The sequence below is a fragment of the Serratia nevei genome (assembly GCF_024160145.1).
Taxonomy (GTDB): Bacteria; Pseudomonadota; Gammaproteobacteria; order Enterobacterales; family Enterobacteriaceae; genus Serratia; species Serratia nevei_A.
Genome location: NZ_JAMYWQ010000001.1, coordinates 56,117 through 113,325 on the forward strand (window position 1 = coordinate 56,117; position 57,209 = coordinate 113,325).

Here is a 57,209-nt window from a genome sequence, read left to right on the forward strand (position 1 = left end):
ACCGTTCTGGTTTCCCGACACGATACCGAAGCAGCTGGAGATGAGCTGTTCATTCTGATGTTTGATGGTGCAGGCCGGGGTGGTAATGGCGCCGGTGAAGCGCACGACGCCGGAGGCGGCCTGGCTGTCGGAAAGCGGTTTTGCTTGCAGAGCGAAGGGCAGAATGACCAATGCGCTTAATACGGCAAAGTAATGGTTCATACGCTGTTCCTTTCAGGGTAAAAACACTGCCAATTAAAAAACAAGCACGCTTGTTTTCATCAAATAAGCTATTCCGCCTGGCGAAATAAAAAACGAATGGGCAAGAATCCTACTGCCTGCATTCAATGAATTTGATAATAGGGAGGTAGGATGAGTAAAACCATGATTTGGATCATAGTGAAGACTGGTTAATGATTTCCGATGCGGGCAGGGTAAAAGGCTGTGATCGTTCTCTCAGGAAAACGGGAAATGGCGGGATGTTTTCGCCCCCGTGGTGCAGCCACTGAAACCGGGGGCGAGCGCGGGGTTACAGCATGCCGCTGCTGCCGCAGATGCGGATCTTTTCTGCCACCACTTCTTTCATCGCCAGCTTACCGGGGACGATGTATTTGCGCGGATCGTTGGCATCCGGGTGCTGGGAAAAGTAACTTTTCACCGCGTCGGCGAAGGCGATTTTCAATTCGGTAGCGACGTTGACCTTGCAGACGCCGAGCGAGATCGCGCGTTTGACCATCGCCTCCGGAATGCCGGAGGCGCCGTGCAGCACCAGGGGCACGTCCACCTGTTCGCGGATCAGCGCCAGGCGCTCGAAGTCCAGCTTCGGCTCGCCGTGATACAGGCCGTGGGCGGAACCGATCGCCACCGCCAGCGAATCGATGCCGGTGGCGGCGGCGAACTCGCGTGCCGCCAGCGGGTCGGTATAGAAGCTGTCTGCCGTATCGACGATCAGATCGTCTTCCTGCCCGCCCAGGCGGCCCAGCTCGGCCTCCACGCTGGCGCCGTAGCGGTGGCACAAGGCGACCGCAGCGGCCACTTTGGCGATGTTCTGCTCGAACGGCAGATGGGAGGCGTCAATCATCACCGAGCGGATGCCGCTTTTGACCTTGTGTTCGATGTCGTCCAGCTCTTCGTGATGATCCAGATGCAGCGCCAGCGGCAGATCGTAGCGGTGCGCGGCCGATTGGCAGATGCCGATCAGGTAGTCGGTGCCGGCGTAGCTGAAGGTGCCGGGCGTGCCGGCCATGATCACCGGCGAGCGCAGCTCGGCGGCGGTTTCCGCCACCACCTGCACGGTTTCCAGATTGTGGACGTTAAACGCCGGCACGGCGTAACCCTGGCGCTGCGCCTTGAGCAGCATTTCTCGGTTGGCTATCAGATACATGGCATCTCCTTACAGCACAGGGGAAGGAAAACGGTAAATCGTTACGCCTTTCACCACCCGGTTGACCTCGCCGGTCGGGCAAGGGTTGTCCGGGGGCAGCCCCAGCGCCAGCGAACTCTCGAAGGCCAGCATTTGGGTGAACAGCAGATACGGGAACAGCAGCCAGATATCGTCCGTGGCCTGGTGCAGAGGCAGCAGGGCATTGGCCGGCGCCTGGGGCTCGCCGGTCAAACCGACCAATTGCCTCGCCAGCCCGTCGCGCTGCAGCTCGTTCCACAGATCGTGGTCATACTGGCGCGCGTAGTCGTCGTGGGAGAACATCAACACCACCAACGTCTGGTCGTCGACCATGAATTTCGGGCCGTGGCGCAGGCCGAGCGGTGAGTCGTGGCGCGTCACGATGCGGCCGGCGGTCAGCTCCAGCATCTTGAGCGAGGCCTCTTCCGCCAGGCCGGTGAAGCAGCTGGCGCCGAGGGTGATATAGCGGCGAAAACCGCTGGCGGCCAACGCTTTCACCTGCGGCTGCAGCGTTTCGCGCAGTTCGCGGCAGCGCTGCACCATGGCGTTCAGCGGCGCCTGGGTGGCCTCGAGCGAAGCCGGGCCGAGCAGCAGCGCGGCGCTCAGCATCATGCAGCTGAAGCTGGAGGTCATGGCGAAGCTCTGATCGTTGGAGCCTTGCGGCATCACCAGCGAACAGACGTTGTCGCGCCGATGCGCATACTGCGCCAGCCGGCTGTCCGGGTTGCACACCAGCATCAGGTGATAGCTTTCCGGCAGCAGCTGGTCGGCCAGCTCCACCGTCGCCACGCTCTCCGGGCTGTTGCCCGAGCGGGCGAAGGAGACCAGCAGCGTCGGCCGCTCAGGACAGAGATACTGCCGCGGGTTGGCGACGATATCGGTGGTGCCGTAGGCCGCCACGTCGCGGCCGGTTCGTTCGCGCAGCCAGGGCGCCAGGGCGCGGCCGGCGAACGCCGAGCTGCCAGCGCCGCACAGCACGATTTGCAGCCGAGGATTCGCCAACAGCGGCGCCAGGAACGGCTGCCACTGCGCCTGTTGCTCCTGCAGTTGCCGGTGCAGCGCCGCCCACAGATCCGGCTGTTGCCAAATCTCCGCGGCGGTGTGCCAGGCGTTGCGCTGCTTCAGCCAATCCGCCTCGTAAGAGAAATACGCGTTCATGATGCCACTCCTTAAAAGCCTCGGTTAACGGTCGGCGATAATCACGTCGATCCCTAAATGGTGCAGCGCCTGCAGATAGTGTTCCGGAATGCGGCTGTCGGTGACCAGGCGGTGGATCTGGCCGATTTCGCGGATCATGCAAAAGCTGGTGCGGCCGAATTTGCTGGCGTCGGCGATGGCGATCACTTCGCGCGCCACCTCGCACATCACGCGGTTCAGCTGTGCTTCGCCCGGATCCGGCGTGGTGATGCCGCCCGCCAGATCGAAACCGTCGACGCCGAGAAACAGCTTGTCGAACCGGTACTGGCGCAGCTGCTGCTCGGCGGCGGGGCCGTACAGCGACCAGGCCTTGCGGCGCACGCTGCCGCCGACCACCATCAGATCGATCTGCTCGTTGTTGGCCAGCTCGAAGGCGATGTTCAGCGCGTTGGTCATCACCACCAGATCCTTTTTCCCCGCCAGCTGCGGCGCCATCTGGCTGGTGGTGGAGCCGGAGTCGAGGATGACGGCGTCGCCGTCTTCGATCAGCGCCGCCGCCGCGCAGGCGATGGCGTGTTTCACGTCGCGGTTGATGCGGCCCTTGTCCTGCAGCGGGCGATCGAAGGCGAACTGTTTGTTCAACATGGCGCCGCCGTAAGCGCGCACCGCGCAGCCGTGCTTTTCCAGCTGGCGCAGATCGCTGCGGATGGTGACGCTGGACACCGAAAACTGCTGGCTGAGCTGTTCCACGCGCACCGAGCCTTCGCGGCACAGCTGGTCGATAATTAATTCCCGGCGTTTTGCGGTATTGATCATTAACGCAGACTCCTGATTTACCTGTAGCCGTGCCCGACCGCGGCTTAATAAGCCGCAGCGATACCGACCGGAGCGCTTTCAGTTGTTCGTGGCGAATTACAGCAAACGAAATACTGAAATGCAATCGATTAATTTTAAAATATCCATATCTATCAGTTGTTTATATTTAATTTTGCTTTCAGTTTAGCGGCAACCGAAAGCGGTGTTAACGCAAAGTGAAAACGGCAAATTCGTTATTTTTCAGGCGACAATTCGCGGTATTAATTCATTCGGGCTTTGGGTGACGAAAGCCGCGGCGATAATTCGGCAGCCGCCGGGCTTTCACTGTTTTTTATGCCGCCGCGGGTAATAGCGCCGCGCCGCGCACGCCGCTGCTGTCACCGTGCACCGGCGGGAACACCGCTGCCGGTTCCACGCCCGGCAGCAGCCAGCGCCGCATCGCCGGCGGCAACAGCCGATACAGCTCGCCGACGTTCGACAACCCACCGCCCAGCACGAAGGCATCGACGTCCAGCAGCAGCTGCAAACCGGCCAGCGCGCTGGCCAGGATGTCGACGTAAATCGTCATCAGCCACTGTGCGAGCGTATCCCCCGCGCGATAGCTGGCGATCAGCGCCGGCACGTCGGCGGCCGGATGGGCAAAGTGGCGGCTCAGCGCCAGCAGCCCGCTGCCGGAGACGTAGCGTTCAAAGCAGCCGGTCAGCCCGCAGTTGCAGCCGAACAGCGGCAGATCGTAACGCTGTGCCAGCTGGGCGGAGATCGGCATATGGCCCCATTCGCCCGCCAGGCCGTTGCGCCCCTTGTGCAGTTGCCGGTTCACCACCAGGCCACCGCCGGCGCCGGTGCCGATGATGGCGCCGAACACCAGCGGCAAATGGGCGGTTTGCGGCGTGCTGGCTTCCGACAGCGCGAAGCAGCGGCAGTCGTTCTCGATGGCGATCGGCCGCGCCAGCGCCTGCGTCAAATCATCCGCCAGGCAATGCCCGGTCAGGCAGGGCACGTTAACCGCCAGTTGGCGGCGGCTGATAGGGTCGGTGATCCCCGGCAAACCGATGCCGATGCTGCCGCGCGCATGCAGCTCGCGGTCCGCCTGCTCGACCAGCCCGGCGATGCAGGCCACGAACTCGCCGTAGTCGCCGGTTGGGGTGCGCACGCGCTGGAGCAGCACCCGATTGAGCCGGCGATCGTAAGCGGCCATTTCAATCTTGGTGCCGCCGATGTCGAAGCCGTAACGCATCTCTCTCGTGCTCATGGTCAGGCTCCGTTCAGGGCGATCACCGCCGCTTCGCGGCGCGCGCGTTCGGCGGCGAACACCATCAGGTGGCTCTCCAGCGCTTCCGCCGGGCCGGCCAGTACCTGGTTCGGATCGTTGGCGCGAATGGCCGCGATAAAGTGCTGCATCAGGTAGTAGTCGCCGCCGCCGTGGCCGGCCATGGCGTGCAGATCCTGGCCGGCGTCGGTGTCGTAATGCGTTTCACCGTCGTCGAGGAACGAGGTGATGCGGATATGGCGGCCGTCGCCCTCCAGGCAGCCACGGCTGCCGAAGATGCGGGTGTGGCGATCTTCGTGGCGGGTAAAGGCCGTCATGGTGAACGACGCGGTGCGGCCGCCGGCGAACTGCATGTTGACCACCTGATGATCGACCACGTTATTGTCGCAGCGGTAGACGCAGCGCCCGTAGGGCCCGTCGCGCAGCGCCGCCCGCAGCGTCGTCTGGTCGGGTTCCGGCGTCAGCACGCGCAGGAAGCCGGGCGTGGCCTTGTGGTCGTCGCCCAGATAGATGCGTTTGGCGGAATAGGGGCAGGATGCCTCCACCGCGCAATCCAGACAGTTGTCCGCCGCACCGGCCGGTTGGTTTTCCCGGCGGAAGTGGCGCAGGCCGCCGAAAGAGCTGACCTGCTCGCAGGGCTGCTCCATCACGTAGCGGATCCAGTCGATGTCGTGGCAGGATTTCTGCAGCAGCATAAAGGCGGCCTGCCGATCGTTGCGCCAGTTGCCGCGCACGAAGGAGTGCGCCTGATGCCAGTAGCCGACCGGCTCCAGGTGTTGCAGGCTGACGATGTCGCCGATCGCGCCGTCGCGCAGCAGCTGCTTGAGCTTTTGGGTATAGCGCGTGTAGCGCAGCACGTGGCCGACCGAGAAGATCAGCTTTTGACGCACCACCTCGGCGACGATGGCGCGGCACTCGTCGGCGTCCGGCGACAGCGGCTTTTCCAGCAGCATGGCGTAGCCCTGGCGGGCGAAGGCCAGCGCCGGCTCCAGATGCATCTGATCCTGGGTGCAGATCAGCACTGCGTCGGCCAGCCTGCCGGCATCGGCGGCCTGACGCCAGTCGAGGAAGACGTTTTCCGGCGCGATGGCGTGCTGTGCCACGAACGGCTCGCGGTAAGCGGCGCGCGGTTCCGCCACCGCCACCACCTGCATCAAATCGGGGTGCGCCAGCGCATAGCGCGAGTAGATTTCACCGCGCGCGCCGGCGCCGACCACCAGCACCCGCACCGGGCGCTGGGCAACGTTGTTGGGTTGTGTTGACGACATTGCTGATACTCCGCTGTTGTTATTTGAGGTTTTGGCCGCTGAGCTCGTCGAACAAATGCGCGCGCGTCAGATCGAAGGCCAGATGAACGCTTTCGCCGAGGCGCGGCTCCCAGTCCGGCAGCGACGCCATGCGCAGCACGAAACGCAGGTCGGCCAGTTCGCAGTGCAGCAGCTCCTCGTTGCCCATGCGCTCGATGGTGACGATCTGCGCCGGGAAGCAATTGGCGCTGCCGGGCGCGCACAGCCGCAGGGATTCCGGCCGGATACCGAGGCACACCCGCACATGCGGGTAGTCCACCAACTGCCGTTGCAGCACCGGCGGCAGCGTGAGCTGGTGTTCCGGGCCGATGCGCAGCCGCACCGTTTGGCCGTCGCGCACGAGCGCCAGATCGTGCAGATTCATCGACGGGCTGCCGATAAACTCGGCGACGAAACGGTTGGCGGGGTGGTGGTACAGGTTGATGGGCTTATCCACCTGCATGATGGCGCCGCGGTTCATCACGCAAATACGATCGCCCATGGTCATCGCCTCGACCTGATCGTGGGTGACGTACACCATGGTGGCGGCGGCGCCTTCCTGCTTCAGCTGGTTGTGCAGTTCGATCAACTGCACGCGCATCGACACCCGCAGCTTGGCGTCGAGGTTGGACAGCGGCTCATCGAACAGGAACACCTTGGGCTTGCGCACGATGGCGCGGCCGACCGCCACCCGCTGGCACTGGCCGCCGGAGAGCTGCCCCGGCTTGCGCTGCAGCAGGTTGGTGATCTCCAGCTTTTCCGCCGCGTCGCGCACCCGGCGGTCGATCTCGGTCTTGCTCTCTTTGCCGATCAGGCCGAACGCCATGTTCTTGTACACCGTCATGTGCGGGTACAGCGCATAGTTCTGGAACACCATGGCGACGCCGCGATCCTTCGGCATGCTGTCGTTGACGCAGCGATCGTGGATCAAGATCTGCCCCTCGCTGACGCTCTCCAGCCCGGCGATCATCCGCAGCAGGGTGGATTTGGCGCAGCCGGACGGGCCGACGAACACCATAAATTCCCCGTCCTCAATCTCCAGATTGACGCCGTGCAGCGCGTGGAAACCGTTGGGGTAGACTTTTTTAACGCTGTTTAACTGAATTCCGGCCATGTCGTTTACCTTGTCTGCGCGTTAGCCTTTCACCCCGGCGCTGGCGATGCCCTGGATGAAATAGCGTTGGAAAATAATGAACAGCATCAGCATCGGGATCACCGCCATCAGCGCCCCGGCCATCAGTAGCGGGTATTCCACCCCGGCGCGGCTGGAGAGCGAGGCGAGGCCCACCGGCAGCGTCAGCTTCTCGGTGGTGGTATTGACGATCAGCGGCCACATCAGGTTGTTCCAGCTCCACAGGCCGTTGATGATGACGCAGGCGATAATGCCCGGCCGGATCAGCGGCAGCATGATGCGCCAGAAGATGGCGAAGTAGCTGTAGCCGTCGATCAAGGCCGCTTCTTCCATCTCCTTCGGCACCGCCAGAAAGAACTGGCGCAGCAGGAAGGTGGCGTAGACGCTGAAAATGCCCGGCAGCACCAACCCGGTGATGCTGTTGACCAGCCCCAGCTTCTGTACCACCAGGAATTGCGGGATCAGAAACGCCTGGCCGGGCACCATCAGGATCGACACGCACACCAGAAACACCGCGTCTCGGCCGCGAAAATGCAGGCGCGAGAAGCCATAGGCGGCCAGGGTGGCGATCGCCATCTGCAGGGTGACGGTGAAGAAGGTCGCCAGCAGCGAGTTGAGATAAAAACCGGCGAACGGGATTTCGTGTATCACCCGGCCGTAGGCCTGCAGACTGGGGTGCGCCGGCAGCAGCGTCAGCGGGATCTGGATGCTCTCGGCCTGGGTTTTCAACGAGGTCACCAGCATCCAGATAAAGGGCACCACCGAGGCCAGCGCCGCCAGCCCCATAAACAGGTACACCAGCGTTTTCTTGCTTGTGTTCATGTGCAGCTCCTCAGCTGACTTTCAGGCGCTTGCCGATCGCCATTTGAATCAGGGTGATCACCAGCGTAACGGCGAACAGCACCACGGTGATGGCGGAGGCGTAGCCTTTTTCCTGCAGGTAAAAGGCGTACTTGTAGAACAGGTTGGTGACGGTCATCACGTCGTTTTCCACCAGCGCACGGTCGAACATCAGGAACACCACGTCGAAGATTTGCAGGATCTCGATAAAGCTCATCACCGACACGAAGAACAGCGTCGGCACCATCATCGGCAGCGTGATGCAGAAGAAGCGCCGCAGGGTGCCGATGCCGTCGATATCCGCCGCCTCGTACAGCTGGCGCGGAATGCTCTGCAGCCCGGCCAGCAAAATGATGATCTTCAGCGCCAGCGACGACCAGATGATGATGATGGACACGCTGATGCGCACCACGTCCGGATCGGACAGCCAGGCGATCGGCGCAATGTGCAGCAGGCCCAGCGCCTGGTTGATCAGCCCGAAGTCCTTGTTGAACAGCCATTGCCACACCATGGCCACCGCCGCGGGCATGGTGACCGCCGGCAGGAACAGCAGGGTGCGCAGCAGGCCTTTGCCGCGGATGTTCTGGTTGAGGCCGATCGCCAACAGCAGCGACAGGCTCAGGCTGATCGGCACGCACACCACCACGTAGAACAGGGTGTTGGCGGCGGCGGTGTAGAAGTCGTCGTCTTCGAACAGGTTGAGATAGTTATCGACGCTGATGCTGCTCCAGCGCATGAACTGGTTCAGATCGGTAAAGCTGTAAAAAATGTTCTGCAAAAAGGGGATTAGGTAAAACACCGTGACCCCCAACAGCAGCGGCAGGATCATCACCCAGCCCCAGAATCGTTCGGCGCGTTCGAGCCGATTGAGCGCGGGGCGGGCGGTGCGCCGGGATGATTTCAGGGTGACCGTAGCCGTTTCTGCCAGCGACATGTTGCCATTCCTCACCTATCACTTTCAGCGTGGGTCCAGCGCGGCGCACACTCGGGGTAGCGCGCCGCAGCGGGGCGATTACTGCTCCATGACGCGTTCGATCTTCTTGACCGACTTGTCCATTTCCTGCCTGGCGTCCGCGCCCATAAAGATTTTCTTCAGGCTGGCGATCCACATATTCTGCCATTTCGGCGTATTGGTGCCGGCGGTGGGGTAAGCCTGGGTCACTTCAAGGGTCTGGATGTAAGGCGAGACGTCGACTTTCTGGATCTGCTGCGCCCAGACCTTGGCCGCCGTCTTGTTGGCCGGGATCACCACCTTGGCCAGCTCCGCCTGCGAGGCTTCGCTGCTCATGAAGGCGATATATTTCCAGGCGGCCTGCTTGTGGGCGCTTTTGGCCGACATGGCGAAGGCCAGGCTGTGCGCCACGCCGGACTGCCGTTCGATTTTCGGCATCATCACCACGCCGATGTGATCGTTGATCAGCGGGTTGTTGGCGAACGGTGCCGCCAGCCAGGAGCCGGCATAGACCATCGCGGCGCGGTTCGACTGGAAGATGTTCTCGGTTTTGACTTCGCTCATTTGCTGGGCGCTCGGCATCAGGCCGTCTTTCATCATGCCCTGCAGCTGCTGGTAGACCCAGATGGATTTGTCGTTGGCGATGTCGGTGGGCTGGCCGTCTTTCGGCACGATGTGATTGCCGTTTTGGAACAGCAGGTTCATATAGCTGTCCTGACCGTCGATGCTGAGATCCATCACCAGCGGGAAGGCGGCGCCTTTCAGCCCGCTTTTCAGGGCGGTGGCTTTGTTTTTCAGATCGTCCCAGCCCCAGTCGCTGGTGGGGTAGCTGACGCCGGCCTGATCGAACAGTTTTTTGTTGTACCACACGGCGATGGCGTCGACGTCGCGCGGAATGGCCATCTGCTGGCCGTCGTACTGGTAGGCCTTCACCGAACTGGTGACCACGTCGTCCAGCTTAAGGCCGCTGTCCTTAATATAGGGCGCCAGCGGCTCCATAATGCCGTTTTTGGCGTACTGCACAAAATAAGGCATATTGATCCAGAATATATCCGGCGCCACGCCGCCGGCGGCAGCAGAATCCAATTTAACGAAATATTGCGCAGAGGGTGTTAATTCTATTTCTATTTTTATATCTGGATTGGCCTGTTCAAAACGTTTGGCGATCTCCTGTTCGGCAGGTAATTGGTTTCTGTCCCAAACGGCATAGCGTAATGTTATTTCATCTGCGGCATGGAGCAGGGTGGGTAATAATAATGCGCTGGCAAGAATAGAGTGCGCCAGCAGGCGTCCGGTATTTTTTATCGGTGACATTGCTTTCCCCTCGGTGAGCGACGAATAACGTTTTTCGCAACGTAAATTCTTTCTATCCCTTAACTTTCAATGTGTCAATACACCCCCGAACGCCCAAAAATGGGGCGTAAATGTTTCATTGTTGTTAAAATCGAAAGGCTTTTACGGCCAAGTGAAAGGTGTTTTTATTCACATTTTGTTAACCTTGTGGTGGGTTTTCTCCCTGTTGCCGCAGCATTTAGCGGCCCTCGCAGGCATAGGAATAACTGATAACCCTCGCACCATAATGGGGATTAAAAACATTTTTATTGTGCAAGCCTCAGCTTCTTTCATTTTTGTGATGCAAATAAACAAAAAAATCGGGTTGCGGCAGTCAAAGAAGGGCGTGGGAACGATTTTTATTGCCGGCTATTGTCTGTGGCGATAAAAGGCGCTAGCCTGAATTTCACCGTGTTTATTCATTGAAAATAAAGAGGGCAGAACATCATGCGCCTGTCTCTGGTATTTACCCATTGCCTGGAGAAGGTATTTCATCGCCACAGCCTGCCACCTATTTCCGTGGAGGAACGGCTGAGCGGGTTAAATAACGAGGTGCTTTCCTGGCAGGCGGTGTACTGTTTGCAAACGCCGGGCAACGAAACCCGCCATGAGCTGTGTTATCAACTCGATGGGCCGCTGGCGGATTATATCAGCGTGCGCCAGGTGCAATCGGTACCGAGCGGTTTTCCCTGTTATCGTGAGACCGACGAGAATTACCTGACGACCGAGCCGGGGTTATTTCCCGATCCGCTGATGCCGCTGCCGCAACGGCGTTTTTTCGCTGCCTGCCGCTATTATGGCAGCCTGTGGCTGACCCTAACGCCGCCGGCCGACGCGCAACTGGCCGGCGACTTTCCATTGACCCTGCGGCTGTTGGATGCCCAGAGCGGCGAGGCGCTGGCCGAGGCCACGCTGACGCTGCATCTGGTGCCGGCGGCGTTGCCGCCGCAAACGCTGTTGCATACCGAGTGGCTGCACACCGACTGCCTGGCGGATCACTACCGTCTGGCGGTGTTCAGCCCGGATTACTGGCGCGCGGTGCGCCACTTTGTGCGCTGTGCGGTGCAGGCTGGGGTCAATATGCTGCTGACGCCGCTGTTTACCCCGCCGCTGGATACCGCCGTCGGCGGCGAGCGCACCACGGTGCAGCTGGTGAGGGTGACGCGTTCGGTGCAGGGGTATGGCTTCGACTTCAGCCGCCTGGCGCAATGGGTGGCGCTGGCGCAGGAAGAGGGCATCGGGCACTTCGAAATCGCGCCGCTGTTTACCCAATGGGGCGCGGCGCATGCGCCGAAGATCGTGGTGGAGGAGCAGGGCGAGCCACAACGACTGTTCGGCTGGCACACCGATGCGCAGGGCGAACCGTATCAGCGTTTCCTGCAGGCGCTGCTGCCCGAATTGACCGCCTGGTTCCGCGAGCGGGGGCTGGAACGGCAGGTATGGTTCCATGTTTCCGATGAGCCGACGCTGGACAACCTGGCGGCCTACCGCCGCGCCAGTGCCGCACTGCGGCCGCTGCTGGACGGTTTCCGCACCTTCGATGCGCTGTCGGATTTCGCTTTCTATCAGCAAGGCCTGGTGGAAACTCCGGTCGCGGCGACCGATCATATCGAGCCCTTTATCGAACACCGGGTGCCTGGCCTGTGGGCTTATTACTGCTGCGTGCAGAAAACCGAGGTCGCCAACCGCTTCTTCGCCCAACCTTCGGCACGCAACCGCATCTTGGGCGTGCAGCTGTATCTGTACCGCATCGCCGGCTTCCTGCATTGGGGATTCAACTTCTATAACAGTGCCCATTCGCGCGAACGCATCAATCCGTACGCGGTGACCGACAGCGGCCATGCGTTTCCCTCCGGCGATCCGTTCGTGGTTTATCCGGGCGAGGATCTGCAACCGGTGGAGTCGCTGCGCCTGCGGGTGCTGCACCAGGGGCTGCAGGATATGCGCGCGCTGCAGCTGCTGGAGAGTCTGACCGACCGGGCGACGGTGGAGGCGCTGATCGAACGCGAGCTGGGCATGCGCATCACCTTCAAACGCTACCCGCATCAGGCGGAACCGCTGCTGCGCCTGCGCGAAGCGGTGAACCGCCGCATCGAAGCGCTGATATAAGACCGATGGGGGAAAAACACGTCTTTCTCCCCCAAACCGCCAGCATTTGCTATACCTGATAATCAATGGATTCATTTTTTTGTCATGTAAATGACACGTCAGGGTCACGGCTCTGGCTTAAGTTTGCAGCGACTACGTCAGGAGATAACACGATGTTCAGCCTGGATTCTCTGTTGCAAGATGCATTTCCACACCGCAATACCCCTGCCTGGCAGCGCAGCCTGCTAAGAACCCTTCTCTTCGAAAAAGAATTCAAACAGTTCGCCGCCGACTACCCCCACCTGAAAGGGCTCGATCTGATCGAGCAGGTGGTGGACTACTTCAACCTCAGCTGCGAGCTGGTGGACGGCGATCTGGAAAATATTCCGAGCCAGGGGCCGGTGGTGCTCGTGGCCAATCACCCGATCGGTTCGCTCGACGGCCTGGTGCTGCTGCGCGCCGTCGCCGCAGTGCGCCCGGATGTGAAAGTGGTCGCCAGCCAGTTGCTGACCTACATCGAACCGCTGCGCAACCTGTTCGTGCCGGTGGATAACGTCGCATATAAAACCAGCCGCAAGCAGATTGAAGGCATGCAGCAGCAGCTGGACAATCAGGGCGCGCTGATCCTGTTCCCGGCCGGCGAGGTGTCGCGCATGAGCCCGAAAGGCATCCGCGACGGCCACTGGCATACCGGCTTTCTGCGCCTGGCCGCCAAGGCGCGCGCGCCGATCGTGCCGATCCACATCAGCGCGCGCAACAGCAACCTGTTCTACTTTACCTCACTGGTTTACCGGCCGCTGTCGACGCTGCTGCTGGTGCGCGAAATGTTCCAGCAGCGGGGCGGGCGCATCAAAATCCGCATCGGCGGCCGCGTGCCGTTCGCCAACTGGCACGACGGCCACACCAGCGCCAAAGATTTGGCGGAGCGTTTTCGCCGCCACGTGTATCGCCTGGGGCAGGGCAAGCCGGGGCTGTTCGCCAGCGAATCGCCGATCGCGCTGCCGGAAGATCGCCTGGAGCTGAAAAAGGCGCTGGCGAACTGCGAACGGCTGGGGGTGACGCCGGACGGTAAAACCATCTACCTCTATCGCCGCCATGACGAAGCGCGTACGCCGATCCTGCGGGAGCTGGGGCGGCTCAGAGAGATAGCGTTCCGCGCGGTGGGGGAAGGTTCCGGCCGCCGCCGCGATCTGGACAGCTACGACGACGATTACTACCACCTGGTGCTGTGGGATGAGGAGGAGCTGGAGATCGTCGGCGCCTATCGCTTTATTCCCACCGCCGAACAAATCGAACGCAAAGGGCTGGAAAGCATCTACAGCAACAGCCTGTTCCATTACGACCGCGATATGGAACCGATCCTGGCGCAGGGCATCGAGCTGGGGCGCAGCTTCATTCAGCCGGCCTATTGGGGCAAACGCGGGCTGGACTATTTGTGGCTGGGCATCGGCGCCTATCTGTCGAAATACCCGCAGTACCGCTACCTGTTCGGCCCGGTGTCGATCTCCGGCGGTATGCCGCTGGCGGCGCGCGATCTGCTGATCGCCTTCTATCGGCTCTATTTCTCGCCGGATCACGCCTTCGCGCAGTCGCGCCGGCCTTATCCGGCGTCGCTGCCGCAGGTGCTGGCGCAGTTTGCCGGGGACAACTACCAGGAAGATCTGGTACGGCTGAAGAGCCTGCTCAGCAACATCGGCTGCTCGATCCCGACGCTGTACAAACAGTACACCGAACTGTGCGAACCGGGCGGGGTGCAGTTTATCGACTTCGGCACCGATCCGGCATTCAACAACTGCATCGACGGACTGGTGCTGGTGGATACCACGCGGCTCAAGCCGTCACGCTATCAGCGTTACATCGCGGTGCATCAGCCGCAGCCAGCCGAGACGGCATGACTGGTGTCTGGCTCATGCCTTTTTGATCTAAGCACGACCTTGGGGCCGGCGACGGGATAGCGCTACGATAATCGTTTTGCTTTCCACCGCCGGAGCCTTGCATGCCTCACTCGTTTACCCCGCCGCTGTTGTCTGCCGATGAACCGCCCGCCGTCGCCGTCGAAATCCCGCACGGCAAAGCGCCGTTTTTGCTGCTGTGCGATCACGCCGGTAAGGCGATACCGCGGTCCCTCGGCGATCTCGGCCTGCCGCCGGGGGAGATCGAACGTCACATCGGCTGGGATATCGGCGCGTTGAGCGTGTCGCGCCATCTGAGCCGCCAGCTGGACGCCACGCTGATCCATCAGCACTATTCTCGGCTGGTGATCGACTGCAATCGCACTCCCGGCATCGCCAGCTCGATCCCGCCGTTGTCGGAGCTGACGCCGATCCCCGGCAATATCGTTCTCGACGCCGACCGCGCCCAGGCGCGCGAGCGTGAAGTATTTCGGCCGTATCACCAGACTATCGACGAGCATCTGGGGCAACGCCGTCGGCGTGAATTGCCGACGGCGGTGATCGCCATGCACAGCTTTACGCCGGTGTTCAAAGGGGAATCGCGTCCCTGGCAGGTGGGGTTGTTGTTTAACCGCTACCCGGAATTCGCCCATCTGCTGGCCGAGCTGCTGCGTGAAGAGGGCGATTTGCAGGTGGGGATTAACGAACCCTATGCGATGACGGACGCCACCGACTACACGTTGCCGGTTCATGCGGAGCGCCGCGGTTTGCCTTACGTCGGCATTGAAATTCGCCAGGATCTGATCGCCGACGAAGGAGGGCAGCAGGCATGGGCGAAACGTTTCGCGCGCCTGCTGCCGCAGGCCTGGCAACGCTGGCAAATTTGACTTTAGGAATATTCCCAGAGATGATAACCGTAAGGAATTCGTAAGACGTTATTAGAAAAAAAGTCAGGAGAGACGTGTGGAGCACAGCGATAACGGACTGTTTATCAAACGGGAGCGTTTTGAAGTTCTGGCGATTCTGCGTGAAATTTGCAAACAACGCACGCCGCTGCGCGTAGAAAATCAGCAGCGCCGGTTTCAAAGTCTGTTATTGAGCGTCGGGCCGGACAATATCGTGTTTAGCGGTGAGGAAGCGGAAAACGCCATCGACGGCGCCTGCACCATCGTGATTGAAAGCAACGATGCCAAGATTGAATTTTCCGTCGGTCAGGCGGAGCTGACCGAGCACCAGGGCGTGCAGGCCTGCTCGACCCGCCTGCCGCAGGAGCTGGTCTACATCCAGCGCCGTCGCCAATTCCGCATCACCACGCCGCACTGGCGTCAATTCTTCTGTACCGGCGAATACCCGGACGGCACGCCTTATGAGCTGCGGATCCACGATCTCTCCGCCGGCGGCGTCGGTTTGCGCTTCGACGGCCCGCTGCCGGAATTCTTCCAGCCGGGCCTGCAGTTCAAGAAAGCGCAGCTGGATCTGGGCAGCTACGGCAGCTTCAAGGTCAACATGGAGCTGGTGGTGGTCAACGACGATCAGGAAACTGACGACCACGACCAGGTGGTACACTTCTCGCGCCTGTCATGCCGCTTCCTCAAACTGGGCCTGGCGATGGAGCGCAAAATCCAGAGCGCGGTGTTCGCCTTCGAGCTGGATTTCAACAAGAAGAAAAAACGCTGATCCTCTGTTCCGGCGCGCCGGGCTGGATGCCGCCCGGCCGCGCCGCCATTCTTTCCCCGTTCAGGGGACGTAAATAATCTCGAAGCTGGACGTATTGTCGTAGGAGGCGTTTTTGCCGCCGTCGACGTAGATAATCTGTAAATCGTAGTGATACACCAGCTTCTTGTCCGGATGCAGGATCAGTTCCAGCACGGAGATCTTCACGTTAACCGATTGAACGGGGTGCTTCTTGTCCAGCTCAATGGTTTGGTTGCCGATGCTGACCAGCATGCGCTTGATCGGCCGCGGCCCGGCAGGATCGTAGGCGCCGGCGTCGCTGCGGAATTCCACGGTCTTATTGATGTCCGCCGGTGCGGATTGCTTGATGAAGTCCGGCAGCCTGTCCTGGTATCTGGCGTCCAGCGCCAGCGCTACGGGCAGATGATCCGGGTTGAAGCCGGTGAACTGCACCGCCAGATACCCTTTGAGCAGCAGATTTTGTGGCGACCGTTCGAAGAAGGCGTCCCAAATCAATCCAAATTGGCTGGCGGGCAGCGTGAATGAATCCACGATGCCGCTCTGCAGATTGATCAGCGCGTTTTTTTCCTCCGTTTTGCCGTCCGGCAGCCCCAGCAACAGCGTCAGGGTGTCCGCGTTGGCGAACGGTGCCAGCTTGCCGTCCGGTTGCATCTGCGTGAACTGTGCGGTGGCGTTGCCGATGCGCGCCTGATTGACCTTGGGCGACAGGAAATAGTCGAACGTCACCTCGACATCGTTGAGCGAGGTCGCGTGCGGCGCTGCAGAAAACGAGATAGACAGCATCGGCTTGTCGTCGTCGTCGGCGTTGGTCGCCAGCAGGAAAGTATCCGGCAGGTAATAAAGATAGTTTTTTCGTACATAGTCCTGATAGTAGTTGTACCACAGATGCCCGAAGGCCAGCGGCGTGAGGATCAGCTGCAGGCGCGGCGGCGGCGGCAGGATGCCCTGATAGATATAGGGATAGTAGTTCTCGGCAAAGTAGAAGACTTTCGGCGAGGTGATGGTGTTGAGGAGTCCGTTATCGGTGACGATGGCGACCACCAGCGTGGTTTGCGAGTCATAATCCGACAGCGCTCGCAGCAGCGCGTCACGCTGTTCCAGGCGCTCCAGGTCGAGCTGGGCACGGTAGCGGGTCGGCGGGGCGTCCAGCAAAACCTGTTCGAAGATCATTTCTTCAACCTTGCCGAAAGTGCTGAAGGTCAGCACCACGTAGGGCACCTGCTGAACGGCGCGGCTGAGCGCGAAATCCACCGTCATCTGCCAGCGCGTACCGTCACTGCGGGTGGCGATGCGATAGCGCGTCTCTCCCGAGACGACTTCGGTACAAACATCGGCCAGCAGTTCGTCGGCTACCGGCGCGGGTGCGGCGCGGTAGCGCAGGCGGGGGGCTTCGGCGTCGGGAAACTGTTCGCACGCGTTGTCCAAAATGACCTTGTTCAACGTCACCAAATCATTGAGAAAGGTGTTCATCGCGATCCCCCTGGAAAGAGAGGCGTGCCAGATGTCGGAACTGGTTCAGGCAGGCGGAAGTCCAAAGAAAATGACCGTCGTGACGGCGATAGAGCGGGCTTTCGTCGTTGGTCGCCGGCAAGCGCCAGGCGGCCAGCGCATCGATCGCCGGTGCAAGCTGCGGCACCCCTCGCTGCCTGGCGTATTCCAGCGTACTCAGCCACTCATGCGGGTGGGCATAATAGGGCGTTAACGCGTTGAGGCGGTTGTAATCGCCGTCGCTCCAGCTTACCGCCTGATTCAGCATTTGAATAATGCGTGGATAGGCCGGCGGAGGGCTGCTGTGAGCGGCGGTCAACGCATGGATTAAAATCAGCGCGTTGGTATTCACGCAGCAGTCCAGCTGCGTGATATCGCCGTCGTCTTTCATCCAGGTGTGAAAGGCGTAACACTCGGCCCAGGGATAGGGCGTCGTCTTCAGCCGCCGTTCGACGCGCTGTACCTGATAAGCCTGCATCTGCGCCAGCGTCTGCCTGGCTTGCGTCAACGAGCGCCGATGAAATCGATACAAGAGTTCAGTGATAATGGCGGTATCGTCGATGTCAGCGTCGATCCGCTGGCCCGCCATCCAGGTAGGGTGTTTGCCGGCAGGCCAAAAATGGAAGTGGTGCGGGCGGCTCTCGCAACCGAGCAAGAAGTCGAGCGCCAGCTCGATATGGGGCGCAGTCTGGGCGGTATAATCCAGCGTGCGCAGCACCTGGGCGGTGACAAAAGCATTTTCATCCTTGTGCCAGCGGCCATCCGGCGTTCTGACATGAGAGGGAAAGGCGCCGCTGGCACACTGCTGCGCCAACAGCTCCTCCAGTCGCAATGGTGCAGGGGGCACCGCTTCACGCGCTTTGAACGGCATGGCTTCGAAAGGCGCGTTTTGCGGGCTGAACGTGCAGCTGACGCTGCGATTGCCCTGGCGATCGCAGGAAAAACCGACGACGTTGTACTGCAACGGAACCTGCTCGCTCACCACGCGGTTAAGCAGCGGCACGGCTTGACCATCGGGCGCCAGCAGCGCGTTGATGCCGTCGAAAACGCGGCGGTTGTCGCCGAAAAAACGGGCCGCCATGGCGAACAGCGTAAAACTCTCCAGATTGCCGTCCGGCGCGTATCCCAGACTGAATCCGTAGGTGGTCGGGGGGAAGTCCCGCCTGTCCTGCTGCTGCAGCGCGCGGTCCAGCAGCGGCATCAGCGCGGAAAAACGGCTTTCTCCTTCGAACAGCCGCATGACGGCGAGGATATCGTCACGCGTGATCCGCGCACTGTGCCACTGGTAGTAATATTCGCGCGGAGAGTCGGCAGATTCCGGATAGTACCCCACCATCAGCAGCGTCAAGCCCGCCGCGCGGCGGGCCTCGGCGGTAAGCGGCCCTTGCAAGCCATCGGGCGCGGCCGCCATGTCGGCGGGGGTTTCAACATAGACCTTGGTTTTGATCGCGTCCGGGGTGTATTTTCGCCCCAGCCAGGCGCCGAAGCGCAGCGGCTGAACGCTTGCACATTGCATGCGTCGCACCGTCTCCAGGCTGTTGGCGGGATCGGCGAGCGGGGCTGCGGTGATCGCCTGACAGTGTCGGGCAAAGGGGCCGGCGCCGCGCTGCTGCGCATAGCGCGGTAAGAAGGGATCCAGCGTGCAGGCGAGCCCCTGCGGTTTGGCCGACGACACGGTGAACTCCAGCGGGCTGCCGTTATAACCGAGCAGGCTGGTGGTAAACGCGGCGGACAAACTGCCGGGCGTCGCCTTCGTCCGGCTGAAGCGGGCGACGTCCGGGGCCAGCGTGTTTTGCAAATGGGGCGCTTCCTTGCACAGGGCGTTGACCAGGGCGTTCCATGCCGCGGGTAACACTGCGTTGCGATCGGTCATGGTGCTCACCTAAACCAGATTGGGGATGACGATCGCCGGCGGGTTTTCGCTGCCGTTGCGTTCGACGGTTTCCCCGCCAACCAGGAAGTAAATCAGTGTGTAATTGACCGTCCAGGGCTTCTCCGTCAGACAGCGGTATTTGAACGTTTGGTCCTGGTGTGCGTCTTGCGTAAAGGTATATTTCTTGGTCTTTCGGCTTCCTTTGTCGTCCTGATAGCTCAGCGCCACCATGACCTGGTTGCAGTTTTCCCACGAGAATTTGCGGTCGAGGAAGATACTGATCTCGTTGAAAGACAGCACCGAGCCGGGATCCATGTTCAGCAGGGTCGAAGCCGATTTGGACTGCGGCTGATAGCTGCTGCTGCCTTCCCAGCCCGAGGAGGCTGCGGATTTGAACGCGAATTCGCTGGTGATATGGAACAGCTCGTTCTTATCGCTGCTGCGGGCAATGCGTTTGGTCCATTTACCGTCATCGTTGGTGAAAGGCGCGCCGGTATAAACCTGGTTGTTGTAACGGATGTTGAAGGTGGCGGCCTTGATACCGTACTCCTCGAAGCTGTCCGGCCCGAGCACGGTCAAATCCAACTGTTGGAAGAACGGATCGTTGACGTTGACCTGAATAAAGTAGGGCGCGGTTTTCTTGGCGTGCAGGATATCGCTGCCGATGAAGTTTTGCGGCACGGCGGACTGGCTGAGGGCTTTCGACGAGGTGTAGTTGAAGTTCAGGCTTTTGGTTTCCTTGAACTCCACCAGCCTGATATCCAGTGAAGCGCTGGGGAACAGGCCGCCTTTGTCGGCTTCTTCGGCTTTTTCGCCTTCTTTCTTGTGGCTGGCGATCAGCGAATCCAGAATGGCGTCTCTGGCGGATTTCGCCTGCGGGTTGCTGTCGTGGTTAGGTTTGAGCGTGGCGCTGAAAAAGCTTTTCAGGAGCTCTTCCTTGACGAACTGCAGTGCCCACGCTTTCTCTTTGGCCTCTTCGTCGCCCGGCATGCTTTCGGTGACTTTGATCACCAGTTTCTGATCCTGCTGCAGTTTTTTGATGACGCTGTCGAAGCCCAGCCAGAAGCTGGCCGGCGTCTCAACCGAAATGGGGCTGCCGATGCCGAATTTCTGCTCGAACTCTTTGTGGATGCTTTCGATCTGTGCGGTCACTTCGACCTTCAGCGCCGGCGTAATGCCGGTGAAGCTGAGGTTATAGGCGACGGCGACCGGCGCCTTGGCCAGGGTGAACGCGGCTTCGAGGATCGCCGCCTGGGACGGCGTCAGCTTGGCGCTGAAAATGGCGCTGTTGTTGCCGAACAAGCTTGGGCAAGGGGCGCTGATCAGCACACCGTTGGTGGCGCCCGCGTCGAGCACGAAGAAGTTCACCGTGCCTTTATCATACGGCACCTGGGCCTTGCGGGCGTTTTTGGGATCAACGTTCAGTGTGCGCAGATAGTCGTTGAAAGCACGGTTCAACACCGCGTCGTCGATCGCCGTATCGACCGCGAAGTTGATGTATCCCCCTTGCTGGTCGCTGGCGTCGCCGGTGTATTTGATCAACGAAAACACCGGTTCGCCCGACTCCTGCGCGATGTGGATATCACCGGGCAGATACCAGAACTGGTTATCGTCTGAATCGTCGGCGAAGAAGGTGATGTTGTTGATGGTGGCGGTTTTGGCTCTGAGTAATAACATGGCGTTTCCTTAGTTAACTGAGGGTGGCGAGATCGAGAGCGTTGGCGTCGGTCGAGTACTGCACGTTTTCGCGCCGATCACCGCCTTCGCCGGGTTGATAGGTAAACCAGATATCCAGATCGACGGTCAGCTGCTCCGGATCAAGCTGATCGGCGCTGAAACACTGCGGGGCGGCGTCGGATTCGGTAAATTGAAACACCTGCTGCAGCGTTTCCGCCGGCGTGCAGGCGTAGCTGGCGGAAACGATGACCATTTTCACCTGGCGCCAGTCCATGTCGGCCGACAGCGTCAGCACGCGCTGGCGATACAGGGTGGAGAACAGGTAGACGTTCTGGTCGGTCGATTCTTGCAGCTCGGCGGAAATATGCGGCGAGCCGCCAGCGGCGCTGTAGGTTTTATTGACGTCGAATTGGTATTCGTCCGGCTCCGGCAGCATGACCGGGTAGTGGGCCCGTGGGCTGGTCCGGTCAAGTTGGAAGCTGCGCGACACGCTGCTGTTCGGCCGTTGCCGGTGGCGATAGCGCAGCGTGACCAGCACGGATTGATAGCGTTGCCAGTCGAACTGTTGCGCCGCTTCGATCGCGAAATCATAGCGGCCGTAGAGCGACTCGACGTCCAGAAAGACGTCGCTCATCTCCGTTTGCAGGCTGCCGGAGCTGACCGAAGTCACGCCGCCTATCGACTGGTTGAAGTACACGGTGAAGTCATACTCGACCGGCCACAGCATTTTTCCCGTCTTCGGGTCGAGCCGGCTGGGTTCCTTTAACTGTTTGGGCCCGAAGTCGTCGCGAGTAAATTTCAGCTGTCGGCTGTTTGATCCATAGCGCAACCGGGCCGTCACCAGCCTGATATTGGCGTCAAGCGCTTCCGACAGCAGGCTGACCCGCACCTCGCGATAGGTGAAAAAGTCATCCTGCAGGTCGCGTTTGACGATCGCGCGATCGGCCTGATAGTCCGTGCCGCTGACCAACTGGGCGAACAGGGCCTGCGGATAAAGCGAACGCTGCACGACGGTGGTTTCGCTGATCTTGCCGCTCAGGCGGCGTTGGTCGATGTTTTCAACCGAGAGCTGTTGCAGATAAAAGCCGGCTTTGGGGCTTGTCTGCTGCGGTTCGTTGGCGATAACCGGCGTGAAGAACTGGCTGGTGAGGATCTGCGTCAGTTCGGCGACCGCCTGTGCCATGTGGCCGTCGGGATTGGTGTCCCTGACTTTGACGGTGACGATTTTATCGCTGATCAACCGGGCGGATGTCTGCTCGATACCGACGCTAAAGATCAGCAGGTTAAAGCCTATCGAGCGCTGCAGGTAACGGTAAACCTGGTCCCAGTTGGCTTCCAGCTCGAAGGTGGCCGGCGGCAGTTGCTGCAGGTAGTCGATTTTGTAACTGACGGCGATCGGCGTCGAGGCCGGCGTGCGCATCAGGCTCGCCAGCAGCAGGATATCGTCGTCGTCGTTCAGTTTGGCGGACAGATAGCAATATTGCTGGTCGCTCAGCGAGGTTTTGCTGGTCTGCCCGGGGGTCAGGCCGGGGATATTCAGCGTCGCGCTGCAGGCGATCGCCTGTAGCGGCAATAAGATCGCATTGCGCGGTATGTCCGGGCTGGCGTCGGCGGCGCGTTGCGCCGCTTCGGGCGAACTGGCCAGCTGGGTCTGCAACGACAGCGTGGCGTAGTAAAGATCGTCCGGTTGGTTGAGGTTTCTGAAAATTTGCAGTTGGACATTGGGTTGATTGCCTGCGGCGACTTGCACGCTCGGCGCGGCGGCACAGTAGTAATACACGGGCCGATCCAGGTCCGCTCGAATAAAACAGAGGTCTTGCATGATTACCTGATCGCGCATGGCGGCAACCCCACGTCATCGGAGAGGGAGCCGGAGCAAGGCGAGCTTGCTCCGGCGGAGACCGGCCGTCAGAAGGTAACGACCACGATGGTGCTGGTGCTCGTGATCGGCTTGGTGACGGTTTTCTCCTGGTTATCGCCGTAATAGACCGTGGCGATGTAGCTGATCTGCGGCTCGTTGCCTTTCTCTTGCTGCATCAGGTTGAATGTCAGGTATTGCGTGAGCGACTGGGTATCTGACTCGGTTAACGTAATGGACCGCGTTTGCGAGAAGTCCCATTTCGGGTAGTTCACCGTCATCTCGAAGGTGATCAGCGAAACGTCTTTTTGCGACGGTTTGAAGATGATGGTGTATTTCTGCGGCTTCGGCAGGGCGTTGGCGATCAGGATCTGATTGGCGCGCGTTTGGCCATAGCCGGGCAGCTGAGGGCTGCTTTCCACGCCCGACGGGAGGTAGGTCAGTTTGTCGCCGTCCAGCGCATAGTAGTCGGCCGAATAATAAAGCGGCTTTTCCACGTTGGTGCCGATCGGATAAATAAACGGCAGCGGCGAGTTCTTGTGGTCGATCACCTGGGTGTATTGCCTGAGCGGCACGCCGTGCTCTTTGTCTTCGTACTGAGTCTTGACCACGACCTGGCTGAAGACACCCCAGCCCAGCGGGTTGAGCAGGGTGGAGATATCCGCATAAACGATACCGCTTTGCGCCGCGTTGATGGTGACCACCAGATCGTCTTTGACCTGGATCTCGCCAGACAGGTAAGGCTTGGCCTGCATGCCGGTGAAGTTGACGGTGTAATGATAACGGAAGGCGCGGCCGATCTCGGGTTTGATGAACCACTTGTCGGTTTTTTTCGACCCCGGATCCTTCGGCGTGAAGGTCAGCGTGCTCTTGAGATCGTCGTCGTACACCGCGGTGACCACGATATTGGCGATGCCATATTTCGCCATGTCTTCGGTGACGTAGAACTCCGGTTGAATGTACTGATAGAACGGATCGTGGAGGTCGTACTCTTTGAAGTACTGATCCAACTCGGCTTCGCCGACGATTGAGCGTATCGACGGCAGCTGGGTCTGCGGGTAAATGGTGAAGGATACCACGGCGTTTTCTTCATATTCGCGGGTGAAGCTTTGCGTTTGCGAGAGTTTGGACGAGAATTTGTCGAAGCCGTCGGCGTCGTTCAGCAAATCGAGACTCATGTCTAAGCCGGTTTGGCTGCTCAGGATCTGCTCGACCTGCTGTTGTCCCCACGCTTTTAAACCTTCCTCCCACTTTAAATGGTCGGCGGGTTGCATGCCCATCTCCTCCGCCGGTAGCCCGAACTTCACGTCCACCTTGATTGCATCGTTGGAGTAAAACTGCTCCTGGACCTTTTTCTCGTCGGCCGACCAGGTGTTATGGTTGATGGTTTGCGTCACCGACTTGGCCTGCTCGCTGTTGTAGCTGACGATCACCTTGGCCGCCGACAGGGAGGCATCCAGGGAGAGGTCGAAGCGCACGCTGACGCTGGTGTTTTTAGCGGTGCCTTTCAGCACCTGTTCAAACAGCGTGGCGCCTTCCCCGGTCAGCGACAGGCTGAACACGGTATCGTTGTCGCCGAGGCCGGAGGGGGACAGCGGCGTTGGGATCTGGCGATAGAAATTATCGTTGCCGTCGAGGATCAGCATGGCCTTCACCGAGGTGTAGCGCGGTTGCATCAGTGTGATCGTCGCCGGCATCAGTTCGCTGAGGAATTGGTTCTTTTGTTGGGTGGGGTCATAGAGCGCGACAAACCGGTTGAGCTGTTCATCGCTCAGGCCGGTACTCTTCTGCGCCCGGTCCATCGTGGTCTTCTTCTCGTTGCTTTCCGGGTCTGCTTCATAGCGCTGTTTCGCCTCGATGTAGTCGACAATGAGCCCGGATTTTTTTCCCAGCGGGCCGTTTTTTCCGCCAAGGCCATCATACAGCTGCTGGCGGATGAGTTCTTGCATCCTCTCATTCGGCTGCGGCAGCTGCACGGTGAATTGTGCGTAGCCGCCTTGCATATCTTCGCTGCGGTATTTGTAAAACATGAAGCTCGGCGTATTGGTATCACGTTTGAGAAACACCGGGATCTCCGGCACCACATAGAAGATATCGTCGCGCTCGCTGTCGCCGTAGCAGGTACATGCGTATTGCGTGATGCCCAAATACTCGGTGACCTTGATCTTTATCGATTGCTGCAAAGCGGTGGTTAACATTGGGTGGTCCTCTTGTTTATGTCACTTGTGGTATTGCAGTTGGATGGGGCCGGTGGTGGCCTGCAGGGGGCCGGAGTCGTAGTTTTTGGGGAATAGCGCCGCCGTTTTCCCTTGCCAGCGATAGTCCACCCGGCCGTTGAGGCCAGCGGCATGGGCGTTGATCCACCAGTTGGCCTGCCACTGCGCGGCGGAAAAGGCGAAGGTGAAGTTTTGTTTCTTGCCCTGGCCCGCCGGGAGATAGCTGGCGCTGCCGGAGATCGTTTTGAATTCGGACTTCAAAGACTCGGCGTCGAACAGCAGGCTGTAGAAACCCACATCCTGCGGCGTCAGCGCGATGGCGTCCTGCCACGCCAGCCGGCTCTCGAAGCTGGTGTAATCGGCGAAGGTCACCTTGAGTGCGATATCGCTCACCGCCGCTGTCGTTTCCAGCTTCACAGGCGGGAAGTTGGGCCACGCCATCGGCGCCTGTTGATCTGCCCAGCGCAGCTCTATCGCCATGATATTGAAGCCTTTCGGATCAAATCCCAGGCTGACGGTGCAGCGTTGCGGCTCGATCGGCTTATCCGGCCTGCTGGGTTCCGGCAGGGGCGTTGCGGTAAAGGAAATGATGCCGTCGGCAGGCAACCGGTTCAGCAGTTCGGCAATGTCGCGTTGCTGCTCCAGCAGATAGCACTGGGGCACGGTGTTGTCGTATTCGATCTGGTAATTCAGCTTGTTGGGGATTTGATCTGGCGACGAGATATTGCGTAGCGTGTTGGTGATCAGCAGTGAGGCGGTATGCATCAACGCCTGGCGAACTTGAGCTTGCGTCTGTTCTGAAGGTGCATTGTCGAACTGCGCTTGCAGAATGACGACGCCGGCGTCGATTTGTTGGTCCAGCAGCCTGACGATCGTTTCCGGTTGCCGCGCCTGTTCGTTGAAGGCCAGGGTGACAAACGCGACCCAATCGGCCTGCAAACGGGCATTGACGCGGCTGCCGACGCTGAATCGGCTGCGGGTGAGGAAATAGACCTGGTCTTTTGTTCCCTGGATCGCGCCCGCCAGCCGGCCAGACTCCTCATGGGTCAACGCCATTTTGGACTGTTCAAATTCGACGCTGTAGGCGGCAGTCGCCGGCCGTTGCGCGAAGTGCAGCCACAGCGATTGCTGGATCTCTTCCTGCTCCAGGGTGATGGTTTCCGGAGCGGGGACGAAATGGCGGCGGATAGAGTCCTCGATAGCCGCCCTGTCGACCGGCAGCTTCGGTGCAATGAAGGTCGCCAGGCCGCCGCCGGGGCTGGTCAGCAAATGCAGCGAGCTGATCTTGCCGGCCGGCGTTTCCTGCACCACCTGCGGCGTATAGCTGCCGTAGGTGTAACAGCCGCTGGGGCGCGTTTGGTCGTGAAACGCCAGCGCGCGGTCAAGAAGAAAGAAGTTTTGCAACGTACGTTGCGGATCCAATTCGTCGGTCATGGTGTATCACCCTTGATATCGATCGTTTGGTCGCCGGTGACATAAGGCGACCAGGGGCCAGTGGGAGTCTTGTAGCGGAAGCCGGCGGCGAAAATGGAGATGACGTTCCATTTGTAGACGAAGCTCGGCTGCGAATGCGTAAAAGTGCGCTCGCTGGTGCGCTCGCTGTCCTGCGGCTGAAAACGCAGTACGGCGCTGAGCGACTGCGGCGGCAGCCGAACGGTGATCGTCGCCTGCTGTGCGCCGAACTGCGGAAAACTGTAGGCGCCGATGGTGGCGTTTTGCACGATCGGGGCGGGTAACGGGACGGCGCCGTCGCCGGAAAGTGAGTAGGCGGTTGCCTCGGCAACAGTAGGGTCGCCCAGGATTGGTGCGCTGAAATAGGGCGCCGATGCGCTGAGCGCCCACGTTTGGCGCCAGCCGGCGGAGTGATAGGGGCCGCCAAGTCGGCTTTGCTGGGCGAACGTTGGGTCGAGATACAGGGTCAGGAAGCGGCAAGGCAGCGCGGCATAATCCAGTACCAGGTTATCCTCGTCGCAGCGACGTTGTTCGCCGGGCAACGTACGGTAAACGCCGTCTTGCGGGTAATTCACGCGGATCTGGTAGAAAAACGGCTGTGCATCCAGCGCGCTGTTGTGAAACTTGAAGGTTAACCAGAAGCGGTCGGGCCACAGCGCCAGCGTTTGCGTTTGCTCGATCGGGTAGATATTGCCGGGCGCTACGGTCAGCTGAATATCGATCGAAACGCCGGATTGCAACCCCAGCGGGTAGGCGTAAAAGACGTTGATCTCTCGCTCTCCCGCCGGCAGCGGTGGTGCGGTAGTGCGATGGATAAGGGTATCGGGCGAAACTTTGACGATCTGCTGCGCGGCGACGAACGGATCCAGCGTGAAGCAAAGCGGCCGCTGAGTCAGCGCGACATTGGCCAGATCGCACCGGGTCCGGCCGACATGTGGGGGCGGCGTCAGAAGGATCTGCGCCACATTGCCGGCGGCGGGACCGGCAGACGGTGAACCGTACAGGTTATATAGCCGATCGAGTAAAGCCTGACTGAGCAGCAAATCGCCGGTCGGATCGTTCGCCGGCGGCGGTGGATCGATGTCGAGCGGCAAGCGGGTGAGGTTGCGGCTGAGGTAGAGGGTTAGCCCGTCGTAGGGAAAGACAATCCCGGTGTTGCCCACGGTATGGGCGCCTTCCACGCCGGCGGCCAGGGCCAGGATCAGCGCGCGGGCATCAAATTCCACCCGGTAGGCCAGACGTGGCGATACGCCTTCGACGAAACCGTCCAGACGCGCGTTGAAGCCGACCGTCTCATCGAGCAGGGTGCGCTCGATCAACTGAGTGCTTGCCGCATTGAGCAGAATGATGAATTGACTGCACTGTGCCGAATACCAGGTGGTGTCGTAGTGCCGGCCGTACAGACCGCTGTCGTAGTCGATGGGCACGTCGAATCCCAGGCTGCCCGGCAAGACCGGCAGCGCCTTCACCGCGCAATCCGAATACTGTTGCTTGAATGCCTGCAGGCTTTGTTCACCGGCAAACTGCAATTGCGTGGTGAAATTCAGCCAGCCGTAGAGACTTTCGGTACTGTAGCTGCGCACGATATCCAGCGAGAAAGCCAAAGGGTCTGCCGCCAGGATGCTGAGCGCCTGCGGATATAAATAATAGGTGTCGTTTTGCCGATACGCGGCGACGAAACGCTGATCATCACAGATAATAATGCGCTGGAAGTCGGGGTAGCCTTCATACATGAGATTATTCTTCCGCCGCATTGATCATATTGTGGTAATCCTGGTGCCACTCGGCAGGCAGCGTTTTCAGCACGTTTTTAGGGCGTTGGTGATATTCGTCTTCATAGAGATGTTGAACCAGCGCGTCACCGACCAGGACGCCGTTAGCATAAAAAGTACTGAGGGCGCATTGGTTTCTTTGCAGCGGTGAGTCAGCGCTGAGTTGCAGGTTATAAACGGTTAACTCACCGGACTGGAGAGAGAGCGCGGTAATTTCGCACTCGCCCTGCCGGGTTTTAAGACGCATGCCTGAGGTCAATTCACGGGCAAGAAAAATACCGTTTTCGGTGACGAAAGGGTGCCCCAGGCTGGCTTTGATGCGATATTCACCTGCCGCGTGGTCGCGGGCGGTAATGTCAATGTAATGCTGCTCCTGACCCGTGGTGATATTCTCAATTCGTCTGGGTTGGTGACTGCCGCAAATAACGAATTCATCCGTTGCGAGAGCATTAATCAGTTTTTCCGTGCCATCCTGCATTAAAATCAACGTATCCTCTGCCAGACAGCCATAAATAATCTGCATCGGTTTGATTTGTACGGTGTTGAGCAGGCGGCGATCCGGATCGTTTTCTTTTGGCGCGTTAGTAATAAAAGCGGCGATGCTGCGGCCTTCGACATCAAGCGTAATTTTAAAAACGTAATAAACCAGTTCGCCGGATTCAAAATCGACGCGGTTGAATTCCAGCCAGTCAAGATCCCAGGCGATGTTATTCCCGTTGATTCGGGTCGCGGCAGAATTAAAAATATTATAGCCGCCGTAAGGGGTGATCGGATCGCCGCCGGCACGGGTACGGATAAGATAAATGGTATTGCTGGCGTTGACCGGTTTTCCATTGCTGAGATCAATATTGCCAAAATAGGTGATATTGCCTTTTATCGGCACTTTAACCGTGCCGTCCTGAGCGTAGCTGGTGCGATAATCACAGTCGCCATCGTCACGAGTCAGGCAAATCTTGATCATGTGCTGGTTATACAGATTCCTGGGGGAATCATTGATCATTTCTTTCGGGTAGCTTTGCGTTGTGACGATTTCGGCGCCGTAAACGGTTTGCTGACCGACCGTTTGCGCGAAGGTATAGATCACCGTAACCGGAAAGATGCCGGCGGTCTGGCTTTGCGGATAGTCACCGCTGGCGCTGATGGTGCAGTCCGCCGTGTAAACGTAGTCGCTTTTGTATTCCACCTTGCCGACGTTATCGGCGCCGCCGTCGAACAGGCCGAGGGTTTGCGTCACATTGGTTGCCTGAACCGGCAAAGAGCCGATGGCGTCGGTTTGATAGCGTTTACCGTCGGTGGAATCCAGCCTGACGATGCTGTATACCGGCTGAGCGCCGCTGGTGTTGGCCTCGCTTCTTCGGCCCGCGACCCGTTTGACGCGTTTTGTCTGCTGCCAGAGTTGGGTGAATTGCGGTGCGCCGGCGGCGGTGACGCCGGCGAGTTTTAATTGAATATCATAAAATTCGGTTAAAACCGGATCGCCTGGCTCGATAAGAAATACGCCGCAGTTCTCGTACCGGTCGATAACGTTTTTTACGATGCGTTTCTCATCTGACGTATAATCTTTTTCGAGCATAATATCGGCACCAATAAACTAATGGCATTGCCAGAGATGCACACCATCATCATGGCGTGCCCATTGTTTTTAACAGGCGTTATTTACAGGTTTTTTACAGTGTTCCTCGCCGGGTTTTTCTTTTTATTAAATTCAACGTAAGGTTTTTTCATCGGCCGGGCCATATTTAGCGTCGGCAGCGCTGCCAAATCACATCGGACAATCTCTGGTAAAACCTTCTTGCTTTAAGCCTGGCAGAATAAAATCTGAATTGCCGACCGCTTTGGGCGCGCTATCAAAAATGACATACTTTTTAAGAGGCATAGTCAGATCCTTATACGCTGGATGGTATAAAAGGAGATGGTTAATCACTTTGTCACCGCATTTTACTCACACTCAACAATAGCAATGGCGTTTAAAAAAGCAATACATACATAAAAATAAATTAAGTATTTATTCTTTTATGGCAGATAGTCAATAAAATCACAGCGTTGTAAAACAGGATAAATAGTTTAAAAAATCAAAAAAATAGAATGTTTTTTGCGGTTTTCATTTTCTTATTTGCATTAACTTTAACAAATCAATACGTTGAGTGTGGTTATCGTCTTCAATGATTCTAATCATTAGTTGCTTAATTTTTTATATATAGTGGATTAATTTATCATTACCGTGCGCATCATTGGCGGGGTAATAAATAAAATTCGCAGCGGAATGATTGCCACGGTGAGCAATCAAGACGGGAGAGGCGGGGCAGCAGGCTGCCCCAGGTCAGGGTTTAGGTTAACGCCCGCAGGCTGCCGATCTCTTCCCAACCGAAGTGTTCCGCTTCGGCCAGCACGCCGCACACTTCGCCGCCGGCGGCAACCACTGCCGCGTCGAGCGCGGCGCCGTGCAGCAGATGGCTCACCAGCAGCGCGGTGAACAGATCGCCGGTGCCTTTGACCGCCGATTTAACCTTCTGATGGGTAAAGCACTGCGCTTCCTGCCGGGTGACCAGCATTAAACCCACCTCGTCCTGGTGCTGCGCCACGCCCGGCGCGCTGGTGACCAGCACCCATTCGGTGGTGTCGTTCAACAGCGCCTGCGCGGCGTGTTGCGTCTGCTCTCGGCTGCTCAGAGTGCGGCCGCACAGCTGCTCCAGTTCGAAACCGTTCGGCGTCAGGCCGTTGGCCAGCCGCAGGAACGGCGAGCGGTAGCAGTTGACGATGCGCTCATCCACGTAGATCCCTTCACCGTAATCGCCCATCACCGGATCGATATAGATTTTTATCTGCGGATTGAGGGCGCGCACCCGCTGCAGCCAGTTGGCCAGAATATGGCACTGCATCACGTCGCCCAGATAGCCGACGATCACCGCCCGGGTGCGCTTCATCACGCCGCGGGCGATCAGATCGTCGAGAAAGCCGCCGAACCACTCGCCGGAGATGACGCCGCCGTGCGGCTTGCCGTAATAAGGCGGGCAGCCGAACAGTACGCTGGGCACCTGTAGCGCTTCCAGCCCTTTTTTCAGCAGGGCGCGGTAGGCGATGCCGTTGCCGACGCTGCCGTAGACCACCTGAGATTGAATGCTGATCACGTCGATGGACGGTGACCGTAAGGGGGAAATCTGTTGCATGAGTTACATCCTGGGTTCGTTATTATCCAGCCAGCGCGCGAACACCTGCCGCGCACGCTGTTCCAGCTGTGCGCCGTGGCGCAGCGCCTGTTCGCGCAGGCTGTGGGGCGCGATGTCGGCCAGCTCCAGCTCGCAGGCATGGCCAATCAGCCAACGTTCAATATCGCGATGATCCGCCTCCAGATGGAACTGCAGGCCGAGCGCGAAGCCCTGATAGTCGAAGGCCTGATGCGGGCACACCGCCGTGCCGGCCAGGCAGCGGGCGCCCTCCGGGATCATGAACATATCGCCGTGCCAGTGCAGCACCGGCGTGTCGGCCAGCGGTGCCAGCACCGAATCGTCTTCCGCCGCCGGCATGGTCAGCGGGGCGAAGCCGATCTCTTTGACGCCGAGCGAGATCACGTCGGCGCCCAGCGCCTGAGCGATCACCTGCGCGCCGAGACACACCCCGAGGGTCGGCCGCCGCTGCGCCAGGCGCTGTTTGACCAGCGCCAATTCATGGTCGAGAAAATCATAACGCAGCGCGCCGGAAAAGTGCTGGGCGGCGCTGATCGGACCGCCGAGCACCACCAACAGATCGGTCTCTTCATTATTGATAGCACGAATATCATCGCGGCCGGCATCGTAATACTCGATCTGATAGCCGCGCAGCGACAGCAGGGAGCCGAGGATGCCCAGGTTTTCAAAATTGACGTGTCGAATGGCGACGGCTTTTTTCATTGCTAAACCTCGTTAGCGTGGGTGAACGGCGTCAGTGCCAGCGACTCACCCAGCACGGTGATGCCTTGTGCGTCGCTCTGGTAGACGATGCGGCGTTCGCTGACCTGGCTGAGCTGCACCTGATAACCCTGCGCGGCCGGAAACAGCGCGCACGCCTGCTCCAGCTGATCGGCTGCCCAGGGGGTGAACATCTGCAGGCGGGCAAAGGCTTTTCCTGCATACTGAATGTCGAGCACGTAATGTTTATCCATGTAACCCCTTACTTTTGGCCGCAGAAGCTGTTAATCTTATTTGAACTAGTACAAAAGGATTTATGTATGACTTCATTGTATGCAAAAGGTGGCGGCGCTGTCCAGATTGCCGAGCAGATCGCCGCACGCATCAAAGACGGCGTGCTGCGGCCGGGTGAACTGTTGCCACCGGTACGCCAACTGGCGGCGGAGCTGGAGGTCAACCCGAATACCGTCGCCAGCGCCTACGCCCGATTGCGCGACGCCGGTCTGGTGACGACGCGTGGGCGAGCGGGAACGGTGGTGCTGGAACCACCGCTGGCGGCGCTGAGTGCGGCCTATACGCCGCGCCAGGTGCCGGCGGGGATGTGCGATCTGGCCAGCGGCAACCTGGATGCAGCTCTGTTGCCGCCGCTGGCGCTGGGCGCGGCGGAGGTGTTCCCGCAGCAAAACGGGTATGACATCAGCGGCGATCTGCCGGTGTTGACCGGGCTGGGGCGTGAGTGGCTGGGCCGCCAGGGCGTTACCCTGGGGGAACCTGCGGTGTTCTCCGGCGCGCTGGACGCGATGGAAAAGGCGCTGCGCTACCATATGCAGCCTGGCGCGGCGGTGTGGGTGGAAGATCCCTGCTGGCCGCCGTTATTGACGCTACTGCGTCACCTGCGTCTGCGGCCGCTGCCGCTGGCGGTGGACGAGCAGGGCTGCCGGCTACCGGAAAGCGGGGCGGCCGGCGCGGTGATCCTGACGCCGCGAGCCCACAATCCGACCGGTGCCTCGCTCACTGCGCAACGCGCGCAGCAGTGGCGGCGTTTTCTGAACGACAACCCGCAGTGTCTGGCGATCGTCGATGACTTCTGGGGGCCGCTGTCGCAGCAGCCGCTGCATCTGCCGTTCGACGGCGATCGTGGGCTGTACGTGCTGTCGCTGAGCAAGTTTCTCAGCCCGGATCTGCGCATCGCGTTGGCCTGCGGCAGCCCAAGCTTGCTGCAGGCGATGCGTGCCGATCAGTACATCAGCGAACGTTGGGTCAGCCATATCCTGCAGCAGATCGCCGCCAGACTGTGGGGGCAGGCCATGCAGGAAGGGCAACTGCAGCGGGCGCAGCAGGTGTATCAGGCCAAACGGGATGAGCTGGTGCAGCGGCTCAACGCGCTGAATCACGCGCCGCTGGCGGTGGGGGAAGGGCTGCACCTGTGGTTGCCGGTGCGGTCGGAAACCGCCGCCACGCAGCTGATGGCGCAGCGGGGCTGGCTGGTGCAGGGCGGTGAACCTTTCCGCCTGAAGGGCGATCCGGCGATCCGCGTCAGCCTGGCCAACGTCACGCCGCCACAGTTGGCGCTGCTGGCGCAGGATCTGGCCGACGCCATGCGGGCGGTGGCGGCGATCAACTAGGCCGGCGTCTGGCTCTCCGCCGCCAGCAGCTGCAGCGAGGTTAACCGGGCGGTCGGTTCGCCGATCGGCGTGTCGATGATGAATTCTTCCACGCCGTACTGCTGTTGCAGCTGCGCCAGCTGTTGATGTACCTGCTGTGCGGTGCCGAGCAGGATATGGCTTTCTCGCGGTTCGATGCGGTAGTCGGTGGCGCCGGCCTGTTGCACGAAACTCTCCGCCTGCGCCAGGCTGCCGACGGTCACGCTCTGCTCACCGGCGACGTGCACGCGGTATTGCCGGATATCCGCCGCCAGCGCCGCGGCCTGTTCAGCGCTGCGCGCCACGATCGTCGCCACCGCCAGCAGCCCCTTGCGGCCGCCGCTCAGTGCGGTGTAGTGCGTCAACGCTTCGCGGATATCTTGCGGATTGCCGTTCAGATGCGCGGCGAACACGAAGGCCCAACCGGATTCGGCCGCCAGCGTCGCGCTCTCTTTGCTGGCGCCGAGCAAAAAGCGCTGGGCGGCGTGCGGCGGCAGCGGTGTGGCGCTCAGTCCCGGTTCGGCGTCGTCGTTCAGGTAGGCGGTCAGCTGCGACAGCTGCTGCGGGAAAGCCGGTTTGTTTTGCCGGTCGTGGGCGGCCTGCAGCGCCTGGGTGGCGAGCGGCAGCCCACCGGGCGCTTTGCCCACCCCGAGATCGACGCGCCCCGGCGCCAGCGCCGCCAGCAGGTTGAAGTTTTCGGCCACCTTGTAGGCGCTGTAGTGCTGCAGCATCACGCCGCCGGAGCCGATGCGAATGCGCGACGTCTGGCCGAGCAGGTAGCCGATCAGCACTTCCGGCGACGGGCAGGCGAGCTGCGGCGTGTTGTGGTGCTCCGCCAGCCAGAAACGCCGATAGCCCCAGCGTTCCGCCTGCTGCGCCAGATGCAGCGTGCGCGCCAGCGCCTGCGCGGCGCTTTCCCCGTCGGCGATCGGACTCTTTTCCAATATGCTCAAGGCATAAGCCATTTTCCCGCTCCTTTCCTCATCAGATATGCCTGACAAATACCATGCGGGCGGCGCGCGCCTTAATACTGATTGGCGATAGGATATTCCATTGTTCCAAAACGGATTTGGATTTGCGCAGAGCGGGATAGCGCCTAAGCCACGAAACGTTGAGCGCCGTTCGGTGTCAACGGTTTCGGGTATTTTAGCGGCGCGCCAGAGGCTTCCGTATTCCAGAATACCCGAACGGAAAAAGCCTGGCGCTTTCGATATACTCGCCAGGTTCCGCGTTTCTATACGCGATCGCTTTGTAGTGATGCGTGATTTCTTTGCAGTCTCTTGTTGATTGTCATGGCCGGACTTTCTACCCATTTGAAACTCAAATAGGCAAACATACTTGAAACGATCATTGACAGCACAATGTTTGTGTATGGCGACGCCACTAATACGGAGGCGATGACCTGCTGTATTGGGAATGCCCAAAGATAAATGCCGTAGGAAATATCATTTTTTATCTTAAGCCTTTTCAGATAGGACGTCGATGCGCAGTACAGCAAAAGCAGGGAGGCGAACACATAAAATAGCGCGGTCTTGCCGTTCTCATCGTCGATGATAAAGAAAGCGAGGAGTGCGATAACGGCTGTGGCCAACAGGCCGCGGGTGGTTACCCGGTCTTTCAGAATTGCCAGAAGGCAACCTATTGCGAAGAAAGGATAAAGTAAATAGAGGGTTGGACTGTCTGATTTTGCAATTAGATGACCTTTTAACGGCGTAAAAGGCTCAACGAGTATAACGATTGATATGAAGGCGATAAAGAGCTTCTTGTAGGGGCCAAAGGCAAGGCTGGCCAGGTAGATCAAGAGCAGATAAGAATATGCCTTCACTTCCAACGGAATGGTCCAAAGGGAGCCGTTCACGGCATTGGTGGCATTGCCGCTAAAGACACCGGGTAAGGTGTACTGAACATCAAACTTCAATGTTTTAACGACGTAAGACCAAACCTCATTTGAGCTGAAATAATCGGAAAGGCTCAATGTGCTTAACCAGGGGCCAATAATGAGAGCGGATACGACAACCGTTACCGCATAAGCCGGAAAAACCCTGAGAAAACGCGAGCCAATATAATTTATTATTCTCCCATTGGTAAGGAGACTATGGGTGACGAGTAGCCCACTGATGAGAAAGAAGGTTTTTACAGCTAATCCACCGAATGAAACATGACCGAGCAAGGTTATCTTGTATAAGATATCATTACTCCCTTCAGCGGGAGACAGAACGAAGGCGTGGGCATAAATAACAAAATAGGCGCACAAAATTCTGATTAAATCGAGATTGTTGTTTTCTCTTTTTATAAATTGACCAATAGTTATTGCTTTCATTAATAAACCACATTATTAAAACTCATTCGTCAGTATATTAACACTGCTGATGCAGGACAGGAAGCCAGGTTGCTTTGGTGGGGTATACCCCAGTTTCGTGCCGGGTATCGTTTTGCTATCGGCCCGTTGCAGAACGATACTCGGCGTCCCCTGGTGGTAGCGACTACAGCAGCCCGCGTTGCCGCAGCGTGAAGCGGGTGGCCTCGTTCAGATCGTACTCCGCCAGGCGCTCGCGCGGCACCCAGGCGTAGTCGTCGAACTCGTCGTTGATCGTCACGTCGCGGTTGGCGGCATGGCAGTCGAAAATCAGGTAAATCATATAGATTTGTTCCCGGCTGCCGTCGGCGTAGGTTTTGACGCGCACGTCGTCGCGGAAGGTCCAGGGCGTGATGCTGTCGAGGAGCAGCGCTGCGCCCAGCTCTTCGCGCACTTCGCGCCGCAACGCCTGTTCTATCTGTTCCCCCGGCTCGACGCCGCCGCCGGACAGTGCCCACTGGCCGGGGAATACGCCCTTGTGGGCGGCCATCTTGCACAGCAGGAAGGCGTTATCGTTTTCAATCAGCGGGCAGACAATGATGCGTTGGCGCATGGAAGACTCCTGTCAAAAAACAAACCCGCAGGGTAGCAGGTTTGGCGGCGCAGGACAGGAAGCCGGATCGCGTTCTGCGCGATAGCAGAATGTTTCTGTTCCGCAGTGCATAACGCCTTGATAAAGGAGTAATCTGGCGGGGTTGAAAATTCACTTAAAAGGGAACTTTATGAATTACCAGGTGGTGCCGTTTTGGTTTTACTCCGGCAAGGTTCTGCTGGCGGTGCTGGCCGCGATCGGATTAGGGCTGTGTGGCGTCAACGCAGCGATTTTTTACTGCCTGCTGCTCGGGGGGGGTTGGCCGGTTGCCGTTTCGATGCGGTTGCATCAGTTGGGGGAAAAGGGCGTGGCGATGAATCCCCGGCGTGCTTCGCAGTGGATGGTCTATGTGCAGGGCATTCCGGTACAGGAAACCCGTCAGCTGTTAACCAATCCCTGTTTTGCTCTGGAAAAGCAGATGCGAACCTTTTTTCTGCGCGCTTTCGCCGGGAAAACCGTGCTGCAGATGGCGCTGTTGCTGCTGTTGATCGCGCAGCTGGCGGCGGCGGTGAATCTGTGGATCGCCTTGGCCGGCGCGTTGTTTGGCGCCTGGCTGGTGTATAAAACTGTCGACAGCGCACGCGCGCTGCGCGCGGTGGCCAGGCAAAACTGGGTCAGCGAACGGCGGGTCACCGAGCGTGACACCGTCTGGTATAGTGCGGCGTTTAACGGCCGTAAAGGGCCGATGGCGGCGCTGGATCGTCTGTTGTCGCTGTGAAGAAGAGAGGCGCGGCGCGCCTCTCAGACCGTTGACAAAGGAGGATAAAACGTGTTTTTTCCTCCTTTGTGGCCATCAGCCGAAAATCAATAAATTGATTTTCCTTGTTTTTTATCCGCTGCTTTCTGCAAACCCGGCTCGGCCGCCTGACGGCGCTGCAGCTGGCCTCGTCCACCGAACTGCTGGCGCACCTGCTGGAAGAGCAGGAAGACGTGCTGGAACAGGTGGTGCGGCAGGCCAACCAGTATCTTTGGCATGAACGTGGGCGGGATCCCGCTGGCCAGCAATCACCACGGTTTTATCCTGCTGGTGTTGCTGGTCGGCGGTTTTACGCCGATCGCCGGTTATCTGGCGTTCAGGCGCAGGGACGAGACGTAACTACAGGCGGGCGCGGTACTCTTCTTCCCGCCGGGCATGGGTGCTCCAGAACGGCTGCGGCGCCCGATCGTGCAGACGATCCAGCAGGATATCCAGATGGGTGTGCCAGCCGCCGGCGACGCTGAGCATCTCGTCGCGGTTGGCCAGGCGGCGGTGGGTCACCGTCAGCAGCACCGCATTTCCCTGTTCCGTCAGCTCGAAGGTCACCTCGGAAGGGCGGCCCTGATCCTGCTCGGCCCAGGTAAAGCTCAGCAGGCGTGGCGGGAACAGGCAGGTGATGTGGCCGCGATTGCTGACGCAGCCGCCGTGCTGTTTGTACTTGGCGGGCGGGGGTTCGTGCTCGCCCGCCAGATCGGAGTTGCGAAACTCCAGCTCCAGCGGCGCGCCGTTTTCCAACTTCATGGCGCCGGCCGCCAGCCAGGTGGCGCGCTTGTCGGATTCGGTCAGGTAAGCCCACACCCGCTCGATGGGGCCGGGCAGCAGCCGCTGGATGCGCAGCGTGCCGGGTTCGATAATCATGCCGTAATCATTCATGGTTCACTCCTTGGGAGGAAGCTGTTCGGGCTGTAGCAGCGCCTGTTCGAGCGCATCCAGCCGTTCAGTCCAGAAATGTTCATAGGTTTGCAGCCATTGCATGGCCTGCGCCATAGGCTCGGGTTTGAGCCGGCAGATATGGTTTCTTCCTTGCACGGTGCGTTGCACCAGGCCCGCATGTTCCAGTGCTTTCACGTGCTTGGAGGCGCCGGCGAACGACATCTGCAACGGCGCGGCCAGTTCGCCGATGCTGCGTTCGCCGCCGGCCAGCGCGCGTAACATCGAGCGGCGGGTCGGGTCGGCCAGCGCATGAAAAATGGCGTCCAGCTGTGAGGAAGATAATTCAACCATATGGTTGAATATAGAACAGGCAGGCTACTATTCAACCGTCTTGTTGAATATTTTTTGCCCCGGCGAAAACCGGGGCGAGGATCAGACGTCGGCGTGCGCCAGCAGGGCGTTCAGCAAGACGTCGGCACCGGCGGTGGCCCAGCCGGGGGTGATATCTTCCCGTTCGTTGTGGCTGATGCCGTCCACGCAGGGGATGAAAATCATGGCGGTCGGGGCAACGCGGTTAAGATAACAGGCATCGTGGCCGGCGCCGGAAACCATGTCGCGATGGCGATAACCCAACCCTTGCGCGGCGTGGCGTACGCTGTCGATACAGCCCCGATCGAAAACAACCGGTGGATACTGAAAGATGCGCTCGGCGCGTGCGGTCAGGCCGCCGCCGTTGACGTGGTTTACCGCCGCCAGCAGGCGCTGCTCCATCTGCTCCAGGGTTGCCTCCTCTGGATGACGGAATTCGACGCTGAAAAAGACCCGGCCCGGCACCACGTTGCGTGAATTGGGGGTGATTTGCGCCATGCCCACCGTGGCGCGCGCATCGGGCGCGAAATCCCAGCCGATGCGGTTGACCGCCGTCACCAGCTCGGTGAAGCCCAGCAGGGCGTCGCGGCGGCGATCCATCGGCGTGGTGCCGGCATGGGCGCTGAAGCCGACGACTTCCAGCTCGTACCAGCGCTGCCCTTGTGCGGCGGTCACGACGCCGATGTCGAGGTGTTCCGCTTCCAGAATCGGCCCTTGTTCGATGTGCAGCTCGAAGGCGGCGTGGATCGGCATGCCGCCCACCGGGTGCTGGCCGGCGTAGCCGATGCGTTCCAGCGCCTCGCCGAGGCTGATGCCGTGCTCGTCACGGCGCGTCAGGCCGTACTCCAGGTCGAATGCCCCGGCGAATACCCCGGAGGCGATCATCGCCGGCGCGAAGCGTGCGCCTTCTTCGTTGGTCCAGTTGATCACTTCAATCGCGCGTTCGGTGACGATCTGCCGATCGTTAAGGCTGCGAATAACCTCCAACCCAGCCAGCACGCCGTAAATGCCGTCGAAACGGCCGCCGCGGGGCTGCGAGTCGCCGTGAGAACCGGTGACCACCGGCGCCAGTTCGGGCCGCGAGCCTTCACGGCGCAGGAACATGTTGCCCATCCGGTCGACGCGCACGCTGCAACCGGCCTCCAGCGCCCAGAGACGCAGCTGGTCGCGCGCCTGCCGGTCCTCTTCGCTGAGCGCCAGGCGGGTGACGCCGTTGTCGGCGATGGCACCGAACTGCGCCATCGCGTGCAGGCTTTGCCACAGGCGCTCGCCGTTGACTCGATACGTCATTGTTCTTCTCCCGGCGTTTTGGCGGTGTAGCGGAAATCGCAGCAGGGGGCGCCGGACATGATGGTTTGGCTGCGCTGCAGTTCGACATCCGGGGCATAGCCGACGATAAACTGGCTGTCGCGCGCGCAGGAGAGCAGGTGACCGATGTCCCCCAGCCCCATCTCGTGATACATCTCGGCGTAGCGGCAGCGGGTGACGTTATAGTCGAAGTGCTGTTCGTCCTGGTGGATCACCTCGACGCGCAGCGCATCGTCTTTTTCCCACAGGTACTGCAAGGCGGCGAAGCTGCGCAGATCCGCGCCGTGCGGCTCCTGTGCGGCGAACTGCTTGCCTGCCGCGATGGCGGCATTCTCGATGGCTTCGCCGATCACTGCCTGCGCGCGCGCCTTGCCGATTTCACGCACCAGAATCTGGTAGATCGGTTTGATGATCTCCGCTTCGATCTTTCTGCGGGCCAAAATGCCCAGCTCGTTGTTTGCACAGCTCATCGCCTTGCTCCTCTCGATTTATTGTGGTTTGGCGCCGCCCAACACGGTTTGCGGCTGCCATTTGCCGTCCACGACCCGGTACAGGGTGAAGCTCGGCTGTTGCAGGTTGCCCTGCGCATCGAAGGCGATGGCGCCGGTCACGCCCTGGTAATGTATGGCACGCAGTTTCGGCAGGTAATCGGCCGGATTGGCCGAGCCGGCCTGTTCGATGGCGGCGATCAGCACCCGGGTGGCGTCGTAGGCGAAGGGCGCATGCAGTTCGATGTGGGTGCGGTAACGATCGCGATAGGCTTGCTCAAACGCCTTGCCGCCCGGCATCTGTTCCAGCGGCAGCCCTGGCTCCAGCGCCACCACGCCTTCGCCTTCCCGCTGCGCCAGCGTCAGGAAGGTCTGGCTGACAAAACCGCCGGCCCCCATCAGCTGCGCGTTCATGCCCAGCTGTTTCAGCTTGCGCGCCAGCGGTGCCGCCTGGGAGTCCACGCCGCCGAAGAAGATCAGATCGGCGTTTTTGCTGCGCACGGTGGTCAGCACGGCGCTGAAATCGACGGTCTTGTCATCGACGTACTCGCGGGTGACCGGTTGCACGCCCTGGGCCTGCAGCGATTTGATGAACTCGTCCGCCAGGCCCTGGCCGAACGCGGTACGATCGTCGATCACCGCGATGCGCTGGGCTTTCAGCGTTTTCACCGCATACTGCCCGGCGTAGTTGCCGCCGTCGTCGTCGTGGCCCATCACGCGGAAGCTGGTGTCAAAGCCTTGTTGCGTGTAGCCGTGGCCGGTGGCGACCGGTGCCACTTGGGCGATGCCGGCGTCGTGATAGATGCGCGCCGCCGGGATGCTGGTGCCGGTGTTCCAGTGGCCGACCACGCCGACCACGCCTTCGTCGACCAAACGCTGCGCGACGGCCACGGCGGTGCGCGGATCGGACTGATCGTCCTCGGACAGCAATTTGAAGGTGACCGGTTTGCCGTTCAGCGTCGGCTTTTGCGCGTTGGCGTCGGCGATCGCCAGGCGCGCGCCGTTTTCGAGATCTTTGCCGATGCGTGCGGAAGGGCCGGTCAGCGGCCCGGCCAGGCCGATCAATACGGTGTCGTCCGCCAGCGTCGGGAGGCTCAGGATCATCGTCACGGCGGCCAGCGCCAACGGCTTGATGCGAAAGTTCTGCTGCATGTCATACTCCTGGTGCGGTTAAAGGTAACAACGGTTATTCACCCAAATAGATCTGTTTGATTTTTTCATCGTCCAGCATATCGGCGGAGCGGCCGCTGTGGCTCAGGCTGCCGCTGTCCAACACATAGGCGCGATCGGTAGACTCCAGCGCCAGGCGGGCGTTTTGCTCGACCAGCAGTAGCGTGACGCCGTCACGGGCTAGCTGTTTGATGACTGAAAAAATGGCCTCCACCACGATCGGCGCCAGCCCCATCGACGGCTCGTCCAATATCAACAGGCGCGGGCGGCTGAGCAGCGCGCGGCCCATCGCCACCATCTGCTGTTCGCCGCCCGAAAGCAGCCCGGCAGGCTGGTTCAGGCGCTCGTTCAGGCGTGGGAAGGTGGCGCATACCCGCTCGAAATCGTGCCGCACCGCCGGTTTGTCACGCCGCGCATAGGCGCCCAGCTGCAGGTTTTCTCGCACCGTCAGGCGGGCGAAAATGCCGCGTCCCTCCGGCACCATCACCAGACCCTGTTGCAGCAAGCGGTGCGGCGGCACGCCGCGAATCGAACGGCCGTCGAACAGGATGTCGCCCTCGAACGGTTGCAGCCCGGTCAGCGCCCGCAGGCTGGAGGTCTTACCCGCGCCATTGGCACCGATCAGCGTGACCTGTTCGCCGGCGTTGACCGTAAAATCGATGCCTTTGACCGCATGAATGCCGCCGTAAGACACTTTGAGTTGTTTGACGCTCAGCAGGGCTTCAGACATGTGCGCCGCCTCCCAGATAGGCCTGAATGACCGCCGGCTCACGCCGCACCTGCGCCGGTTCGCCTTCAGCAATCGCTCTGCCGTAGTCCAGCACCGTCAGGCGATCGCACAGGCCCATCACCAGCTTGACGTCGTGTTCGATCAACAGCAGCGTTTTGCCGCTGTCGCGAATGCGCAGCAGCAGCTCGCGCAGCGCCACTTTTTCGCCGGCGTTCATGCCGGCCGCCGGTTCGTCCAGCGCCAGCAGCCGGGGCTCGGTCGCCAGTGCGCGGGCGATCTCCAGACGGCGCTGGTGGCCGTAGGCGAGATCCCCGGCGCGGTAATGGGCGAATGAGCCGATGCCGACGTACTCCAGCAATGCATGGGACTTGTCGCGCACCGCCTGTTCTTCCTCCCTGGCGCGGCGGTGGCGGGCGATCGCCGCCCACAGGCCGTTGCGGGTACGTATGTGGCAGCCGACCATCACGTTTTCCAGCACGCTCATTTCGTTGAACAGCCGCAGGTTCTGGAAGGTGCGGGCGATGCCGGCCTGCGCCACCTTATCGATCGCCTGGGGCTTATAGCGCTGGCCCGACAGGCGAAACTCGCCCTCGTCGGCACGGTACAGGCCGGTGATCAGATTGAAGCAGGTGGTTTTACCGGCGCCGTTCGGCCCGATCAGGCCGTAGATCTCCCCCTGGCGGATGCTCATGCTGACGTCATCCACCGCCGTCAGGCCGCCGAAGCGTTTGCTGACGTGGTGTAAAGTGAGCAAAGGCGTCATGCGGCGCTCCCTCTTAGGTGGCGGGCCGGCCACAGGCCCGCCGGGCGATACAGCATCACCAGGATCAGCGCCAGGCCGTAAAACAGTTGGCGGATAATTTCCGGATCGATCAGCACCTGGCCGAACAGCGCCTGCTGCAGCGGCCCCATGCTGCTGCGCAGCAGCTCCGGCAGGGCGGCCAGCAGCAGCGCGCCCAGGATCACGCCGGGGATGTGCCCCATGCCGCCGAGCACCACCATCGCCAGTACGGCGATCGACTCTTGCAGGGTGAACGATTCCGGCGACACGAATCCCTGAAACGCGGCGAACAGCGCGCCGGCCACGCCGCCGAAGGTGGCGCCGATGGCAAAGGCCAGCAGCTTGAAGTTGCGGGTGTTGATGCCCATTGCCCGCGCGGCGTCCTCGTCTTCACGGATCGCTGTCCACGCGCGGCCAATGCGCGAGTTTTGCAGCCGCAGGCTGATAAACAGGATCGCCAGCAGCAGCGTGGCGAACAGGTAGTAATAGAGGTACAGGCCGGAGAAACGCACGCCGAACCACTCATGCATGCCGGAAAACTTCAGGCCGAACAGATTGATCGGGTCGATGCCGGAAATGCCTTTGGGGCCGTTGGTGAGGTTGACCGGGCGATCGAGATTGCGCATCAAAATACGCACGATCTCGCCGAAACCGAGCGTGACGATCGCCAGATAATCGCCGCGCAGCCGCAGCGTCGGCGCGCCGAGCAGGATGCCGCACGCCGCCGCCAGCAGCGCCGCCAGCGGGATCAGCCACAGCATCGACAGGTGCAGCCCATCGGGGAACCACTGCAGCAGCAGCGGGAACTGCTGCGTCAGATGCGGTGACGACAGCAGCGCGGCCAGATAGGCGCCAACGGCGTAAAAAGCGATAAAGCCCATGTCCAGCAAGCCGGTCATGCCCACCACGATGTTCAGCCCGAGCGCCAGCATCAGGTACAGCAGGGCGAAGTCGACGACGCGCACCCAGTAGTTGCCGCCGGCGGCGCCCGCGACCCAGGGCGCCAGCAGCAGGGCGAGAATGAACAGCGTCAGCCCCAGCCTGGCGCGCCGAGGCGTGGCCAGAGGAAGCGAGGAAGTTAAAACGGTCATCACGGTGTCCTTATGCGCGCGTGGCGATGCGTTCGCCCAATAGCCCGGAGGGGCGGAAGACCAGCACGGCGATCAGCACCAGAAACGCGAATACGTCCTGGTAGTTGCTGCCGAATACGCCGCCGGTCAGCTCGCCGAGATAGCCGGTGCCCAGCGATTCGAACAGCCCCAGCAGCAAACCGCCGAGCATCGCGCCGCGCAGGTTGCCGATGCCGCCGAGCACGGCGGCGGTAAAGGCTTTGATGCCCGGCAAAAAGCCCATCGAGAAACCGGCGTTGCCGTAGTTGCTGGCCATCATGATGCCGGCGACCGCCGCCAGCGCGCCGCCGAGCGCGAAGGTCAGAACGATGATGCGGTCAGGACTGATGCCCATCAGGCCGGCGACCTGCGGGTTTTCCGCCGTGGCGCGCATGGCGCGGCCGAAACGGCTGTGTTCGACCAGCAGCCAGAGGCCGGCCATGACCGCTACGGCCACCGCCAGCGTGACGATCGCGGTGCCGGTGATCACCGCTGGCGCATGTTCGACGCTGCCTGCGGTCAGGGCGATGGGCGTCATCGGCAACAGCTGCGGAAACATCAGGGGATTGCGTGACCAGATCAGCATCGCCAGGGTTTGCAACAGCAGCGAGACGCCGATGCCGCTGATCAGCGGGGCCAGGCGTGGTGCAGTGCGCAACCGGCGATAGGCCAGACGTTCGATCGCCATCGAGGTGATGGCGCAGACGGCCACGGCGAACAGGGCCGCCAGCAGCAGCGTCGCGTAGGGCGGTAACGCGGGAAAATGATGCTGCAACGCGCCGATCGCCGACAGCGCGCTGAGCGCCCCGACCATCAGCACGTCGCCATGCGCGAAGTTGATGATGCGCAGGATGCCGTACACCATGGTGTAGCCGAGCGCGATCAGCGCATAGATGCTGCCGAGCATCAAACCGTTGACGGTCTGCTGTACCAGCGTATCCATAGGGAGAGTCCGGAGATAATGAGTCAGGAGGCTCACAGTAGAGAATTTAAAAAAATTGTAAAATACGGATAAATACTTTCTTATACAAAAAACGAGTGATTTTAATGCTTTGATTTTTATGTATATTAAATAGAATCTTCTCCCGGACTTTCCATAAAAAAATCGATATATGAAAAAAACAGAACAGTACGATGAGCCGTTACCGATGCTGCCGAACGATCCGCCGCTGCGCGCCGTGCGGGCGTTCGAGGCCATCGCGCGCCTGGGCAGCATCAGCGCGGCGGCGAAGGAGCTGATGATTTCGCCTTCGGCGGTCAGCCATCAGCTGAAAACGCTGGAGGCATTCTTGCAGATGCCGTTGACCGAAAGGCAGGGGCGCCATCTGGTGCTGCGCGGCGAGGGGCGGGAATATTACCGCTCGATCCGCTCGGCGTTTAACGTGCTGCGCCAGGCGACCGAACACGTGCGTGAGCAGTCCGCGTCGCGGCAGGTCACCATCAGCCTGATCCCGCTGTTCGGCATGGGCTGGTTCATTCCGCGGCTGCGTGGCTTTCTGCGCGAAAACCCGGATATCGATATCAATGTGGTTTACGCCAACCACCGTAATTACCTGAGCGACGCCGCCGATCTGTCGATCCGCTTCGGGGTTGGGCAGTGGACCGGCTATCGCAGCGAAAAGCTGATGTCCGGCCAAATGGTGCCGGTGTGCAGCCGGGCATTCAGTAAACTGCACGGTTTGCTCGATACGCCGGATCAGCTGGCGACGCTGCCGCTGCTGCACGACGAAGAGCGTAATACCTGGATGCAATGGTTTCAGCTGGCCGGCGTTAAACGCCCGCTGCGCAGCAGCGGGCCGATGTTCGAAGACGGATTGTTGACGCTGGCGGCGGTGCAGGCGGGATTGGGGTGTGCATTGATGCGCGAGCCGTTAATCGCCCAGTACCTTGCAAGCGGCGAGTTGATCAAAATGTTCGATCTGCCGATCGACGACGGCCGGGATTATTACCTGTGCGCCCGCCTGGATAGCGAACTGTCGCAGGAGGGCGAAAACCTGCGGCAGTGGCTGCGCCGCGAAGCCGATGAGCGCCGGCTCGCTTAAAACTCGACGTCCTCCAGGCTGAAAAACGCCGTTTGATCGTTGTAGGAGAAGATTTCGCCGTAACGTCCCCAGTTGATCACCGTATCCAGCGTCTCTTTGGCGGCGCTGTCCGACAGCGAATCCTCCAGCTCTTGCTCGAAACGCACGCGCGGCGCGCGGTGCCCCGGCCGTTCGTCCAACACGTTTTTGATCAGCGCGGCCAGCGGCACATAGCGCAGCAGATGCTCCGCGAACAGCACTTTGCGCGCCTGAACGTCGCCGTCGGCGAAGGCGCGTGCGGGCGGCGTCAGGAAGATGTCGCCCTCGCGCACGTCGGCGAAGCCCAGCGACTGCAGCACTTCGGCGATGGGAAACAGCTCATCCACCTCCAGATGCAGCGAGAGGGCGATCTCCGGCATGTCGGCGCGGCCGAAATAGGGCGCGGCGGCCAGGGTTTCGATCAGACCGGCGATCAGGTTGGTGGAAACGTGCGGCAGCCAGGTGCCGAGCTTCAGCCCTTTTTTGACGTTGCCGTCGGTCGGGCGGGCGGTCATCTTGGCGTACACATCGTCTACCAGGCGGCGGAACTGGGGATCGAGCCGGTTGCGCGGATGGCTGAACGGCACCTTGATTTCGGCGATCACCCGGCCGGGGTTGGAAGAGAGCAGCAGAATGCGATCGCACATAAACACGGCCTCTTCGATGTTGTGCGTGACGATCAGCACCGACTTGATCGGCATCCGCCCTTCGGTCCACAGATCCAGCAGGTCGGTACGCAGCGTTTCGGCGGTCAGGACGTCCAGCGCCGAGAACGGCTCATCCATCAGCAGCAGGGTCGGATCCACTACCAGCGCCCGGGCAAACCCCACGCGCTGGCGCATGCCGCCGGAGAGTTCTCGCGGGTAGGCGTTTTCGAAACCGTCCAGGCCGATAAGATCGATGGCCGCCAGCGCCCGTTCGCGCCGTTCGGCGGGCGCGACGCCCAACGCTTCCAGCCCGGCCTCGACGTTTTGCAGCACCGTCAGCCAAGGGAACAGCGCGAAGGTTTGAAACACCATGGCGACGCCTTTGGCGGGGCCGTTCAACGGCTGACCCAAATAGTTCACCGTGCCGGCGGTGGGGGTAACCAGGCCGGCGATGATGCGCAGCAGCGTCGATTTGCCCGAGCCGGAGCGGCCGAGCAGCCCGACGATTTCGCCCGCCCGCAGCGACAGATTGACCCCATCGAGGATCAACAGCTCGCCGTGCGCCTTGTCATAGCCGTGGCTGACTGCGTTGACCGCCAGAATTTCCTCGTTGGGCGACTGGGGCATCTGTGTTGGGTGAAGATCTGACATCTGAACGGTTCCTTAATCGATGCGGAAGCGGGATTCGGCATAGGCGTAAAGCGGGCGCCACAGCAGACGGTTGAATAGCGTGACGAACAGCGACATCACGGCGATGCCCAAAATGATCTTGGGGAAATCGCCGGCGGTGGTGGTTTCGGCGATGTAGGCGCCCAGCCCGTGCGCTTTCACCTGGGTGCTGCCCCACTGGACCAACTCGGCCACGATGCTGGCGTTCCAGGCGCCGCCGGAAGCGGTGATGGCGCCGGTGACGTAATAGGGGAAGATGCCCGGCAACATCACCTGACGCCACCATTGCCAACCGCGAATGTGGAAGTTGGCGGCGGCCTCGCGGTAGTCGTTGGGCAGCGCGGTGGCGCCCGCCACCACGTTGAACAAGATGTACCACTGGGTGCCCAACACGATCAGCGGCGACAGCCAGATATCGGGGTTGAGCTGGAAATGGACAATGGTGATGACGAACACCGGGAACAGCAGGTTGGCCGGAAACGCGGCCAGGAACTGGGCGATGGGTTGGATTTTCCCGGCCAACGCCGGGCGCAGGCCGATCAGCACGCCGAGCGGCACCCAGACCAGCGACGACAGGGCGATCAGCACCGCTACGCGCAGCAGCGTGATCAGCCCCAGTACCATTACGTGGCCCACATCATTGAGCGTCACGCCGGTCTGCACATAGAGAATGACGCGCCAGGCGATCGCCAGCGTCATCAAGATAACGACGGCGTTCCAGCACAGATCGATCGCCCGCGAGCGGCGTTGCCGTTGGATGGCGTCACCGCGGCGCTGCGGCCAGGCCGGCAGGCTCAGCTTCAGACGCGCGGTTTTAGCCAGCAGCGCGCCCAGCGGCGTCAGCAGCAGGTGGATCAGACGCGTGCGGCGCATCAGGTTCAACAGCCAGGAAGTGGGGGCGCTCGCCGAGCGGGTGGTTTCCATGCGAAATTTGTCCGCCCACGCCACCAGCGGCCGGAACAGCAGCTGATCGTAGGCCAGGATCACCACTGTCATGGTGAGCAGCACCCAACCGATCGCCGGCAGATTCTTGCTGAGGATCGCCTGCGCGAGATAAGCGCCGATGCCCGGCAGCGTAAAGGTGTTGTTACCGACGGTGATCGCTTCCGACGCCACGATAAAGAACCAGCCGCCGGACATCGACATCATCATGTTCCAGATCAGCCCCGGCACGGCGAACGGCGCGTCCAGCTTCCAGAAACGTTGCCACGGGCTAAGATGAAAGCCGCGCGCCACCTCTTCCAGATCGCGCGGCACGGTGCGCAGCGACTGATAGAAGCTGAAGGTCATATTCCACGCCTGGCTGGTGAAGATGGCGAACATCGCCGCCAGCTCGACCCCCAGCACCCGGCCGGGGAACAGGGCGATGAAAAAGGTGACGGTGAAAGAGATGTAGCCGAGAACCGGCACCGACTGCAGAATATCGAGGATCGGCACCAGCACTTTCTCGGCGCGCCGGCTCTTGGCCGCCAGGGTGCCATAGACCAACGAAAACGCCAGAGAGGCCACCATCGCCACCAGCATGCGCAGCGTAGTGCGCAGGGCGTATTCCGGCAGGTTGGCGGGATCGAGCGACACCGCCTGCGTTTTCAGCGTTGCGAGCGGTTGCAGGGTTTGGTGCAGGCCGATGGCCATCATGGCGATCAAGCCGATGATCAGCGGAAAGGCGATGACGTCCCAGCCGTTGGGCAGCAAGCGCCGGGCGGAAACATGGGGGTTAAACCTGACGTTCATTTCACTTCTCCCACGGCGTGTGCATACAAGAAAGTGACAACAGCATAAGCACTATAGACCATCCTGCCGCGGCGTTTCTAAACCGTTGCTCACCGGTAACGGTTTCTGTGCCGCAAAGGCGCGATACTGTAACCCGCGAAGATGACGATTAAGTTATGCTTATCCTGCCGAACGGGTGGCGCGACGGCAATAAAGTGACAATAATTCCAACTCTCAATGCAAGGCTAAGGAGCAAGCAGATGTCTGTCGGCAATGATATGGAAACTTCGAACAAGACGGGCCTGACGCCGTTGGCGCTGGGCGCTTTGGGCGTGGTGTTCGGCGATATCGGCACCAGCCCGTTGTACACCCTGAAAACCGTGTTGTTTCTCTCCGGCGATGCGCCTTCTGCACCGGTTATCCTTGGCCTGCTGTCGCTGATTTTCTGGACGCTGGTGATCGTCACCTCGCTCAAATACGCCATGTTCGCCATGCGTATCGACAACCGCGGCGAAGGCGGCATCATGGCGCTGATGTCGCTGCTGGTCAGCAAACGCAGGTCCCGGCCGCTGGTGTTGTTCGCCGGTCTGTTCGGCGCGGCACTGATCTACGGCGACGGCGCCATCACGCCGGCCATCTCGGTGCTCTCCGCCCTCGAGGGGTTGAACATCGTGCTACCGGCGTCGCAACCCTATATTCTGCCGGCGGCAGTGGTAATTTTGCTCAGCCTGTTCGCCATTCAGCCGCTGGGCACCGCGCGCATCGGCCGGGTATTCGGGCCGATTATGGCGTTGTGGTTCCTGGCGATCGGTGCGCTGGGCGTGTGGGGCATCATTCAGCACCCGGCGGTGCTGCTGGCGCTGAACCCGCTGTACGGCATTCATTTCCTGTTCTCCAATGGGCTAACCAGCTTCCTGGTGTTGGGCGGTGTGTTTTTGTGCGTCACCGGCGCTGAAGCGCTGTATGCCGATATGGGCCACTTCGGCAAAAAGCCGATTTGGCTGGCCTGGTTCGGCATTGTGTTTCCCTGCCTGCTGCTCAACTACGCGGGGCAGGCCGCGCTGATTTTGGCCGGTGCCGACGTCACGCAAAACATCTTCTTCCGCCTGTGCCCGCCGGCGTTGCTGATCCCGCTGGTGATCCTGGCCACGCTGGCGACGATTATCGCCAGCCAGGCGATCATCAGCGGCGCGTTTTCCATGACCCGGCAAGCGATCCAACTGGGGTGGCTGCCGCGGCTGCGGGTTAAGCAAACGACCGAGGAGAGTTACGGACAGATCTACATCGGTGCCATCAACTGGCTACTGATGGTGGTGACGCTGTTCCTGACGGTGTTCTTCAAATCCTCGGACAATCTGGCCGCCGCCTACGGCATCGCCGTCTCGCTGACCATGATCATGACCACCGGTTTGCTGTTCGTGGCGATGCGTGAGGTGTGGCGTTGGGGGCTGGCCGCCAGCCTGCTGGTGGCGGGGGGGTTCTTCGTGGTCGATCTGAGCTTCCTGACGGCCAACCTGACCAAGGTGTTGCAGGGCGGTTATATCCCGCTGCTGCTGGCCGCCGCGATCTATACCGTGATGCTGATCTGGCATCGCGGGGTGTTGGCGGCCGCGCATACCCTTGGCGAGACGACGGTGCCGATAGCGGATTTCCTGGAGAAAATCCGCCGTGAATCCGTGCCGCGCGTGCCGGGCACCGCGGTGTTCCTCACCCGTAGCCTGCAGGGCACGCCGCCGGTGATGAAATGGCACGTTAAACGCAACGGCTCGCTGCACGCCCAGGTGCTGGCGTTGACCATTGCCATTGTCAATGAACCGCGGGTATCGAATGCCGAGCGCCTGGTGATGCGCGAGCTCGCGCCAGGGTTTTGGTGCGGTATGGCCAATTACGGCTTTATGGAGCGGCCAAACATCCCGCAGCTGTTGCAGCACGTCGAAGCGCAGAAATGCGGCCTGAATTTCGACGAGGCGACTTATTACCTCGGCCATGAAACCGTGGTGCGTCGCGAGGCGAACGACCGGTTGCCGTCGTGGCAGCGCAACCTGTTCGCGCTGATGGTGCGCAACGGCATGCACGTCACGGATTATTATTACCTGCCCAGCGATCAGGTGGTGGAGATCAGCCGGCGAGTGCCGGTATAGGGCGAGAAAAAGGCATCGCCGCAATTGCGGCGTGCCTCATACAAATTGCTCTTCTCTGCCATAACCTCAAAAAGTATGGGGTGCTCGGTAGCTGCCAACTCGGGTGTTGACCTTTGGCGCAGCCAACCACAGAACGTCCAGAGGCTGGATAAAAAAATGCCACTCAGGATTAAGTGAGCGGCATTACCGCACTGCGGGGCTGTTGGCTATTCATCCGACGCGTGATTAACGGCCGGCGACGGTGACGAAGCGGGTTTCCAGGTAGGATTCGATCGCTTCGCTGCCGCCTTCGGTGCCGTGACCGGAGTCTTTTACGCCGCCAAACGGCGTTTCCGGCAGGCCGAAACCGATGTGGTTGATGCTCAGCATGCCGCTCTCCACGTCGCGCCCCAGCGCATTGACGGTGGCGATGTTGCGGCTGTAAGCGTAGGCGGCCAGCCCGTACGGCAGGCGGTTGGCTTCGGCGATCGCCTCGTCATAGGTGGCGAACGGGCGCAGCAGGGCGACCGGGCCAAACGGCTCTTCCGACATGGCACGGGCGCTCAGCGGCACGTCGCGCAGCACCGTCGGCTCGAAGAAGTTACCTTTGCCCGCCACGCGCTTGCCGCCGGTGCAGGCTTTTGCCCCGTGGGCAACGGCATCCTGCACCAGCGCCTCGATATTGTCGACGCTGCGGCCCAGCACCATCGGCCCCATGGTCACGCCGTCTTCCAGCCCGTTGCCGAGCTTGAGCTCACGCACGGCGGCGGTGAATTTCTCCACGAAGGCTTCATAAACGCCTTGCTGGATCAGGAAGCGGGTCGGGGCGATACAGACCTGGCCGGCGTTGCGGAACTTGGACTGCGCTAGCTCTTTGGCCGCCGCGTCGAGATCGGCGTCGTCGAAGATCAATACCGGCGCGTGGCCGCCCAGCTCCATGGTGGCCTTTTTCATATGCTGGCCGGCCAGCGCCGCCAGATGCTTGCCCACGCGGGTGGAGCCGGTGAAGGAGATCTTGCGAATGGTCGGATGCGGGATCAGGTATTCCGAGATTTCCGCCGGGGTGCCGTACACCAGCGCGATCACCCCGGCCGGGATCCCGGCGTCGGCGAAGGCTTTGATCAGCTCAGCCGGCGAGGCCGGCGTTTCTTCCGGGCCTTTGACGATGATGGAACACCCCGCCGCCAGCGCGGCGGACAGCTTGCGCACGATCTGGTTGATCGGGAAGTTCCACGGCGTGAAGGCGGCCACCGGGCCGACCGGCAGCTTGAGGGTTTGCTGCTGCACGTCGCGGGCGCGGGACGGAATGATCTGCCCGTAGGTGCGGGTGGCTTCGCCGGCGAACCAGTCGATGACGTCGGCGGCGTTGAGAATTTCGACTTTGGCCTGCGCCACCGGTTTGCCCTGTTCCTGCGTCATGACGGCGGCGATGGCGTTAGCGCGTTCGCGCAGCAGCGCCGCCGCTTTGCGCATCAGGTTGGCGCGCTGGTGCGCGGCGGTGTCGCGCCAGACGTTAAATCCGCGCTCGGTGGCGGCCAGCGCCAGATCGAGATCCTCTGTGGCGGCGTGCGCCACTTGACCGATTATCTCGTCGGTGGCGGGGTTGGTGACCGGCAGGGTTTTCCCGGCCAGCGCGTTGCGCCATTGTCCATCGATATACAGTTGAGTATCCGGATACATTGTTGCCTCTTGTTTGCGGAGTGTCAGGGGCCGATGAGCTTCGCGATGCGGCGCGCCTGAAAGGGACAGGGACCTTAACCCTACGCCGAATGGCGGCGATCGTCCAGGCGAGGGGCACGAAAGCGCCAGGGCGGCTACTCAACCGGCGATGTTTTGGCTATGCTGAGCAGATTGTCAGCACGGACGAGGAGGTCGGGTGCAAGGGGTACCACAACAGTTTCCGTTCGAGAAGGATTGCGCGCAGTTCCGGCATTTGTCGCATCTGCCGGGCGTTGAACTTTATCAGGCGCATATCGAACGCTATGCCTTCGAGCCGCATACCCACGACGCCTTCGCTATCGGCACCGTAGACACTGGGGCGGAGCGTTTCCGCTATCGCGGCGCGCAGCATCTGGCGGCGCCGGGCGCGCTGGTGCTGATGAACCCCGACGAGCTGCATACCGGTGAAGCCGACACGCCGGGCGGCTGGTGTTACCGCATGCTCTATCTGGCGCCCGAGGCGCTGGAGCAGCTGTCCGGCGATCGGAGCCAGTGGTTCACCGAGGCGGTGCGCCACGATCCGCGGGCGGCGCAGCGCCTGTCCGCCATTCTCGCCACGCTGTGGCAAACCGACGATCCGCTCACGCTGGACGGCCTGCTGGTGGAGGCGGTCGCGCTGCTGCACCCGCATATCCGTGCCGGGCAGCGGGAAAAAGCCGAGGCGGCGCACCGTTTCGAGGTGGTGAAAAGCTACCTGCACGATAACTTCGCCGAGGCGGTGACCCTCAATCAGCTGGCCGATTTGGTGTCGCTCAGCCCGTACCATTTCCTGCGCAAGTTCAAGGCCGAATACCACGTTTCGCCGCAGCAGATGCTGATGGCGATCCGACTGGCGCAGGCCAAACGCATGCTGGAGCGCGGCATGCCCGCCGCACAGGTGGCGGCGGCGGCGGGGCTGACCGATCAGGCGCACCTGACGCGCGCCTTCGCCAATCGTTACGGCGTCACGCCAGTGCGTTTCCAGAAACAGGTGAAATCGGGTTAAAACAGCAACCTGCTACAATAATTCCTTCCTGCGTTTTCGTTACTCTGCCGCTGTCTTGTCGGGCGGGTTGGCCGCGCCGGCCGTTTGTCGGAGTCGTTATGTTCATTGGCGTTGTGTTTGCCCTGGCCGCCGGGCTGATGTGGGGATTGATCTTCGTTGGCCCGTTGCTGGTGCCGGATTATCCCGCCGCGTTGCAGTCCACCGGCCGCTATCTGGCCTTCGGGCTGATCACCTTGCCGCTGGCCTGGCTCGATCGCCGCCGCCTGCGCAAGCTGCGGCGCCAGGATTGGCTGGAGGCGCTCAAGCTGACGGCCATCGGCAACCTGCTGTACTACCTGTGCCTGGCCAGCGCCATTCAGCGTACCGGTGCACCGGTCTCGACCATGATCATCGGCACCTTGCCGGTGGTGATCGCCCTCTGCGCCAACCTGTTTTACGGTCGGCACGACGGGCGGCTGGCCTGGAGCAAGCTGGCGCCGGCGCTGCTGCTGATCGTCTGCGGGTTAGCGTGCGTGAACGTCGCCGAGCTACGTGGCAACGCGCTGCCGGTCGACGGCTGGCGTTATCTCAGTGGCCTGGGGCTGGCCGTGTTGGCGGTGGCGTGCTGGACCTGGTTCCCGCTGCGCAACTCGCGCTGGCTGCGGGAGAACCCGACGCAGCGGCCGGCCACCTGGGCCACGGCGCAAGGGCTGGTGACGCTGCCGCTGGCGCTGCTGGGCTATCTGGCGGTCTGCGGCCAATTGGCGCTGAGCGAACCGGCGTTCGCCTTGCCGTTTGGCCCGCGCCCCGAAGTGTTTATCCCACTGATGCTGGTTATCGGCGTGTTCTGCTCCTGGCTGGGGGCGCTGTGCTGGAACGAAGCCAGCCAGCGGTTGCCGACGGTGTTGGTGGGGCCGCTCATCGTGTTCGAAATTCTGGCGGGGTTGGCCTATACCTTTCTGCTGCGCCAGGCCTGGCCGCCGCTGCTGACGCTGGCCGGCATCGTCTGCCTGATCGCCGGCGTGGTGTACGCCATGCGCATCAAGCCGCAGCCGGTGGTGGTGGCGCTGGAGGACAAGCAGAGGTGACGCCCGCCGCGAAGGCGGGCGCGAGGGTTAACGCTTGCTGTGGTGAATGATCTCTTCGGCCACGTTGCGCGGCGCTTCGGCGTAGTGGCTGAATTCCATGGTGTAGGTGGCGCGGCCCTGCGACATCGAACGCAGGGTCGTCGAATAACCGAACATCTCGGACAGCGGCACCTTGGCGTGGATCGCTTTGCCGCCGCCGCCCGGGATCTCTTCCATGCCCTGCACCAGACCGCGGCGTGAGGAGAGGTCGCCCATCACGTTGCCGGCGTAATCTTCCGGCGTTTCCACCTCCACCGACATGATTGGCTCAAGGATCACCGGATCCGCCAGGCGGCAGGCTTCCTTGAAGCCGAAGATCGCCGCCATGCGGAACGCCTGTTCCGATGAGTCGACGTCATGGTAAGAACCGAAGGTCAGGTGCACCTTGACGTCCACCACCTGATAACCGGCCAGTACGCCGTTGTTCAGCGCCTCGAGCACGCCTTTTTTCACCGCCGGGATAAACTCGCCCGGAATGACGCCGCCCTTGATCTCATCGAAGAATTCGAAGCCTTTGCCGGGTTCGTTGGGTTCGACGGTCAGCACCACGTGGCCGTATTGCCCTTTACCGCCGGACTGGCGTACGAACTTGCCTTCCACGTCGGCCACCCGCTTGCGGATGGTTTCGCGGTACGACACCTGCGGCTTGCCGGTGGTGGTCTCCACCCCGAATTCGCGGCGCATGCGATCGACGATGATCTCCAGGTGCAACTCGCCCATGCCGTAGATAATGGTCTGGCCGGATTCTTCATCGGTGCGCACACGGAACGACGGATCTTCCGAAGAGAGGCGCTGCAGCGCGATGCCCATTTTCTCCTGGTCGCCCTTGGTCTTCGGTTCGATCGCCTGAGCGATCACCGGCTCGGGGAAGGTCATGCGTTCCAGCGTGATGATGGCGCTAGGGTCGCACAGCGTATCGCCGGTGGTGACGTCCTTCAGGCCGACGCAGGCGGCGATGTCGCCGGCGTGCAGCTCGTCGATGTCCTTACGATCGTTGGCGTGCATCTGCACGATGCGGCCGATGCGCTCCTTTTTGCCCTTGATCGGGTTGTAAACGCTGCTGCCTTTGGCCAGCACCCCGGAGTAGACGCGCACGAAGGTCAGCTGGCCGACGAAGGGATCGGTCATCAGCTTGAACGCCAGCGCCGAGAATTTTTCGTTGTCGTCGGCTTTGCGGGTGATGATGTCATCGTGTTCACCGTGGCCCTCCATCGGCGGCACGTCGAGCGGCGAGGGCATCAGCTCGATCACCGCATCCAGCATGCGCTGTACCCCTTTGTTGCGGAACGCCGACCCGCACAGCATCGGCTGGATTTCGCCGGCGACGGTGCGCACCCGCAGCCCGTGGACGATCTCCTCTTCGCTCAGCGGCACCTGGTTGAGGTATTTCTCCATCAGCTCTTCCGAGGCTTCGGCGGCGGCCTCTATCATGTTTTCGCGCCACTCTTGCGCCGAATCGCGCAGCTCGGCCGGGATTTCTTCGAAGCTGAAGTTCATGCCCTGCGAGGCTTCGTCCCACAGGATGGCCTTCATCCGCACCAGATCCACCACGCCGCTGAAGTGGTCTTCGGCGCCGATCGGAATAACGATCGGTACCGGGTTGGCTTTCAGGCGCTCGATCATCATTTTGCGCACGCGGAAAAAGTCCGCGCCGATGCGGTCCATCTTGTTGACGAACGCCAGCCGCGGCACCTTGTATTTGTTGGCCTGACGCCAGACGGTTTCCGACTGCGGCTGCACGCCGCCCACCGAGTCATAGACCATCACGGCGCCGTCCAGTACGCGCATCGAGCGCTCCACTTCAATGGTGAAATCGACGTGCCCGGGGGTGTCGATAATATTGATGCGGTGCTGCGGATAATTATGCTGCATGCCGTTCCAGAAGCAGGTGGTGGCCGCCGAGGTGATGGTGATGCCGCGTTCCTGTTCCTGTGCCATCCAGTCCATAGTCGCCGCGCCGTCATGCACTTCAC

General features: G+C 60.7%; 49 protein-coding genes and 1 pseudogene (2 of these 50 running past the window's edge). 12 read left to right on the forward strand and 38 right to left on the reverse strand.

From position 1 onward, the window contains the following. The 10 genes from M6G53_RS00260 to M6G53_RS00305 all read right to left on the reverse strand — a co-directional run. Positions 1-201, reverse strand: partial view of a YmdA family protein gene (locus M6G53_RS00260; protein ID WP_253328232.1) — the 5' portion only. The gene continues 111 nt to the left of window position 1, outside the view; 201 of the gene's 312 nt are visible here — the first part of the coding sequence; its start codon is at positions 199-201; the stop codon falls past the left edge of the window. A 307-nt stretch (positions 202-508) separates the two neighbouring features. Beyond that, positions 509-1,363 (reverse strand): tagatose bisphosphate family class II aldolase, encoded by an 855-nt coding sequence (locus tag M6G53_RS00265; RefSeq protein WP_253328233.1) that lies wholly within the window; start codon positions 1,361-1,363, stop codon positions 509-511. 9 nt (positions 1,364-1,372) lie between these two features. Continuing rightward, a complete protein-coding gene (locus M6G53_RS00270) occupies positions 1,373-2,539 on the reverse strand; it encodes an SIS domain-containing protein (RefSeq protein WP_253328234.1) in 1,167 nt (388 codons plus the stop codon). 24 nt (positions 2,540-2,563) lie between these two features. Then, on the reverse strand, positions 2,564-3,334 hold the full coding sequence (gene agaR / locus M6G53_RS00275) for a transcriptional repressor AgaR (RefSeq protein ID WP_038880262.1): 771 nt from the start codon (positions 3,332-3,334) through the stop codon (positions 2,564-2,566). A 331-nt stretch (positions 3,335-3,665) separates the two neighbouring features. Then, entirely contained in the window at positions 3,666-4,571 is a 906-nt protein-coding gene (locus tag M6G53_RS00280) for an ROK family protein (protein WP_253328516.1), read from the reverse strand. 17 nt (positions 4,572-4,588) lie between these two features. Further along, on the reverse strand, positions 4,589-5,872 hold the full coding sequence (locus M6G53_RS00285; protein ID WP_253328235.1) for a Gfo/Idh/MocA family protein: 1,284 nt from the start codon (positions 5,870-5,872) through the stop codon (positions 4,589-4,591). 19 nt (positions 5,873-5,891) lie between these two features. Then, positions 5,892-7,004 (reverse strand): ABC transporter ATP-binding protein, encoded by a 1,113-nt coding sequence (locus M6G53_RS00290; RefSeq protein WP_253328236.1) that lies wholly within the window; start codon positions 7,002-7,004, stop codon positions 5,892-5,894. Positions 7,005-7,025: 21 nt separating this feature from the next. Next, a complete protein-coding gene (locus M6G53_RS00295) occupies positions 7,026-7,844 on the reverse strand; it encodes a carbohydrate ABC transporter permease (RefSeq protein WP_253328237.1) in 819 nt (272 codons plus the stop codon). A gap of 10 nt (positions 7,845-7,854) precedes the next feature. After that, positions 7,855-8,796 (reverse strand): carbohydrate ABC transporter permease, encoded by a 942-nt coding sequence (locus tag M6G53_RS00300; RefSeq protein ID WP_253328238.1) that lies wholly within the window; start codon positions 8,794-8,796, stop codon positions 7,855-7,857. Positions 8,797-8,874: 78 nt separating this feature from the next. Beyond that, the gene (locus M6G53_RS00305) at positions 8,875-10,128 is read right to left on the reverse strand and encodes an ABC transporter substrate-binding protein (protein WP_366519461.1); all 1,254 of its coding nucleotides are present in this window, start codon (positions 10,126-10,128) and stop codon (positions 8,875-8,877) included. A gap of 121 nt (positions 10,129-10,249) precedes the next feature. On the opposite strand from M6G53_RS00305, the gene M6G53_RS00310 reads away from it, so the two are divergent. From M6G53_RS00310 to M6G53_RS00330, 5 genes are all read left to right on the forward strand, one after another. Then, on the forward strand, positions 10,250-10,534 hold the full coding sequence (locus M6G53_RS00310) for a hypothetical protein (protein ID WP_253328239.1): 285 nt from the start codon (positions 10,250-10,252) through the stop codon (positions 10,532-10,534). A 59-nt stretch (positions 10,535-10,593) separates the two neighbouring features. After that, positions 10,594-12,255, forward strand: coding sequence for a DUF4091 domain-containing protein (locus M6G53_RS00315; RefSeq protein ID WP_253328240.1), 1,662 nt, complete (start codon positions 10,594-10,596; stop codon positions 12,253-12,255). 152 nt (positions 12,256-12,407) lie between these two features. Next, positions 12,408-14,129 (forward strand): ornithine lipid synthase OlsF, encoded by a 1,722-nt coding sequence (olsF, locus tag M6G53_RS00320; protein WP_253328241.1) that lies wholly within the window; start codon positions 12,408-12,410, stop codon positions 14,127-14,129. Positions 14,130-14,230: 101 nt separating this feature from the next. After that, complete coding sequence (locus tag M6G53_RS00325; protein WP_253328242.1) at positions 14,231-15,013, forward strand: N-formylglutamate amidohydrolase; 783 nt, start codon at positions 14,231-14,233, stop codon at positions 15,011-15,013. A 76-nt stretch (positions 15,014-15,089) separates the two neighbouring features. After that, positions 15,090-15,803, forward strand: coding sequence for a flagellar brake protein (locus tag M6G53_RS00330; protein ID WP_253328243.1), 714 nt, complete (start codon positions 15,090-15,092; stop codon positions 15,801-15,803). 60 nt (positions 15,804-15,863) lie between these two features. Here the strand turns inward: M6G53_RS00330 and M6G53_RS00335 are convergent, their stop codons facing one another. From M6G53_RS00335 to M6G53_RS00385, 11 genes are all read right to left on the reverse strand, one after another. Beyond that, the gene (locus M6G53_RS00335; RefSeq protein WP_253328244.1) at positions 15,864-17,291 is read right to left on the reverse strand and encodes a hypothetical protein; all 1,428 of its coding nucleotides are present in this window, start codon (positions 17,289-17,291) and stop codon (positions 15,864-15,866) included. Then, positions 17,272-19,182 (reverse strand): hypothetical protein, encoded by a 1,911-nt coding sequence (locus tag M6G53_RS00340; protein ID WP_253328245.1) that lies wholly within the window; start codon positions 19,180-19,182, stop codon positions 17,272-17,274. Before M6G53_RS00340 ends, M6G53_RS00335 begins: the two co-directional genes overlap by 20 nt. Positions 19,183-19,191: 9 nt before the next feature. Beyond that, complete coding sequence (locus tag M6G53_RS00345; protein ID WP_253328246.1) at positions 19,192-20,859, reverse strand: hypothetical protein; 1,668 nt, start codon at positions 20,857-20,859, stop codon at positions 19,192-19,194. A gap of 13 nt (positions 20,860-20,872) precedes the next feature. Further along, the gene (locus M6G53_RS00350) at positions 20,873-22,639 is read right to left on the reverse strand and encodes a hypothetical protein (protein ID WP_253328247.1); all 1,767 of its coding nucleotides are present in this window, start codon (positions 22,637-22,639) and stop codon (positions 20,873-20,875) included. A gap of 128 nt (positions 22,640-22,767) precedes the next feature. After that, complete coding sequence (locus M6G53_RS00355; RefSeq protein WP_253328248.1) at positions 22,768-24,915, reverse strand: hypothetical protein; 2,148 nt, start codon at positions 24,913-24,915, stop codon at positions 22,768-22,770. A gap of 21 nt (positions 24,916-24,936) precedes the next feature. Further along, complete coding sequence (locus M6G53_RS00360; RefSeq protein WP_253328249.1) at positions 24,937-26,367, reverse strand: hypothetical protein; 1,431 nt, start codon at positions 26,365-26,367, stop codon at positions 24,937-24,939. Further along, complete coding sequence (locus M6G53_RS00365; RefSeq protein ID WP_253328250.1) at positions 26,364-28,118, reverse strand: hypothetical protein; 1,755 nt, start codon at positions 28,116-28,118, stop codon at positions 26,364-26,366. The genes M6G53_RS00360 and M6G53_RS00365 overlap by 4 nt, the downstream gene beginning before the upstream one ends. A 4-nt stretch (positions 28,119-28,122) precedes the next feature. Then, on the reverse strand, positions 28,123-29,730 hold the full coding sequence (locus tag M6G53_RS00370; protein ID WP_253328251.1) for a Hint domain-containing protein: 1,608 nt from the start codon (positions 29,728-29,730) through the stop codon (positions 28,123-28,125). 754 nt (positions 29,731-30,484) lie between these two features. Continuing rightward, positions 30,485-31,324: a PfkB family carbohydrate kinase gene (locus tag M6G53_RS00375; RefSeq protein ID WP_253328252.1), complete on the reverse strand. Its 840-nt coding sequence runs from the start codon at positions 31,322-31,324 to the stop codon at positions 30,485-30,487. Positions 31,325-31,327: 3 nt separating this feature from the next. Beyond that, positions 31,328-32,044 (reverse strand): glutamine amidotransferase, encoded by a 717-nt coding sequence (locus M6G53_RS00380; RefSeq protein ID WP_253328253.1) that lies wholly within the window; start codon positions 32,042-32,044, stop codon positions 31,328-31,330. 2 nt (positions 32,045-32,046) lie between these two features. Beyond that, on the reverse strand, positions 32,047-32,295 hold the full coding sequence (locus tag M6G53_RS00385; protein ID WP_253328254.1) for a hypothetical protein: 249 nt from the start codon (positions 32,293-32,295) through the stop codon (positions 32,047-32,049). Between the two features lie 66 nt (positions 32,296-32,361). Between M6G53_RS00385 and M6G53_RS00390 the strand changes: the two genes are divergently transcribed. Continuing rightward, positions 32,362-33,666, forward strand: a complete 1,305-nt coding sequence (locus tag M6G53_RS00390) for an aminotransferase class I/II-fold pyridoxal phosphate-dependent enzyme (protein ID WP_253328255.1) — start codon at positions 32,362-32,364, stop codon at positions 33,664-33,666. Here M6G53_RS00390 and M6G53_RS00395 read toward each other — a convergent pair. The 3 genes from M6G53_RS00395 to nudI all read right to left on the reverse strand — a co-directional run bounded on the left by M6G53_RS00395 (position 33,663) and on the right by nudI (position 36,593). Further along, positions 33,663-34,649, reverse strand: coding sequence for an MsnO8 family LLM class oxidoreductase (locus M6G53_RS00395; RefSeq protein WP_253328256.1), 987 nt, complete (start codon positions 34,647-34,649; stop codon positions 33,663-33,665). The genes M6G53_RS00390 and M6G53_RS00395 overlap by 4 nt on opposite strands. Positions 34,650-34,918: 269 nt before the next feature. Next, complete coding sequence (locus M6G53_RS00400; RefSeq protein WP_253328257.1) at positions 34,919-36,004, reverse strand: acyltransferase family protein; 1,086 nt, start codon at positions 36,002-36,004, stop codon at positions 34,919-34,921. 163 nt (positions 36,005-36,167) lie between these two features. After that, complete coding sequence (gene nudI, locus M6G53_RS00405; RefSeq protein ID WP_253328258.1) at positions 36,168-36,593, reverse strand: nucleoside triphosphatase NudI; 426 nt, start codon at positions 36,591-36,593, stop codon at positions 36,168-36,170. Positions 36,594-36,762: 169 nt separating this feature from the next. On the opposite strand from nudI, the gene M6G53_RS00410 reads away from it, so the two are divergent. Then, complete coding sequence (locus M6G53_RS00410) at positions 36,763-37,350, forward strand: hypothetical protein (RefSeq protein WP_253328259.1); 588 nt, start codon at positions 36,763-36,765, stop codon at positions 37,348-37,350. An 86-nt stretch (positions 37,351-37,436) separates the two neighbouring features. Here the strand turns inward: M6G53_RS00410 and M6G53_RS00415 are convergent, their stop codons facing one another. Next, positions 37,437-37,607 (reverse strand): hypothetical protein, encoded by a 171-nt coding sequence (locus M6G53_RS00415; RefSeq protein ID WP_253328260.1) that lies wholly within the window; start codon positions 37,605-37,607, stop codon positions 37,437-37,439. Here M6G53_RS00415 and M6G53_RS00420 point away from each other — a divergent pair. Continuing rightward, a pseudogene (locus M6G53_RS00420) lies at positions 37,600-37,728 on the forward strand (magnesium transporter CorA); the annotation flags it as partial. The gene M6G53_RS00415 and the pseudogene M6G53_RS00420 overlap by 8 nt on opposite strands. Here M6G53_RS00420 and M6G53_RS00425 read toward each other — a convergent pair. The 9 genes from M6G53_RS00425 to M6G53_RS00465 all read right to left on the reverse strand — a co-directional run bounded on the left by M6G53_RS00425 (position 37,729) and on the right by M6G53_RS00465 (position 45,160). After that, positions 37,729-38,262 (reverse strand): SRPBCC family protein, encoded by a 534-nt coding sequence (locus M6G53_RS00425; protein WP_253328261.1) that lies wholly within the window; start codon positions 38,260-38,262, stop codon positions 37,729-37,731. A gap of 3 nt (positions 38,263-38,265) precedes the next feature. Then, positions 38,266-38,613 carry an ArsR/SmtB family transcription factor gene (locus M6G53_RS00430; protein WP_253328262.1) on the reverse strand — a complete coding sequence of 116 codons (348 nt, stop codon included), beginning with the start codon at positions 38,611-38,613 and terminating at the stop codon, positions 38,266-38,268. Between the two features lie 81 nt (positions 38,614-38,694). Further along, positions 38,695-39,921, reverse strand: a complete 1,227-nt coding sequence (locus tag M6G53_RS00435; RefSeq protein ID WP_253328263.1) for a Zn-dependent hydrolase — start codon at positions 39,919-39,921, stop codon at positions 38,695-38,697. After that, entirely contained in the window at positions 39,918-40,409 is a 492-nt protein-coding gene (locus M6G53_RS00440; protein ID WP_253328264.1) for an L-2-amino-thiazoline-4-carboxylic acid hydrolase, read from the reverse strand. Before M6G53_RS00440 ends, M6G53_RS00435 begins: the two co-directional genes overlap by 4 nt. Before the next feature lie 18 nt (positions 40,410-40,427). Continuing rightward, complete coding sequence (locus M6G53_RS00445; RefSeq protein WP_436286509.1) at positions 40,428-41,531, reverse strand: branched-chain amino acid ABC transporter substrate-binding protein; 1,104 nt, start codon at positions 41,529-41,531, stop codon at positions 40,428-40,430. A gap of 82 nt (positions 41,532-41,613) precedes the next feature. After that, complete coding sequence (locus M6G53_RS00450) at positions 41,614-42,327, reverse strand: ABC transporter ATP-binding protein (RefSeq protein WP_253328266.1); 714 nt, start codon at positions 42,325-42,327, stop codon at positions 41,614-41,616. Next, positions 42,320-43,090 carry an ABC transporter ATP-binding protein gene (locus M6G53_RS00455; RefSeq protein ID WP_253328267.1) on the reverse strand — a complete coding sequence of 257 codons (771 nt, stop codon included), beginning with the start codon at positions 43,088-43,090 and terminating at the stop codon, positions 42,320-42,322. The genes M6G53_RS00450 and M6G53_RS00455 overlap by 8 nt, the downstream gene beginning before the upstream one ends. Continuing rightward, positions 43,087-44,199 carry an ABC transporter permease subunit gene (locus M6G53_RS00460; RefSeq protein ID WP_253328268.1) on the reverse strand — a complete coding sequence of 371 codons (1,113 nt, stop codon included), beginning with the start codon at positions 44,197-44,199 and terminating at the stop codon, positions 43,087-43,089. The genes M6G53_RS00455 and M6G53_RS00460 overlap by 4 nt, the downstream gene beginning before the upstream one ends. Positions 44,200-44,209: 10 nt before the next feature. Beyond that, on the reverse strand, positions 44,210-45,160 hold the full coding sequence (locus M6G53_RS00465; protein WP_253328269.1) for a branched-chain amino acid ABC transporter permease: 951 nt from the start codon (positions 45,158-45,160) through the stop codon (positions 44,210-44,212). 169 nt (positions 45,161-45,329) lie between these two features. Between M6G53_RS00465 and M6G53_RS00470 the strand changes: the two genes are divergently transcribed. After that, positions 45,330-46,259: a LysR substrate-binding domain-containing protein gene (locus M6G53_RS00470; RefSeq protein WP_253328270.1), complete on the forward strand. Its 930-nt coding sequence runs from the start codon at positions 45,330-45,332 to the stop codon at positions 46,257-46,259. On the opposite strand, the gene M6G53_RS00475 is transcribed toward M6G53_RS00470, so the two are convergent. Both M6G53_RS00475 and M6G53_RS00480 read right to left on the reverse strand, forming a co-directional pair. Continuing rightward, positions 46,256-47,575, reverse strand: a complete 1,320-nt coding sequence (locus M6G53_RS00475; RefSeq protein WP_253328271.1) for an ABC transporter ATP-binding protein — start codon at positions 47,573-47,575, stop codon at positions 46,256-46,258. The two genes, M6G53_RS00470 and M6G53_RS00475, sit on opposite strands and share 4 nt — an antisense overlap. 12 nt (positions 47,576-47,587) lie before the next feature. Then, a complete protein-coding gene (locus tag M6G53_RS00480; RefSeq protein ID WP_253328272.1) occupies positions 47,588-49,327 on the reverse strand; it encodes an ABC transporter permease in 1,740 nt (579 codons plus the stop codon). Positions 49,328-49,566: 239 nt separating this feature from the next. Here M6G53_RS00480 and M6G53_RS00485 point away from each other — a divergent pair, with 239 nt between their 5' ends. Further along, entirely contained in the window at positions 49,567-51,447 is a 1,881-nt protein-coding gene (locus M6G53_RS00485) for a potassium transporter Kup (RefSeq protein ID WP_253328273.1), read from the forward strand. Positions 51,448-51,672: 225 nt separating this feature from the next. Here M6G53_RS00485 and M6G53_RS00490 read toward each other — a convergent pair whose 3' ends face one another. Continuing rightward, positions 51,673-53,106 carry an NAD-dependent succinate-semialdehyde dehydrogenase gene (locus tag M6G53_RS00490; RefSeq protein WP_049195527.1) on the reverse strand — a complete coding sequence of 478 codons (1,434 nt, stop codon included), beginning with the start codon at positions 53,104-53,106 and terminating at the stop codon, positions 51,673-51,675. A gap of 196 nt (positions 53,107-53,302) precedes the next feature. Here M6G53_RS00490 and M6G53_RS00495 point away from each other — a divergent pair, with 196 nt between their 5' ends. After that, a complete protein-coding gene (locus M6G53_RS00495; RefSeq protein ID WP_253328274.1) occupies positions 53,303-54,130 on the forward strand; it encodes an AraC family transcriptional regulator in 828 nt (275 codons plus the stop codon). Between the two features lie 98 nt (positions 54,131-54,228). Then, positions 54,229-55,197, forward strand: coding sequence for a DMT family transporter (locus M6G53_RS00500; RefSeq protein WP_253328275.1), 969 nt, complete (start codon positions 54,229-54,231; stop codon positions 55,195-55,197). Positions 55,198-55,224: 27 nt separating this feature from the next. Here M6G53_RS00500 and fusA read toward each other — a convergent pair whose 3' ends face one another. Continuing rightward, positions 55,225-57,209: the 3' portion of an elongation factor G gene (gene fusA / locus M6G53_RS00505; RefSeq protein WP_253328276.1), read on the reverse strand. Its footprint extends 121 nt past the window's final position; 1,985 of the gene's 2,106 nt are visible here — the last part of the coding sequence; the start codon falls outside the window, past its right edge — the gene reads right to left on this strand; the stop codon is at positions 55,225-55,227.

What these genes read in the sequence shown, in the direction of transcription:
- M6G53_RS00265 (WP_253328233.1), bottom strand. Translation starts at nt 1,363, where the DNA reads ATGTATCTGATAGCCAACCGAGAAATGCTGCTCAAGGCGCAGCGCCAG.
- M6G53_RS00270 (WP_253328234.1), bottom strand. Translation starts at nt 2,539, where the DNA reads ATGAACGCGTATTTCTCTTACGAGGCGGATTGGCTGAAGCAGCGCAAC.
- agaR (WP_038880262.1), bottom strand. Translation starts at nt 3,334, where the DNA reads ATGATCAATACCGCAAAACGCCGGGAATTAATTATCGACCAGCTGTGC.
- M6G53_RS00280 (WP_253328516.1), bottom strand. Translation starts at nt 4,571, where the DNA reads ATGCGTTACGGCTTCGACATCGGCGGCACCAAGATTGAAATGGCCGCT.
- M6G53_RS00285 (WP_253328235.1), bottom strand. Translation starts at nt 5,872, where the DNA reads ATGTCGTCAACACAACCCAACAACGTTGCCCAGCGCCCGGTGCGGGTG.
- M6G53_RS00290 (WP_253328236.1), bottom strand. Translation starts at nt 7,004, where the DNA reads ATGGCCGGAATTCAGTTAAACAGCGTTAAAAAAGTCTACCCCAACGGT.
- M6G53_RS00295 (WP_253328237.1), bottom strand. Translation starts at nt 7,844, where the DNA reads ATGAACACAAGCAAGAAAACGCTGGTGTACCTGTTTATGGGGCTGGCG.
- M6G53_RS00300 (WP_253328238.1), bottom strand. Translation starts at nt 8,796, where the DNA reads ATGTCGCTGGCAGAAACGGCTACGGTCACCCTGAAATCATCCCGGCGC.
- M6G53_RS00305 (WP_366519461.1), bottom strand. Translation starts at nt 10,128, where the DNA reads ATGTCACCGATAAAAAATACCGGACGCCTGCTGGCGCACTCTATTCTT.
- M6G53_RS00315 (WP_253328240.1), top strand. Translation starts at nt 10,594, where the DNA reads ATGCGCCTGTCTCTGGTATTTACCCATTGCCTGGAGAAGGTATTTCAT.
- olsF (WP_253328241.1), top strand. Translation starts at nt 12,408, where the DNA reads ATGTTCAGCCTGGATTCTCTGTTGCAAGATGCATTTCCACACCGCAAT.
- M6G53_RS00325 (WP_253328242.1), top strand. Translation starts at nt 14,231, where the DNA reads ATGCCTCACTCGTTTACCCCGCCGCTGTTGTCTGCCGATGAACCGCCC.
- M6G53_RS00335 (WP_253328244.1), bottom strand. Translation starts at nt 17,291, where the DNA reads ATGAACACCTTTCTCAATGATTTGGTGACGTTGAACAAGGTCATTTTG.
- M6G53_RS00340 (WP_253328245.1), bottom strand. Translation starts at nt 19,182, where the DNA reads ATGACCGATCGCAACGCAGTGTTACCCGCGGCATGGAACGCCCTGGTC.
- M6G53_RS00345 (WP_253328246.1), bottom strand. Translation starts at nt 20,859, where the DNA reads ATGTTATTACTCAGAGCCAAAACCGCCACCATCAACAACATCACCTTC.
- M6G53_RS00355 (WP_253328248.1), bottom strand. Translation starts at nt 24,915, where the DNA reads ATGTTAACCACCGCTTTGCAGCAATCGATAAAGATCAAGGTCACCGAG.
- M6G53_RS00360 (WP_253328249.1), bottom strand. Translation starts at nt 26,367, where the DNA reads ATGACCGACGAATTGGATCCGCAACGTACGTTGCAAAACTTCTTTCTT.
- M6G53_RS00365 (WP_253328250.1), bottom strand. Translation starts at nt 28,118, where the DNA reads ATGTATGAAGGCTACCCCGACTTCCAGCGCATTATTATCTGTGATGAT.
- M6G53_RS00370 (WP_253328251.1), bottom strand. Translation starts at nt 29,730, where the DNA reads ATGCTCGAAAAAGATTATACGTCAGATGAGAAACGCATCGTAAAAAAC.
- M6G53_RS00375 (WP_253328252.1), bottom strand. Translation starts at nt 31,324, where the DNA reads ATGCAACAGATTTCCCCCTTACGGTCACCGTCCATCGACGTGATCAGC.
- M6G53_RS00380 (WP_253328253.1), bottom strand. Translation starts at nt 32,044, where the DNA reads ATGAAAAAAGCCGTCGCCATTCGACACGTCAATTTTGAAAACCTGGGC.
- M6G53_RS00385 (WP_253328254.1), bottom strand. Translation starts at nt 32,295, where the DNA reads ATGGATAAACATTACGTGCTCGACATTCAGTATGCAGGAAAAGCCTTT.
- M6G53_RS00390 (WP_253328255.1), top strand. Translation starts at nt 32,362, where the DNA reads ATGACTTCATTGTATGCAAAAGGTGGCGGCGCTGTCCAGATTGCCGAG.
- M6G53_RS00395 (WP_253328256.1), bottom strand. Translation starts at nt 34,649, where the DNA reads ATGGCTTATGCCTTGAGCATATTGGAAAAGAGTCCGATCGCCGACGGG.
- M6G53_RS00400 (WP_253328257.1), bottom strand. Translation starts at nt 36,004, where the DNA reads ATGAAAGCAATAACTATTGGTCAATTTATAAAAAGAGAAAACAACAAT.
- nudI (WP_253328258.1), bottom strand. Translation starts at nt 36,593, where the DNA reads ATGCGCCAACGCATCATTGTCTGCCCGCTGATTGAAAACGATAACGCC.
- M6G53_RS00410 (WP_253328259.1), top strand. Translation starts at nt 36,763, where the DNA reads ATGAATTACCAGGTGGTGCCGTTTTGGTTTTACTCCGGCAAGGTTCTG.
- M6G53_RS00415 (WP_253328260.1), bottom strand. Translation starts at nt 37,607, where the DNA reads ATGCCAAAGATACTGGTTGGCCTGCCGCACCACCTGTTCCAGCACGTC.
- M6G53_RS00425 (WP_253328261.1), bottom strand. Translation starts at nt 38,262, where the DNA reads ATGAATGATTACGGCATGATTATCGAACCCGGCACGCTGCGCATCCAG.
- M6G53_RS00430 (WP_253328262.1), bottom strand. Translation starts at nt 38,613, where the DNA reads ATGGTTGAATTATCTTCCTCACAGCTGGACGCCATTTTTCATGCGCTG.
- M6G53_RS00435 (WP_253328263.1), bottom strand. Translation starts at nt 39,921, where the DNA reads ATGACGTATCGAGTCAACGGCGAGCGCCTGTGGCAAAGCCTGCACGCG.
- M6G53_RS00440 (WP_253328264.1), bottom strand. Translation starts at nt 40,409, where the DNA reads ATGAGCTGTGCAAACAACGAGCTGGGCATTTTGGCCCGCAGAAAGATC.
- M6G53_RS00445 (WP_436286509.1), bottom strand. Translation starts at nt 41,531, where the DNA reads ATGATCCTGAGCCTCCCGACGCTGGCGGACGACACCGTATTGATCGGC.
- M6G53_RS00450 (WP_253328266.1), bottom strand. Translation starts at nt 42,327, where the DNA reads ATGTCTGAAGCCCTGCTGAGCGTCAAACAACTCAAAGTGTCTTACGGC.
- M6G53_RS00455 (WP_253328267.1), bottom strand. Translation starts at nt 43,090, where the DNA reads ATGACGCCTTTGCTCACTTTACACCACGTCAGCAAACGCTTCGGCGGC.
- M6G53_RS00460 (WP_253328268.1), bottom strand. Translation starts at nt 44,199, where the DNA reads ATGACCGTTTTAACTTCCTCGCTTCCTCTGGCCACGCCTCGGCGCGCC.
- M6G53_RS00465 (WP_253328269.1), bottom strand. Translation starts at nt 45,160, where the DNA reads ATGGATACGCTGGTACAGCAGACCGTCAACGGTTTGATGCTCGGCAGC.
- M6G53_RS00470 (WP_253328270.1), top strand. Translation starts at nt 45,330, where the DNA reads ATGAAAAAAACAGAACAGTACGATGAGCCGTTACCGATGCTGCCGAAC.
- M6G53_RS00475 (WP_253328271.1), bottom strand. Translation starts at nt 47,575, where the DNA reads ATGTCAGATCTTCACCCAACACAGATGCCCCAGTCGCCCAACGAGGAA.
- M6G53_RS00480 (WP_253328272.1), bottom strand. Translation starts at nt 49,327, where the DNA reads ATGAACGTCAGGTTTAACCCCCATGTTTCCGCCCGGCGCTTGCTGCCC.
- M6G53_RS00485 (WP_253328273.1), top strand. Translation starts at nt 49,567, where the DNA reads ATGTCTGTCGGCAATGATATGGAAACTTCGAACAAGACGGGCCTGACG.
- M6G53_RS00490 (WP_049195527.1), bottom strand. Translation starts at nt 53,106, where the DNA reads ATGTATCCGGATACTCAACTGTATATCGATGGACAATGGCGCAACGCG.
- M6G53_RS00500 (WP_253328275.1), top strand. Translation starts at nt 54,229, where the DNA reads ATGTTCATTGGCGTTGTGTTTGCCCTGGCCGCCGGGCTGATGTGGGGA.